This is a genomic window from Amycolatopsis sp. lyj-90 (assembly GCF_046549035.1).
Lineage (GTDB): Bacteria > Actinomycetota > Actinomycetes > Mycobacteriales > Pseudonocardiaceae > Amycolatopsis.
Map to the genome: position 1 here is coordinate 678,760 of NZ_JAJPWP010000002.1, position 57,671 is coordinate 736,430.

General features: G+C 67.7%; 51 protein-coding genes. 30 read left to right on the forward strand and 21 right to left on the reverse strand.

From position 1 onward, the window contains the following. The first annotated feature begins 110 nt into the window (after positions 1-110). From hchA to ACLJPX_RS08885, 4 genes are all read left to right on the forward strand, one after another. On the forward strand, positions 111-1,064 hold the full coding sequence (gene hchA / locus ACLJPX_RS08870; RefSeq protein ID WP_410599619.1) for a glyoxalase III HchA: 954 nt from the start codon (positions 111-113) through the stop codon (positions 1,062-1,064). A gap of 329 nt (positions 1,065-1,393) precedes the next feature. Next, positions 1,394-2,698: a PucR family transcriptional regulator gene (locus tag ACLJPX_RS08875; RefSeq protein WP_410599620.1), complete on the forward strand. Its 1,305-nt coding sequence runs from the start codon at positions 1,394-1,396 to the stop codon at positions 2,696-2,698. Positions 2,699-2,743: 45 nt separating this feature from the next. Then, positions 2,744-3,088, forward strand: a complete 345-nt coding sequence (locus ACLJPX_RS08880) for a hypothetical protein (RefSeq protein WP_410599621.1) — start codon at positions 2,744-2,746, stop codon at positions 3,086-3,088. Continuing rightward, complete coding sequence (locus tag ACLJPX_RS08885) at positions 3,085-4,050, forward strand: Dyp-type peroxidase (RefSeq protein ID WP_410599622.1); 966 nt, start codon at positions 3,085-3,087, stop codon at positions 4,048-4,050. Before ACLJPX_RS08880 ends, ACLJPX_RS08885 begins: the two co-directional genes overlap by 4 nt. A gap of 84 nt (positions 4,051-4,134) precedes the next feature. On the opposite strand, the gene ACLJPX_RS08890 is transcribed toward ACLJPX_RS08885, so the two are convergent. Further along, entirely contained in the window at positions 4,135-4,755 is a 621-nt protein-coding gene (locus ACLJPX_RS08890) for a superoxide dismutase (protein WP_410599623.1), read from the reverse strand. A 550-nt stretch (positions 4,756-5,305) separates the two neighbouring features. Between ACLJPX_RS08890 and ACLJPX_RS08895 the strand changes: the two genes are divergently transcribed. Both ACLJPX_RS08895 and ACLJPX_RS08900 read left to right on the forward strand, forming a co-directional pair. Next, positions 5,306-5,821, forward strand: a complete 516-nt coding sequence (locus ACLJPX_RS08895) for an OmpA family protein (protein WP_410599624.1) — start codon at positions 5,306-5,308, stop codon at positions 5,819-5,821. Beyond that, the gene (locus ACLJPX_RS08900; protein WP_410599625.1) at positions 5,818-7,059 is read left to right on the forward strand and encodes a polysaccharide pyruvyl transferase family protein; all 1,242 of its coding nucleotides are present in this window, start codon (positions 5,818-5,820) and stop codon (positions 7,057-7,059) included. The genes ACLJPX_RS08895 and ACLJPX_RS08900 overlap by 4 nt, the downstream gene beginning before the upstream one ends. Positions 7,060-7,068: 9 nt before the next feature. Here ACLJPX_RS08900 and dacB read toward each other — a convergent pair whose 3' ends face one another. Together dacB and ACLJPX_RS08910 are read right to left on the reverse strand one after the other, a co-directional pair. Continuing rightward, a complete protein-coding gene (gene dacB / locus ACLJPX_RS08905; protein WP_410599626.1) occupies positions 7,069-8,634 on the reverse strand; it encodes a D-alanyl-D-alanine carboxypeptidase/D-alanyl-D-alanine-endopeptidase in 1,566 nt (521 codons plus the stop codon). Between the two features lie 212 nt (positions 8,635-8,846). Further along, a complete protein-coding gene (locus ACLJPX_RS08910; RefSeq protein ID WP_410599627.1) occupies positions 8,847-9,413 on the reverse strand; it encodes a TetR/AcrR family transcriptional regulator in 567 nt (188 codons plus the stop codon). An 89-nt stretch (positions 9,414-9,502) separates the two neighbouring features. On the opposite strand from ACLJPX_RS08910, the gene ACLJPX_RS08915 reads away from it, so the two are divergent. Further along, positions 9,503-10,729 (forward strand): amidohydrolase family protein, encoded by a 1,227-nt coding sequence (locus ACLJPX_RS08915; RefSeq protein WP_410599628.1) that lies wholly within the window; start codon positions 9,503-9,505, stop codon positions 10,727-10,729. Then, on the forward strand, positions 10,726-11,580 hold the full coding sequence (locus ACLJPX_RS08920) for an alpha/beta hydrolase (protein WP_410599629.1): 855 nt from the start codon (positions 10,726-10,728) through the stop codon (positions 11,578-11,580). Before ACLJPX_RS08915 ends, ACLJPX_RS08920 begins: the two co-directional genes overlap by 4 nt. Positions 11,581-11,665: 85 nt before the next feature. Here ACLJPX_RS08920 and ACLJPX_RS08925 read toward each other — a convergent pair whose 3' ends face one another. From ACLJPX_RS08925 to ACLJPX_RS08945, 5 genes are read right to left on the reverse strand one after another with little or no spacing between them, the layout of a single operon-like run. Then, positions 11,666-12,565, reverse strand: coding sequence for a sucrase ferredoxin (locus ACLJPX_RS08925; protein WP_410599630.1), 900 nt, complete (start codon positions 12,563-12,565; stop codon positions 11,666-11,668). After that, complete coding sequence (locus ACLJPX_RS08930; protein ID WP_410600028.1) at positions 12,562-13,926, reverse strand: cupin domain-containing protein; 1,365 nt, start codon at positions 13,924-13,926, stop codon at positions 12,562-12,564. Before ACLJPX_RS08930 ends, ACLJPX_RS08925 begins: the two co-directional genes overlap by 4 nt. Beyond that, positions 13,832-16,210, reverse strand: coding sequence for a xanthine dehydrogenase family protein molybdopterin-binding subunit (locus tag ACLJPX_RS08935; protein ID WP_410599631.1), 2,379 nt, complete (start codon positions 16,208-16,210; stop codon positions 13,832-13,834). The genes ACLJPX_RS08930 and ACLJPX_RS08935 overlap by 95 nt, the downstream gene beginning before the upstream one ends. Next, a complete protein-coding gene (locus ACLJPX_RS08940; protein ID WP_410599632.1) occupies positions 16,207-17,211 on the reverse strand; it encodes an FAD binding domain-containing protein in 1,005 nt (334 codons plus the stop codon). The genes ACLJPX_RS08935 and ACLJPX_RS08940 overlap by 4 nt, the downstream gene beginning before the upstream one ends. Next, positions 17,208-17,747 (reverse strand): 2Fe-2S iron-sulfur cluster-binding protein, encoded by a 540-nt coding sequence (locus tag ACLJPX_RS08945; protein ID WP_410599633.1) that lies wholly within the window; start codon positions 17,745-17,747, stop codon positions 17,208-17,210. Before ACLJPX_RS08945 ends, ACLJPX_RS08940 begins: the two co-directional genes overlap by 4 nt. Before the next feature lie 136 nt (positions 17,748-17,883). Here ACLJPX_RS08945 and ACLJPX_RS08950 point away from each other — a divergent pair, with 136 nt between their 5' ends. Continuing rightward, positions 17,884-18,567, forward strand: coding sequence for a PAS and ANTAR domain-containing protein (locus tag ACLJPX_RS08950; RefSeq protein ID WP_410599634.1), 684 nt, complete (start codon positions 17,884-17,886; stop codon positions 18,565-18,567). Between the two features lie 16 nt (positions 18,568-18,583). On the opposite strand, the gene ACLJPX_RS08955 is transcribed toward ACLJPX_RS08950, so the two are convergent. Beyond that, entirely contained in the window at positions 18,584-19,180 is a 597-nt protein-coding gene (locus ACLJPX_RS08955; protein WP_410599635.1) for a response regulator transcription factor, read from the reverse strand. 101 nt (positions 19,181-19,281) lie between these two features. After that, on the reverse strand, positions 19,282-19,524 hold the full coding sequence (locus ACLJPX_RS08960) for a hypothetical protein (protein ID WP_410599636.1): 243 nt from the start codon (positions 19,522-19,524) through the stop codon (positions 19,282-19,284). An 814-nt stretch (positions 19,525-20,338) separates the two neighbouring features. Between ACLJPX_RS08960 and ACLJPX_RS08965 the strand changes: the two genes are divergently transcribed. The 3 genes from ACLJPX_RS08965 to ACLJPX_RS08975 all read left to right on the forward strand — a co-directional run bounded on the left by ACLJPX_RS08965 (position 20,339) and on the right by ACLJPX_RS08975 (position 27,989). Then, positions 20,339-20,737 (forward strand): ATP-binding protein, encoded by a 399-nt coding sequence (locus ACLJPX_RS08965; protein ID WP_410599637.1) that lies wholly within the window; start codon positions 20,339-20,341, stop codon positions 20,735-20,737. A 369-nt stretch (positions 20,738-21,106) separates the two neighbouring features. Then, a complete protein-coding gene (locus ACLJPX_RS08970; RefSeq protein ID WP_410599638.1) occupies positions 21,107-25,603 on the forward strand; it encodes a HAMP domain-containing protein in 4,497 nt (1,498 codons plus the stop codon). Positions 25,604-25,616: 13 nt separating this feature from the next. Continuing rightward, positions 25,617-27,989: a SpoIIE family protein phosphatase gene (locus tag ACLJPX_RS08975; RefSeq protein WP_410599639.1), complete on the forward strand. Its 2,373-nt coding sequence runs from the start codon at positions 25,617-25,619 to the stop codon at positions 27,987-27,989. Here the strand turns inward: ACLJPX_RS08975 and ACLJPX_RS08980 are convergent. The 3 genes from ACLJPX_RS08980 to ACLJPX_RS08990 form a co-directional block, all read right to left on the reverse strand. Then, positions 27,973-28,311, reverse strand: a complete 339-nt coding sequence (locus ACLJPX_RS08980; protein ID WP_410599640.1) for an ANTAR domain-containing protein — start codon at positions 28,309-28,311, stop codon at positions 27,973-27,975. The two genes, ACLJPX_RS08975 and ACLJPX_RS08980, sit on opposite strands and share 17 nt — an antisense overlap. Next, positions 28,308-28,964 carry a DUF3152 domain-containing protein gene (locus ACLJPX_RS08985; RefSeq protein WP_410599641.1) on the reverse strand — a complete coding sequence of 219 codons (657 nt, stop codon included), beginning with the start codon at positions 28,962-28,964 and terminating at the stop codon, positions 28,308-28,310. Before ACLJPX_RS08985 ends, ACLJPX_RS08980 begins: the two co-directional genes overlap by 4 nt. Positions 28,965-29,313: 349 nt before the next feature. Next, positions 29,314-30,312: a polysaccharide deacetylase family protein gene (locus tag ACLJPX_RS08990; protein ID WP_410599642.1), complete on the reverse strand. Its 999-nt coding sequence runs from the start codon at positions 30,310-30,312 to the stop codon at positions 29,314-29,316. Positions 30,313-30,546: 234 nt separating this feature from the next. Here ACLJPX_RS08990 and ACLJPX_RS08995 point away from each other — a divergent pair, with 234 nt between their 5' ends. Further along, on the forward strand, positions 30,547-31,467 hold the full coding sequence (locus ACLJPX_RS08995; RefSeq protein WP_410599643.1) for a hypothetical protein: 921 nt from the start codon (positions 30,547-30,549) through the stop codon (positions 31,465-31,467). Between the two features lie 543 nt (positions 31,468-32,010). Here ACLJPX_RS08995 and ACLJPX_RS09000 read toward each other — a convergent pair. Further along, positions 32,011-32,415, reverse strand: a complete 405-nt coding sequence (locus ACLJPX_RS09000; protein ID WP_410600029.1) for a WGxxGxxG family protein — start codon at positions 32,413-32,415, stop codon at positions 32,011-32,013. A 233-nt stretch (positions 32,416-32,648) separates the two neighbouring features. On the opposite strand from ACLJPX_RS09000, the gene ACLJPX_RS09005 reads away from it, so the two are divergent. The 4 genes from ACLJPX_RS09005 (at position 32,649) to ACLJPX_RS09020 (ending at position 35,303) form a co-directional block, all read left to right on the forward strand. Next, positions 32,649-32,990, forward strand: a complete 342-nt coding sequence (locus tag ACLJPX_RS09005; RefSeq protein ID WP_410599644.1) for a hypothetical protein — start codon at positions 32,649-32,651, stop codon at positions 32,988-32,990. 303 nt (positions 32,991-33,293) lie between these two features. Further along, the gene (locus tag ACLJPX_RS09010; RefSeq protein ID WP_410599645.1) at positions 33,294-33,647 is read left to right on the forward strand and encodes a hypothetical protein; all 354 of its coding nucleotides are present in this window, start codon (positions 33,294-33,296) and stop codon (positions 33,645-33,647) included. A gap of 287 nt (positions 33,648-33,934) precedes the next feature. After that, positions 33,935-34,285, forward strand: coding sequence for a hypothetical protein (locus ACLJPX_RS09015; protein ID WP_410599646.1), 351 nt, complete (start codon positions 33,935-33,937; stop codon positions 34,283-34,285). Then, positions 34,245-35,303 (forward strand): glycoside hydrolase family 43 protein, encoded by a 1,059-nt coding sequence (locus ACLJPX_RS09020; RefSeq protein WP_410599647.1) that lies wholly within the window; start codon positions 34,245-34,247, stop codon positions 35,301-35,303. The genes ACLJPX_RS09015 and ACLJPX_RS09020 overlap by 41 nt, the downstream gene beginning before the upstream one ends. An 88-nt stretch (positions 35,304-35,391) precedes the next feature. Here ACLJPX_RS09020 and ACLJPX_RS09025 read toward each other — a convergent pair whose 3' ends face one another. Next, a complete protein-coding gene (locus ACLJPX_RS09025; RefSeq protein WP_410599648.1) occupies positions 35,392-35,862 on the reverse strand; it encodes a hypothetical protein in 471 nt (156 codons plus the stop codon). Between the two features lie 895 nt (positions 35,863-36,757). Here ACLJPX_RS09025 and ACLJPX_RS09030 point away from each other — a divergent pair. Beyond that, on the forward strand, positions 36,758-37,519 hold the full coding sequence (locus ACLJPX_RS09030; RefSeq protein WP_410599649.1) for a hypothetical protein: 762 nt from the start codon (positions 36,758-36,760) through the stop codon (positions 37,517-37,519). 219 nt (positions 37,520-37,738) lie between these two features. Here ACLJPX_RS09030 and ACLJPX_RS09035 read toward each other — a convergent pair whose 3' ends face one another. Next, a complete protein-coding gene (locus ACLJPX_RS09035) occupies positions 37,739-38,098 on the reverse strand; it encodes a hypothetical protein (protein ID WP_410599650.1) in 360 nt (119 codons plus the stop codon). Between the two features lie 442 nt (positions 38,099-38,540). Here ACLJPX_RS09035 and ACLJPX_RS09040 point away from each other — a divergent pair, with 442 nt between their 5' ends. From ACLJPX_RS09040 to ACLJPX_RS09080, 9 genes are read left to right on the forward strand one after another with little or no spacing between them, the layout of a single operon-like run. Next, positions 38,541-39,380 carry a hypothetical protein gene (locus ACLJPX_RS09040; RefSeq protein ID WP_410599651.1) on the forward strand — a complete coding sequence of 280 codons (840 nt, stop codon included), beginning with the start codon at positions 38,541-38,543 and terminating at the stop codon, positions 39,378-39,380. After that, a complete protein-coding gene (locus ACLJPX_RS09045) occupies positions 39,377-40,345 on the forward strand; it encodes a polysaccharide deacetylase family protein (protein ID WP_410599652.1) in 969 nt (322 codons plus the stop codon). The genes ACLJPX_RS09040 and ACLJPX_RS09045 overlap by 4 nt, the downstream gene beginning before the upstream one ends. Beyond that, positions 40,342-41,511, forward strand: a complete 1,170-nt coding sequence (locus tag ACLJPX_RS09050) for an O-antigen ligase family protein (protein ID WP_410599653.1) — start codon at positions 40,342-40,344, stop codon at positions 41,509-41,511. Before ACLJPX_RS09045 ends, ACLJPX_RS09050 begins: the two co-directional genes overlap by 4 nt. A gap of 5 nt (positions 41,512-41,516) precedes the next feature. Further along, complete coding sequence (locus ACLJPX_RS09055) at positions 41,517-42,587, forward strand: glycosyltransferase (RefSeq protein WP_410599654.1); 1,071 nt, start codon at positions 41,517-41,519, stop codon at positions 42,585-42,587. After that, entirely contained in the window at positions 42,584-43,459 is an 876-nt protein-coding gene (locus ACLJPX_RS09060; protein ID WP_410599655.1) for a hypothetical protein, read from the forward strand. The genes ACLJPX_RS09055 and ACLJPX_RS09060 overlap by 4 nt, the downstream gene beginning before the upstream one ends. Next, entirely contained in the window at positions 43,456-44,724 is a 1,269-nt protein-coding gene (locus tag ACLJPX_RS09065; RefSeq protein ID WP_410599656.1) for a glycosyltransferase 87 family protein, read from the forward strand. The genes ACLJPX_RS09060 and ACLJPX_RS09065 overlap by 4 nt, the downstream gene beginning before the upstream one ends. Beyond that, a complete protein-coding gene (locus tag ACLJPX_RS09070; protein ID WP_410599657.1) occupies positions 44,721-46,157 on the forward strand; it encodes an oligosaccharide flippase family protein in 1,437 nt (478 codons plus the stop codon). Before ACLJPX_RS09065 ends, ACLJPX_RS09070 begins: the two co-directional genes overlap by 4 nt. After that, the gene (locus tag ACLJPX_RS09075) at positions 46,154-47,263 is read left to right on the forward strand and encodes a glycosyltransferase (protein ID WP_410599658.1); all 1,110 of its coding nucleotides are present in this window, start codon (positions 46,154-46,156) and stop codon (positions 47,261-47,263) included. Before ACLJPX_RS09070 ends, ACLJPX_RS09075 begins: the two co-directional genes overlap by 4 nt. Next, the gene (locus ACLJPX_RS09080; RefSeq protein ID WP_410599659.1) at positions 47,260-48,414 is read left to right on the forward strand and encodes a glycosyltransferase family 4 protein; all 1,155 of its coding nucleotides are present in this window, start codon (positions 47,260-47,262) and stop codon (positions 48,412-48,414) included. Before ACLJPX_RS09075 ends, ACLJPX_RS09080 begins: the two co-directional genes overlap by 4 nt. Here the strand turns inward: ACLJPX_RS09080 and ACLJPX_RS09085 are convergent. Both ACLJPX_RS09085 and ACLJPX_RS09090 read right to left on the reverse strand, forming a co-directional pair. Further along, entirely contained in the window at positions 48,343-49,665 is a 1,323-nt protein-coding gene (locus ACLJPX_RS09085) for a putative glycoside hydrolase family 15 protein (RefSeq protein WP_410599660.1), read from the reverse strand. The genes ACLJPX_RS09080 and ACLJPX_RS09085 overlap by 72 nt on opposite strands. Beyond that, positions 49,647-51,062 carry an exopolysaccharide biosynthesis polyprenyl glycosylphosphotransferase gene (locus ACLJPX_RS09090; protein ID WP_410599661.1) on the reverse strand — a complete coding sequence of 472 codons (1,416 nt, stop codon included), beginning with the start codon at positions 51,060-51,062 and terminating at the stop codon, positions 49,647-49,649. Before ACLJPX_RS09090 ends, ACLJPX_RS09085 begins: the two co-directional genes overlap by 19 nt. A gap of 348 nt (positions 51,063-51,410) precedes the next feature. Here ACLJPX_RS09090 and ACLJPX_RS09095 point away from each other — a divergent pair, with 348 nt between their 5' ends. Both ACLJPX_RS09095 and ACLJPX_RS09100 read left to right on the forward strand, forming a co-directional pair. Beyond that, positions 51,411-52,223, forward strand: a complete 813-nt coding sequence (locus ACLJPX_RS09095; RefSeq protein ID WP_410599662.1) for a glycosyltransferase — start codon at positions 51,411-51,413, stop codon at positions 52,221-52,223. Positions 52,224-52,228: 5 nt separating this feature from the next. After that, a complete protein-coding gene (locus tag ACLJPX_RS09100) occupies positions 52,229-53,551 on the forward strand; it encodes an NAD(P)/FAD-dependent oxidoreductase (RefSeq protein WP_410599663.1) in 1,323 nt (440 codons plus the stop codon). A gap of 470 nt (positions 53,552-54,021) precedes the next feature. Here ACLJPX_RS09100 and wecB read toward each other — a convergent pair whose 3' ends face one another. Continuing rightward, a complete protein-coding gene (gene wecB / locus ACLJPX_RS09105) occupies positions 54,022-55,176 on the reverse strand; it encodes a non-hydrolyzing UDP-N-acetylglucosamine 2-epimerase (RefSeq protein WP_410599664.1) in 1,155 nt (384 codons plus the stop codon). Between the two features lie 206 nt (positions 55,177-55,382). Between wecB and ACLJPX_RS09110 the strand changes: the two genes are divergently transcribed. Further along, the gene (locus ACLJPX_RS09110; protein ID WP_410599665.1) at positions 55,383-56,285 is read left to right on the forward strand and encodes a lysyl oxidase family protein; all 903 of its coding nucleotides are present in this window, start codon (positions 55,383-55,385) and stop codon (positions 56,283-56,285) included. Positions 56,286-56,534: 249 nt separating this feature from the next. Here the strand turns inward: ACLJPX_RS09110 and ACLJPX_RS09115 are convergent, their stop codons facing one another. Beyond that, positions 56,535-56,885, reverse strand: a complete 351-nt coding sequence (locus ACLJPX_RS09115; protein WP_410599666.1) for a hypothetical protein — start codon at positions 56,883-56,885, stop codon at positions 56,535-56,537. A 316-nt stretch (positions 56,886-57,201) separates the two neighbouring features. Beyond that, complete coding sequence (locus tag ACLJPX_RS09120; protein ID WP_410599667.1) at positions 57,202-57,555, reverse strand: hypothetical protein; 354 nt, start codon at positions 57,553-57,555, stop codon at positions 57,202-57,204. Positions 57,556-57,671 lie beyond the last annotated feature (116 nt).

The following is a 57,671-nucleotide window of genomic DNA, read 5'->3' on the forward strand; positions in this document are numbered from 1 at the left end:
TCCAATAATCGTGAACCTCGATCGATTCGGCCGATCCCCCCTCACCCGACGCCGATTCCCTCATTCGACAGTGAGTTGTAGAACGTATGAATCGTGGTTACGGTGAGCGCGTGGCAGGCACGGCGACGGTGCCGCCTCCGGCGATGAACTTCGAGAGACGACAACGAAAGCAGGTGCACGGGATGCCGTCCGATCCAGCCGACGTGTCCAGGAAACCCCAGCCGGACGAAGCCGAGGACAACGCCTTCTTCCCGTCACCGTATTCACTGAGCCAGTACACGGCGTCGAGAACCGACTTCGACGGGGTGCGGCACAAGGGGGAATACACCGGCGGCAAGTGGAAGATCCTCGTGATCGCCACCGAGGAACGCTACGTCCTGCTGGACAACGGCAAATTCTTCTCCAGCGGCAACCATCCGGTCGAGATGCTGCTTCCGTTGCATCATCTCGTCGAGGCCGGTTTCGAGGTCGATGTCGCGACCCTCGGCGGCAACCCGGTCAAACTCGAATTGTGGGCCATGCCGAACGAGGACGAGGCCGTGCTGGGCACCTACGAAGCGCTGAAACCCAAGCTGAAGCAACCCAAGCACCTCACCGAGGTCGTCGCCCGAGATCTCGGGGCCGATTCGGACTACCTCGCCGTGTTCATCCCCGGCGGGCACGGGGCCGTCGTCGGCCTGCCGACGAGCGAAGCAGTGGAAAAGACACTGGACTGGGCGCTGTCGGAAGACAGGTTCATCATCACGTTGTGCCACGGCCCGGCCGCGTTGCTGGCCGCCGCGCTGGGCAAGACCGAGTCGCCGTTCAAGGGCTACTCGGTCTGCGTGTTCCCCGACGCCCTCGACGAGGGCCCGAACATCGACATCGGCTACCTGCCGGGCCACCTGCGATGGCTCGTGGCCGATCTGCTGGGCAAGCAGGGTCTGACGATCCTCAACGACACCATGACCGGGATGACCCACCGGGACCGCAATCTGCTCACCGGCGACAGCCCGCTCGCCTCGAACGACCTCGGCCGACTGGCCGCCGACGCCCTCATCGAGGCCGTGCGGACCAGGGCGTAGCAGCCGTCATCCCGGTCTCGTCCTCCGTGTCAGCGGAGACGTCGTTCCTCTTCCTCTTCAAGACGCTGTTTCTCTTCTTCGCTCCGCTCTTCTTCTTTCTCGATTTTCTCTTCGCGTGGCGATTTGTCGGACATTACGTCAGTATATGACGACCCGGCTGAAAGAAGCTCGCCAACTCGTCGGTGTCGCGACCGGAAATCATCGGCATTGCCACTGAACACATCGAGAAAGCCGATCAATCCACTGGAGGTAGTTCCCCATGGCGAAAGCGGTTGGCATTGGCTCGGCACCATGAATTCGGTTCTCGCGGTTCGCCACCCGGCGTCCGGATGCCGTTCGGCGCCGTGACCCGGCCCGGTCTCGCCACCGGCGAGCTCACCATGACCGGCCGGAATCCGGACCTCGGGAAAAGCACCGATCGGATTTCGTCGATCACCCTTGCCGCCTTGGTGGAGTGGGCCGGATCGCGGCTGCCGCGTCTCGTCGACGACGTGTACGCGACCGTCTGCGAGCGCATCGACCTGTGTCGCGACGAGAAGATCTTCCCGCGCGCCGACCTGCACCGGTCGATCGCGGTGAATCTGCGTTCCATGGTCGACGCGCTGGCCAGGGGCGGGGACCCGGATCAGCACATCCTGGAGGAGACCGGCGCCCGTCAAGCGCGTCAAGGCGTGCCGCTGCCGGAAGTGCTGCGGGTCCACCGGATCGCCTGCGGGATGCTGTGGGACCTGCTCGTGCGGTACGCCCGCACGTTCGCGCCGGACGAGACCGCGGACGAACTGGTCCGCGTCGCGAGCCTGCTGTGGCAGATCGCCGACGGCCACGCGGTCCGGATCACCGAGGCCCATCGAGCGGCGAGTGCCGAGTTGGTCACCTCCCTGCATCAGCGGCGTTCCGCACTGGCCGAAGCCCTGCTCACCGACCAGCGTGCCTTCGGCGCGGGACCGTGGGAAGCGGGCCGCCTGCTGGGGTTCTCGCTGGACGGCGAACTCGCGGTGGTCGCCGCGGAAACACCGAGTCCGGACGGGGAGGGCCTGGCCGGCGTCGAACAGCGCCTGGCGCGGCTCGGCATCGTCTCGGCATGGCACCAGACGCCGACTCAGCAGGCAGGCGTCGTGTCACTGCGCGCGGAGCAGTACGACGAGATGCTGGCACTGCTGAGGAACGTGACCAAGGGCCGGACCGGCGTCAGCCCGCCGTACCGGTCGCTGACCGACACGCCTCGCGCGCTCCATCTCGCGCGTGCGGCCCTCGCCGGTATCCGGCCGGGCAGGCGTGAGGCCCGCGCGTTCGGAACCAGTCCGCTCGCCGCGCTCGTCGCCTTCGACCCGGACGAGGGACAACGGCTCGCGGACGAGGTCTTCGGTGCGGTGCTCGACCTCCCCGCGGAGGAGCGCGATGTGCTGCTCGAGACGCTGGAGACCTACTTCTCCGTCAGTGGCTCGTCCGAACGGGCGGCGCAGGTTCTGCACTGCCATGCCAACACCGTCCGGTACCGGCTGCGCCGGATCCACGAACTGACCGACCGGTCGTTGTCCGAACCACGGGAGGTGGCCGAACTGGTGACCGCCCTCCAGGCACTGAGCCTGAGCTCGCCGCGCCATCTCGGCGCGATGTTACTCAACGAACGCTGAAGTCCGGTTTGCCTCGAACCTTTTCCTCTAAACCCGGGAAGTGTCATGAACGAGAAGAACACGATCACCGCCAAGACCATCGGCACCCCGCAGGGCGGGTTGTTCGACAACCCTTGGCCTCCCGACTTTCCCGCTGTCGGCCAGCGCGTCGCGATCTTCGCGTACGAGGTGACGAAGGTCGACGGGGAAAGCATCGGTGACATCCGGACCTTCCACATCGGACTGGCCGAGACCGCGTCCAGTGGCCCGATCGGGACCGAACACGAACTGCCGCAAGGCGTCGCGGCCGCCTGGCGCGGCTGTGGAACCGGCACGGTGGTCCGGGTCTCCGACTCCACACAGCGTGAACGCACCTGCGAAGTGACACCAGAAGACGCGGGACTGTTGTGACCGAGCTGGAATGCCTCGCCCAGCCCGTTCTCGCGCCGTTGACCGAAAGCGCGATGTTCCTGACCCTGACCATGAGGACAGGGGGAGAGCCGGCCGTACACGACCTGCTGCCGGATCTGGCGGGGATGATCCGGTCGGTCGCGTTCCCGCTGCCGAACGAGCATCTGACCTGTGTGCTGGGCATCGGCGCCGCGGCGTGGGACCGGCTCTTCAGCGGTGAGCGGCCTGCCTCGTTGCACCCGTTCCGCGCCTTGTCCGGTCCCCGGCACCAGGCGCCGTCCACCCCCGGAGACCTCTTCCTGCACATCAGGGCGACGCGGCCGTATCCGTGCTTCGAACTCGCGCGCCGGGTGGTGACCCGGCTCGGCCCCGCGATCGTGGTGGAGGACGAAACGGTCGGGTTCCGCTACTTCGATCGCCGGGATCTGCTCGGCTACGTCGACGGCACCGAGAACCCGGGCGGCCGTGACGCCGAAGTGGCCGCCCTCGTCGCCGGGCAGGACCCCGGCTTCGCCGGCGGCTCCTACCTGATCGTGCAGAAGTACCTGCACGATCTGGCGAAGTGGACCGCGCACCCCGTGGAGGAGCGCGACCGGGCGGTGGGCAGGCATCTGGCCGACGACGTCGAGATCCCAAACGCGGAGAAGGCCGTCGATTCCCACGTCGCGCTCACCACGATAGAAGACCCCGACGGGACCGAGCACAAGATCATGCGGGACAACATGCCGTTCGGGTCCATCGCCCGCGCCGAGTACGGCACCTACTTCTGCGGGTACGCCGCCGATCCGGAGGTGATGGAGCGGATGCTGTCCCGGATGTTCCTGTCCGAGCGACCGGACCGGCTCCTCGAAGTGTCCACCGCGATCACGGGTGCCCTGTTCTTCGCACCACCGGCCGGTTTCCTGGCCGATCCTCCCCCGCTTCGCGCCGACAGGACCGGTGCGTCGAACGGGACCGGCTGATCGGCTCCGCTCAAGGGAGCCGTCCATTTCGCCCGGAGGAAGGCATCGCGGTGTTCGTCCCGCAGGTGTTCGGCGTCATCAGGTCTAGAGGATCAAACCGGCGGTGACGATGAGCGCGCGTTCCCAGCGAGCGGAGACGTCCGCCCAGTCGACGATGTTCCAGAACGCCTCGATGTAGTCCGCTTTGACGTTGAGGTAGTCGAGGTAGAACGCGTGCTCCCACATGTCGAGCAACAGCAGCGGCACGATCCCGACGGGCACGTTCGACTGCTGATCGAACAACTGGAAGACGGACATCCGCCGCCCGATCGAGTCCCAGCCGAGGACGGCCCAGCCGGAACCTTGAATACCGGCCGCCGTCGCCGAGAAGTGGTCCCGGAAAGACTCGAAGGAGCCGAACTGGTCCTTGATCGCCGCCAGGAGGTCGCCCTCGGCCCGGCCGCCCCCGTACGGCGACAGATTCGCCCAGAACACCGAGTGATTGGTGTGCCCGCCGAGGTTGAACGCGAGGTTCTTCTCGTGGAGGTTCACCGCCGTGAAGTCCGCCTGCGCCCGGGCCTCCTCAAGCTGCTCCAGCGCCGCGTTGGCACCGTCCACATAGGCCGCGTGATGCTTGTCGTGGTGCAGCTCCATGATCCGGGCCGAGATGGCGGGTTCAAGAGCCGAATAGTCGTAGGGCAGGTCCGGCAGGATGTACACAGGCACGCGTTCCGTTCCTTTCGTAGTCCGCGAACGTCTTGCCGAAACGCTCGTGAAGGTGGGAAGTCACCAGAACCCGGCCGGCACACGGAACCGTCGCCGGGGGTCTTGACCAGAATCGCCATCTGGCGCAGGAGGCCCGGTCCGTGTCGATCGAGAATCGCACGGGCTTCCTCGTGACGACAGGCGATGCTCGGGAGGAACAAAAGTTCTTGTTCCCGGCGACAGCGCCCGCCCGCATTTCGCTCGCCGAATTTGATATTCACGAATAACCTCGTCACCCGGCCGGGCAAGAATGCCCGGTAGCTCAATTGGGTGGACTTGCCGCCTTCGCGCAGCCACGTCAGGGGTCCTCTTCGCGCACGTCAAGACACCTTTCTCCTGGTCGGCACGGTTTCACCGGACCATGGAATCGCGTGCCGGACATTGGTCACACTCGATCACGGTTGGCGCTTTGTGCTCTTTCGTGTTCGGATCCCTGACGTCAGCAAAAGCAGGCAAAGCCAAAGGGAGTTCAAACTTCATGCGCAGGACAATTGCCCGGACAGTGACGGGTGTGGCGATCGTGGCGGGCCTGGTCACCGCGTGCGGCTCCGAGGGTGAGAACGGTGCCGCCGGGACATCCGGGACGCAGGGAACCGCTTCGAGTGCGGCGACCGCGCCGTCGCCCGGCGACGGAGCCCCGGCTTCCTCGGGAGCCGGCACCGGGGACGCCGCTCAGACCGGTGGAGAAGCGGCACAGAAGGTGACAGCGGCGATCCAGCAGGCGATCCAGCAGTCACCGATCACCTTCACCACGGAAAGCGCCGAGCTGTCCGAGCAGAGCAAGTCGGCACTCGGCGAGATCGCCAAGGCCTTGCAGGGCAACGACGTCAAGATCGCCGTCGCCACCCACGCGGGTTACCCCGACGCGGAAAAGTCCAAGGCTCTCTCCGAAAAGCGTGCGGAAGCGATCACCGCCGTCCTCGAAGGAGCGGGCGTGGCCAAGGATCGCGTCAAGAACGAAGCGACGGGCAACGAGAAGGCACAGGGCGATCAGGCGTTGGACACGCAGATCAGCGTCGTCCAGTGACCTTCGGCGGACGCGTGGGTGGGCGATTCGCTTCGTCCGCCCACGCCCCGCGTCGGCGCTGCCATTATCTGATCGGCCCGAACGGCTTTCCCAACTTCGGTGACGAGCTGATCGCGGCGACGTGGTTGCGTTATCTGGCCCGGACCGAGCCGGAAGCCGATGTCTGGCTCGACACCCATTCGCCGGGACCCACGCAACTGCTGCTGAACGAGCTGCACCCGCGTCTCCGCTGCACGGACACCCTGTGGCGGCTGTGCGGCGAGGCGCCGTCGGACGATCCGTGGGAAGTGGCGCGCTGGGTGCAGTCGGCGGTGAACGATCCCGGCCTCGCGCCGCGGTGGGACGCGGGAATCGACCTGCTCGGCCGGACCGACGTGGTGCACCTGATCGGCGGCGGTTACCTCAACGCGTTGTGGCCGCGGCACATCGGGCTGATCGCGGGCGCCGCGGCCGCCGCCCGGCGGTCGGGGGCCCGCGCGGCCATGACCGGGCAGGGGCTGACTCCGTTCCCGGCCGCTGCCACCGACCTTCTCCGGTCGCTCGCCGACCGTTTCGACGTCGTCGACGTCCGCGACGATCCGTCGGCCGACCTGCTCACCGGGGTCGTCCGTACCTGTGACGACGTCTTCCTGGAGCCGTTCGAGCAGCCGCCCGCCACGCAGGCGCGCGAATTCGTGCTGTGCGTCCAGTCCGACATCGGCGACTTCGAACCGCCCGTGCTGGCCGCCCAGGTGCTGGGGCTGCTGCGGTCGTGGGAGGTCCACCCGGAGCAACTCGCGGTGGTCGAAGGGATTCCGCGGATCGACCGCGCCGTCCCGGCGTTGCTGGAACACGAACTCGCCGGTGCGGAGTTCCACCCGTTCCGCGACGTCTGGCGCAACGGCCTGCCGGTGTCGTCCGGGCAGACCTGGATCTCCAGCCGCTACCACCTGCACCTGGTCGCCGCGGCGGCAGGCGCGACAGGTCTCGCCGTCAGCGTGTCGCGCGGGTATTACACGCCCAAACACCGCAGCCTGATCGACCTCGGTTCGGGCTGGACGCCGTTCGACGCCAAGGCCGGCGGGACACCGGACCGGCCGACCGGTACCGGGTTCCCGCCCCATGTCCTCAGACGGTGCCGCGAGCTGAAACTCTCGGTCGCGCAGGCGGTGTACGGCAACCGGGCAGCGGAGGAAGCCCCGGCACCTCCCCCGGCACGACGCCTCGCGCTGCGCTCGTGGCGAGCGAGATCGAGCTGACTTACGGGGTCAACAGGCCTTGAGCCAGCTGCACTCCAGATCCCGCGCCGGGTTGTCCCCCCGGGACAGGTCCTGGACGGACGGGAACCTCTCGGTGCCCGCGGCGGTGTACTGCGCGAGCCGGATCGCGACGGCGTCTTCCACCTGTTTCGCGTTCACGCCGAGAAGCTGGTTGCCGATCATCGAGAACACGAGCTCGGTGCCGTCCGCCGCGGTGACATAACCGGACAAGGAGCTGACTCCGGTGAGTGAGCCGGTTTTGGCCCGCACCTTGCCTTCGGCGACGGTCCCGCGCATGCGGTTGCGCAGGGTGCCGCCGACGAGCCGGTCCGCCGCCCCGGCCACCGGCAACGCGGCGGCGAAGTGGGCGGCCCAAGGCTCGTTTCCGGCGACGATCAGCAGCGAGCTGAGCTGCTCCGGTGAAACCTGGTCCATCCGGGACAAACCGGATCCGTCCACAACGGACAGTCTGACCGGATCCAATCCCAGACCACGTAAAGCATCGCTGATCGCGGCCTGCCCATCCTTCCAGGATCCGGTCCGGCCCGACTTCCGGCCCGCCGCCTTCACCAGCGCCTCGGCGTGCATGTTGTTCGACAGCTTGACGAACGGCTTCGCCAACTCGGAAAGCGGCATCGAGTCGCGACGCGCCAGCTCGCGGGTACCCGGCGGCGTGACACCGGTCTTGTGGCCACCGGCGACCCGGATCCCATGCCGCGCGAGCGCGTCGAGGAACACCGACGCGGCGAGACCGGTGGGCTCCCACACCGCGAGGTAGCTCGACACAGGCGCGGCGCCCGACGGAATGGAGCCGGTCACGGTGAACGTGTTCCCCCCGTGCTCCCGGTCGACGGTGACGGTGGGCGAACCTCCAGCCCGACCGGTCACCGCCGAGTTGACCACGCGCACGTATCTGTTCGGTGGCACCACATCGACACGGGCTGAAGCACCTTCGGCACCGGGGCTGACCTTCACCACGACGGAGCCGGAATCGAAGTCGGTGTCCGGTGCGATGGTCAGACCGGAGGTCTGCGCACTGTAGTAGAAGGGCTCGTCGTCCCAGGCCCAGCCGGTGCCGAGCCGGACGCCGTCGAAGAAACCGTCGTCGGCGATCAGCTTCCCGCGCACCAAGCGGATTCCGCTCGCCGCGACCTCGGCCGCCAGCCGGTCGTAGTCCGCCGCGAGCGTGGTCGGATCACCGCCGCCGGTCAGGTACAGATCACCGGAGAGTGTCGCGCCCACCCTGATGCCGCGATGGCTCACCGAGGTGGTGAACCGGTGATCCGGCCCGAGCACCTCCAGCGCCCCGGCCAGAGTGAGAAGCTTGACATTGGACGCGGGCTGGCGGCGACGGTCGCCCGCCCGGGTGTAGAGCGTCTCTCCGGTGTCCGCGCGCCGGACGACCAGTCCGATATCCGAGCCGGCGAGCTGCGGCGCCCCGAGGATCGTGTCGAGATCTTGGGCGAGCGGGTTGTCGATTCTCGCCGCCGAAACACCCGGAGTGTTCACCACGGCGGCGGCCAGCATGGCGACCAGCGCGAGCCGCCCGAACCTCGACCTCAGAACCGCCTTCATGTCGATTCCTCTCACGTCACCGCTGCCGGGCGGACCTATCAAGCTAACATCCGGCAAAGAGGTTCTCAACCAGAATCACGCATCGTCGATTCATCAAAAGTTTCGATACTTCGAGCAGATATAACTCGGCGATAAATTACTCACGCCGCAGAGTTCGGATTCTCCATTGATCGACTATGCAGTTACAAGCCAAGGGGGGTGCGTGGAACGGATCAGCTCTTGCTCATGCGCAGGATCAAGGCGACCGCGTCCTCCGAGGGGGCCGCTGGCGTCAGAACCTCCTGGAGTAGCAGGCCACGAATCGCGGCGATGGTGACGGTGGCCGTGGTCAGCGCTTCCTTGGCGCCGGCCCCTTCGCGTTCCGCGAGTGAGGCCAGCATCTTGGTCAGGTCGTCGAGCGAGTCGATGAACTCACGAAAGTCCTCGGGGCTGTACGCGGCGAGTCCTACGACGTGGAAGAAGCCGCGGACACGCGACAGCTGCTCCGGACGGGTGTAGGTCCGCCAGATCGCCACGACGAGGTCGTCGAAGGTGCCCTTCCGGGCGGCCTCGAAAAGCGCCTCGTTGTCCCGAGATCGCTGCGCCTTGAGCATGGCGGCCAAGACGCCCGAGAGCGACCCGAAGTGGTACCGCAGGAGGGCGTGGCTGGTCTCGGCCCGGGCGGCGACCTCACGGAGCGACACCTCCGGTGAAGGAAGAGCCTCATCGAAGGCGTCGAGAAGCCGAGCCAGGAGGCGCTCGCGTGCGTCGCCCTTGCGTTCCACGCTTGACAAGATCACTCCCGCAGTTTATCCATTGGAAAAGAAGACGGTGCCGTGGTGCGTCACACATGGTCGCAGCCGGCTCGCAACGGTGGAGGGAACGCCTCGTGGGACGTGTTCAGGTGATCGGCGCGACGGTCGTCGACGGATCAGGTCGCGACCCGGTCGACGTCGGCGTCAGCATCGAAGACGGATGTATCACCCAGGTCGGGGCCTCCGGCGCACGCGGCGAGCGCCTTGACGCCGCCGGGCTGACGATGACGCCCGGCCTGATCGACGCTCACGTCCACTTGGGCTTGTCGAGCCCGATCGGACCGCAGTTCTCGTTCGGGATCAGCGCCGCCGAGATCGCGGCGGACATCTTCGCCACGGCCGGCGCGACGCTCGATGCCGGCTTCACCACCGTTCGCGACACCGGCGGGGTCGACGGCGGCCTCGTCACGACGATCGCGAAGGGCAAGGTCAGGGGGCCGCGCGTCCTGTCGTGCGGACCTGTCCAGTGCCAGATCGGTGGGCACGGCTACTACGGAGCCGACTGGGAGCCCACCGAGCTGTGGAGCAGCCATCACGTCCCGGGTCTGTGCGCCCTGTCGATGATGTCGGGCAACGCGGACGAGCTGCGGCACAACGTGCGCGAGGCCTTCCGCCGCGGAGCCACCTTCCTGAAGCTCTGCGTGACCGGCGGAGTGGTCGGCGCGCACGACCGGCTGACCGACACCCAGTTCACCGTCGAGGAGATCGCCGTCGCCGTTCAGGAAGCCACGGCGCGGGGCACCTACGTGACGGTTCACGCCCACAACAACGACGGCATCCGGAACGCGGTCGAGGCCGGGGCGCGCTGTGTCGAGCACGGCACCGACCTCGACGAGTCCACGGCCACCCTGATGGCCACTCGCGAGGTCGCCCTCGTGCCCACGTTCGCCGTCGTCGAGCAACTGCTGCACGACACCGCCGGAGCGGGCCTCGGCGAGTCGACCCGCGATCGGGTGCTGGGTGTTCGTGAGCGGATGGTCGAAGCGCTCGCCGTCGCCAAGGAGGCGGGGGTGCGGATCGGGCTGGGTTCGGATCTCATCGGCCCGGCCCAGGACCGCCGGGGCGAAGAGCTCAGGTTGCGCGCCGAGCTCGAGACGCCGATGGAAGCTCTCGTCGCGGCCACCAAGACCAACGCCGAGATCCTCGGCCTGTCCGGCCAGGTCGGGGTCATCGCTCCCGGCGCGCAGGCCGACCTCGTGTTGTGGAACGGCAACCCGGTGGAAGACCCGGGGCTGTTCGCTGATCCCGCCAATGCCGTCCTCGTTCTCAAGGCCGGCCGAGTTGTGAAGGACCTCCGATGAGCACCATATGGCAGGGCTGCCTCGCCGACACCGACTATTTCGAGCTGCGTTCCAGCGGAGGGCGCGACTACGGCGTCTGGGTCACCACGCCACCGGACTACGACCGCGCCACGACGCGAGCGCCTGTCGTGTACGTGCTCGACGGCAACTGGGCCGTGGGTCAGACGGCTCCGCTCATCATCACGCAGAAGGACCCCCTGCAACAGATCCAGCCCTACATCCAAGTCAGCGTCGGCTACGCGGGCGAGGACGCACAGCACTGGGATCGCCTGCGCAACAAGGATCTCGTGCCACCCGGCGAGCCCATCGCCAAGGAACTCGTCGAGGCCGTGGAGGCGGGATTTCAAGCGGGCGCGCGGACGCGCGAGGAATCCGACGCCTACCTCGCCGAACTGCGCGACACCCGCGCCGATGTGTTCCTGGACTTCCTGACCGCGGAACTGCACCCGCGGATCGAACGCGATTACGGCACGGCCGCGAGTGGTCACGGCCTCTTCGGCTACTCCTACGGCGGACTTTTCGGTCTCTACGCCTGGCTTACCGGCAGCCCGCTCTTCGAGAGCATCGGAGCGGGCAGCCCCGGTGTCGTCAGTGAAGACAGCCGGGTCTTCGCGCTGCTCGAAGAAATGGGCGACAACCTGCCCGCCGCCCAGCTTCACCTGACCATCAACGACCGAGAACTCCTCGGGGACCTCGTCGTCTACCAGAACCTCACGAAGAACGCGGCCACCGTCCTGCACCGCCTGACCGCTCGCGGCGCGGCCGTCACGAGCGCGGTCCTGCGCGAAACGCACGTGACCGGTCTGCAGGCCTCGTTCCTCAGCTACCTCAGGACCTGCCGTGCCCGGTAAGCGCGATCACCGGGTGAGCACCGACGTGGTCGTGATCGGGGAGATCGACCTGGGTGCGAGTCGAGCGCTGCGCCGTCCCTATCCCTCAACAACCCGAATCGCCACTCACGACCTCCAGCAACTCGAAGACACGGATCCTTTTCGCGGGCTCGGAAGCGCAGGTGAGCGGGCGATCCACCGGGAAATATCGTTCGCGCAAGTACACTGTGCAACGAGGATCGGCGAACTCGACCCGCCAATCGGAACCGCTCTCACGAACCTCTTCCACGAGGCGGAGCGCATCGATTCCGGTGGCACCGGTAGCCGCGCGGGCGTGATGCTGGGCAGCTTGAACGATGGGCTCGAACGAGGACCGGCCGCGGAGGAACTCGGTGTCGAGCGTGCCGCGCAGATACCGGTGGACGATGCTGTTCGCTCCGTCCGGCCGCAGGCCGCCGAAGGTGAACCCATGCGGTAGCAAGACCATCGCTGGAGCGAAGCGGCAGCCTCCGACATGGCTGCATTCCCAAGTGGCTTCAGGGAATTCCTCGGCCACCGCGGCGGCGAGTGATCGGCCGCGGATCGCGCAACACGTGTCGTGCCTGCCGTGAACGCAGATGAGCGCGAGCGGCCCTGACACCACGTGCCCCTGTGCGGAAGCGACGCGGGAAAGTTCCGTGGCGTCCGCGAATTCCCCGGCGCGGATCTCTTCGTGTCCAGGGCGTGCGTCGATCCGGAACCATCGTGAAGGCCGCTTCAGCACGGGGGCACGGCGGCCGACCTTGCGCACCAAAGCGATCCGGCCGTTGACACGCGCCGCCCAAGTGGTCAACGAAGCCACCGCCGCCGGGTCGAGACCGGACTCCTTGAGCGCGAGCCGCCCCCATGGGCCAGGATGCTCGATGAGCAGCCAGTGCTCCGCGGGTGGAGCCGTACCTTCTCCGGGATCCCCCGCGGCATCGGCCAAGTCCGCGCAAAGACCTCGCTCCACCGGTATCGCGGTCATGCGCCCGCGGCCATCAGCACGCCTTCCCGGAGCAGGCGCCGGACGAGCACGAGCTGATCGGTTCGATCCATCCCCGGAACCTCCCCGACTCGCCACGTATTTCCGTCCAGCAACGCCGACAGGGCGGTCGCGGTGGAATCAGGAAGCGAGATGTGCCGATCCGGGAGTTCGATGACGACACGGCCGTTCCTCGCGTCCCGAACCCGGAAACGCAGACCGTCCCGGCGTCGCACGGAGTCGCCGTCGACGAGGTTCAGCGCGAAGGTGGCGGCCGCGACCGGAGCCAGTGGCTCCGGCCGATTCCCTTTCCACGCCCTGTCACGGACGTATCGGGCGATGTCTTCGGCCGGCACGGCTTTCAGCGCGGTGATCAGGTCGTCCCGGACTGACTCGAGATGATCGTCCAGCACCCCTGGATCAGCGATGTCGATCCCCAAAGGCAGGGAGGTACGCAACCGGTCGTCGGCGCCGACGAGGGCGGTGAGCGCTTCCACCAGAGCGAATTTGGTGACGACGTGGACGCCGATGGTCAGATGCGCGGAAACATCGCCGAGAGCGGTCGCGGAATGCAGCCAGCCGCGGGGGAGGTACATCACGTCACCGGGCTCGAGGACTTCGTCGATGACCGGAGCATCGTCACGAGCCCGCGCCGCGACAGCATCGGCGTGCTCGTGCCACTGCTGGTCGCGCAGTGGCGCCGGGTGAACGGGCGCGTGCACCTTCCAGTGCTTGCGACCGGCGAACTGAAGGACGAAGACGTCGTGCACGTCGTAATGCGCGGAAAATCCCTGCGAAGACGGCGGAGTGATGTACGCGTTGACCTGCGCCGGGTGCCCGAGCTCGTCGGTCAGGCCCGTGGTGAAGTCGATGATGCCCGGCCACATGCGGTGCAGGGCTTGCAGCACGATGGTGCCGCCTTCGGCGAAAAGGGCGGCGACCCGGTCGTCGACAACCTGATCGCCGATCTCGGCGCCGGCACCACCGCCACCGGTGAACGAACGAGAATCGATCACCGATCCGTTCCGGGCCATGCGCAGGAACGGCGTACGCAATCCACGGCGGGACAGCATTTCATCGACGCCGTCCAAGTCGAGCAGATCCTCGAAGCGGTCGCCGGTCCGCCGCAACAACGGCTTCCGGCCCCAATGCCGAGTGGAGAACTCTTCGACGTCGGATCCGACCAGCCGTGTCAGGGGGCTCTTCGGAGAAATACGGCCGTCCACCGGTACCGGGACTTCCGCGGTACCGGTGGACGGCTCGCTCAGGTCAGCTCGCGCCACTGTCCGCGCCGCCGTCGGCTCCGCCGTCGTGCTGGCCGGGAGTGCCCTGCCCGGCGCCGGAGTCGGCCGGGCCTTCGGCACCGCCGTCGGCTCCGCCGTCGTGCTCACCAGGAGTCCCCTGGCCGGCGCCGGAGTCGGCCGGACCTTCCTTGTCCTTGTCCGATGTGGTGGAAATGTCGTCGTCGTTCAGGCTCACGTCGGTTCCCTTTCGTATGACCCGGCCGGGCGCCGGATGGATCACAGGCTGACTACCCCCGATCTGCACCGCGCACACTTCCGACAGGCCGGGCAGCAGTTTGTCGAGGGTGATCGGCAGTTCGCGAACCCGGACCCCGGTGGCGTGGTGCACGGCGTTGGCGATGGCCGCCGCCGTGCCGACGATGCCGATTTCACCGATTCCCTTGCTGCCCATGGGGTTTACGTGTGGATCGATCTCGTCCAGCCACTCGGCGCGCAGATCTTCGACGTCCGCGTTGGTCGCGATGTGGTATTCGGCGAGATCGTGGTTGACGACGTGCCCGAAGCGGGGGTCCAGCACGCTGTTCTCGTGCAGGGCCATCGACAGGCCCATGATCATGCCGCCGAGCAGCTGCGATCGCGCGGTGATCGGGTTGATGACGCGTCCGACGTCGAAGGTGCCGTGCAGTCGCGACACCCGTACCTCGCCGGTGTCGACGTCGACTCGGACCTCGGCGAACTGTGCGCCGAACGCATACATCGCGTAGTCGTTCTCGGCCGGGTTGTCCGGGGTGTCGGCGCTGATCTCGTCGCCCTCTGCCGGCTCGGCGCCGTACTTGTCGCGGAATGCCCGCGCCGCCGCGACCAGGGTCGAGCCCCAGGACGCGGTTCCGGTGGAGCCGCCCGCCACGGTGGCGGGCGGGTAAAGCGTGTCGCCGATGCGGATATCTACCGCGCTCGTGGGTACATCCAGCGCGTCGGCGGTGATCTGCGGCAGGATGGTCCACGCCCCCGTTCCCAGGTCGGCGGCACCGATTTCCGCGGTGTACCGGCCGTGTTCGAAGCGGATGACCGCCGTGGAGCCGGGCATCCGCTTCGCCGGGTACACCGACGCGGCGACTCCGGTGCCGGTCAGCCATGGTCCGTCGCGCCGGCTGCCTGGACGGGGATCGCGACCCGCCCACCCGAAGCGTTCCGCGCCCGTTCGCAGGCACTCGACGAGGTGACGGCTGGAGAACGGGTTGCCGGTCTCGGGGTCGCGCTCCGGTTCGTTGAGGACGCGCAACTCGATGGGGTCGAGTCCGAGCGCGACGGCGAGCTCGTCCATGGCCACCTCGGAACCGAACATCCCGGGGCATTCACCCGGCGCGCGCATCCACGACGGCACCGGTACGTCGAGCGCGGCCAGGCGGTGGGTGGTCACCCGGTTCGGAACGGCGTACATCATCCGGGTGGGCGCGGCGGTCTGCTCCGCGTACTCCTTGATCCGTGAGGTCTGTTCGACGACGTCCACCCGCAGGGCACGCAGCCTGCCGTCGGGGTCGGCTCCGAGCCGGATGCGCTGGATCGTGGGCGTGCGATAGCCGGTGAGGCTGAACATCTGCTGCCGGGTCAACGCCAGTTTGACCGGCCTGCCGGGCAGGGCGCGGGCGGCGAGTGCCGCGAGGACCACGTTGGCGTGCGGGTTCCCTTTCGAGCCGAAGCCGCCGCCCACGAAAGGGCAGATCACCCGGACTTGCTCGGTGACCAGGCCGAACACCTCCGCGATCGTGGACCGCACCGGATGAACGCCTTGGGTCGAGTCCCACAGGGTCAGCGTTTCGTCATCCCACAACGCTGTCGTGGCGTGCGGCTCGAGGGGGTTGTTGTGGTACATCGCCGTCGTGTAGGTCTCGGCCACGGTCACCGCGGCTTCGTCGAACGCCTTCTCGACCTCACCTTCCGAGGTGTCGGTCGGGAAATCGCCGTTGACGGTGTCCGGCTTGCGCAGATCGGGCCGGTCCGCCGCGAGCCGGGCGTCGTGCGGCTCGGTGTCGTACTCCACCTCCACCAGTTCCGAGGCGTGCCGCGCGATCTCGGGCGTCTCGGCCAGTACCAGGCCGATCACCTGGCCACGGAACGCGACCTCGCGGTTCTGCAGCACCGCCAGTTCGGCGTCCTCGGTGGACGCGAGCCGCTCAGCGGTCGAGGGCGTGATCACCTTCACCACGCCTTCGAGTTCCTCCGCCGCGCCGGTGATGAACCGAGTACACCTGCCGCGAGCGATGCCGGCTTGGATCAGCTGGCAGTACACCGGCCGCTCGACGGAGGCTTCGTAGGCATACGGCGCTGTCCCGGTGACCTTCTTCGGTCCGTCGTCGCGGGTGCGTCCCTGGCCGATCGCGTGTGGTTCCAGCAACCCGGTCATCGTTCCCCTTCCGCGGCTGTCAGCTCGCGCAGTACCGCGGCCAGGGTGCGCGTGGCGAGCGGGATCTTGAACGCGTTGCCCCCGTCGAGGCCCTCCAGCGGTCGAGCTTCGGCGAGTTCGGCTTCGGCGGCGGCCCGGAAGAGATCGTCATCGGGCCGCGCGCCGCGGAGAACCTCTTCGGCGCGCAGCGCACGCCAGGGTTTGTGCGCCACTCCCCCGAAAGCGACGCGGACGTCCCCGATCTTCCCCTCCGACATGGACACGGCGACGGCGACGGACACGAGCGCGAACGCGTAGGAGGCCCGGTCCCGGACCTTGCGGTAGGCGGACCGGCGGGTCGACGGCGCGGGCAGGCTGATTTCGGTGATGAGCTCCCCGTGCTCCAGCACGGTGTCGCGCTCCGGGTGGTCGCCCGGCAGCCGGTGCAGCTCGCCGAACGGGACGATTCGCTCACCCGACGGGCCGAGCACTCGAACCTGTGCATCGAGTACCGACAGCGCGACTGCCATGTCCGAAGGATGCGTCGCGGCGCATCCCTCGGACGCGCCGAGGATCGCGTGGTGACGCGTAGAGCCACCGAGCGCGGAGCAGCCGGATCCAGGCGACCTCTTGTTGCACGGTGTCGTGACGTCCTGGAAATACACACATCGGGTCCGCTGCAGCGGATTGCCGCCGACGGTCGCCATGTTCCGCAGCTGCGGCGACGCGCCCGACAGCAGCGCTTCGGCCAGGACGGGGTACCTCTCCAGGACGCGGCGGTCGGCAGCCAGGTCGCTGTTGCGTACACCGGCTCCGATCACCAGGGTCCCGTCGGCGACCTCACGGATCTCGGCAGGGGTCGCTCCGGTGATGTCGATGACACGGGCCGGGCGCACGATCCCGAGTTTCAGGTGGTCGACCAGGTTGGTCCCGCCACCGAGGAAGACGGCCGATGGTTCGTCAGCCACGGCTCGCACAGCGTCCGCGGGGGTGGCCGGGCTGGCGAAGGTGAACGGCCTCATCCGCCCTCCCCCGCCCGGTGGATGGCCGCGACGATGCCGGCGTAGGCGCCGCAGCGGCAAAGGTTGCCGCTCATCCGTTCGGCGACCTCCGCTTCCGTCCACTGTGGAGTCGCGGCCACGGGTGAGGTGACGTGGCTGGGCGAGCCATCGCGGAACTCCGTCAACAACCCCGCCGCCGAGCAGATCTGACCAGGCGTGCAGTAGCCACACTGGTAGGCGTCACAGTCGAGGAACGCCTCCTGCAAAGGATGCAGCTCCCCCTTGTCCTGGTCGGCCAGGCCGGCGGCCGTGGTGACGTCCGCCCCGTCGCAGGTCACGGCGAGCACCAGGCAGGCCAGCACCCGACGGCCACCGACCAGGACCGTGCAGGCTCCGCATTGGCCGTGGTCGCACCCCTTTTTCACGCTGTACAGATCGAGTTGGTCACGCAGCAGGTCCAGCAAGGTACGACGGGGATCGACGGTCAGCCGACGCGGGATCCCGTCGACTCGAATGGCGATCGTGCTGGCTTCAGCGGCCGATCCAGTCATGGCCATGGCTTCACCGCCTGTCCTGTTGGCACTGTCGCCGAGCCATACCCCGCTTCCGCCGCTTCGAAACCGGCACGGCTGGTCACAGCCACTAGCCGGTGAACTTGATCGCGTCGGCCGGCGGTCTTGGCAGAATAGGCCGGTGACCGACATCGCTGAGCCCACCATGGGCACTTCGCCTTCCGGCCTGGACGAGATCATGGGCGGACGCCCGCACACCATCGGCAGCTTCCGTTTCCACTTCGCCGACCAATCCTGGGAATGGTCCGACGAAGTCGCACAACTCCACGGCTACGCGCCAGGAACCGTCCAGCCCACCACCGAGCTACTCCTGTCGCACAAACACCCCGAGGACCGCGACACCGTCGCCGGAACCCTGGCCGCGACGGTCCGCGACGGCACCGCGTTCTGCAGCCGCCACCGCATCATCGACACCGCCGGGAACGTGCACCACGTCCTCGTCGTCGGCGACCGCCTCTACGACAGCACCGGCACCACCGTCGGCACCACCGGCTACTACATCGACCTCGACTCCAGCCGCGACGAACACCGCCAGCAAATCCTCGCCGAAGCCCTCCCCGACCTCCTCGACGCCCGCGCCTGCATCGACCAGGCCAAAGGCGCGCTCATGCTCGTCTACGGAATCACCGCCGAACAAGCCTTCCACGTCCTCAGATGGAGATCCCAGGAAACCAACACCAAACTGCGAGTCCTCGCCGAAAAACTCGCCTCCGCCCTCACCACCCTCGGCGGCGGCCCCCTCCAGCAACGCACCCAGTTCGACCACCTCCTGCTCACCATCCACCAGCACCCCGACTCGGTATAGGCCGTGCCGGGTCGTGCTAGAGCAGAACACCTCGGCGGAAACCGTGGGCGACGGCTTGGGCGCGGTCCTGTGCCCCGAGCTTGCGGAAAAGCCGTTGTGCGTGGGTCTTCACCGTATCTTCGGCCAGGTGCAGTTCACGGCCGATTTCTCCATTGCGTTTGCCTTGGCTCATTCCGGTCAGTACCTGCAGCTCACGACTCGTCAGCTGGACGCCGACAGAGGACGGCTGCCGCGGCACAGGCACGGAAATGCTGTTGAGAGTGTCGGTGAGAGCGGAGACGACCTCCGGCCAGGAGGTGTTCCAGCGAAGGTAACCTCGGGCGCCGCCGATGATCGCGTTGGCTACGACCACAGGATCGTTGGCGGCCCCGAAGACCAGGACGTTGGCCCGGACGTCCGCCTTGACGAGCCGTCGAACGGCCTCCACTCCGCTCGGGGCGGCGCGTTCCAAGCCGACGAGAACCAGATCGGCCGGCCGACGGGCATACTTGGCCAGCAGCCCCTCGGCCTCCGCTACGCAGTCGACATGGTCTACGCCGGGAACCGTGGACATGGCACGACTGACCGCGTCCCGCACTCTTCCCCGGCTGTCACAGATCAAGATCTCTGTCACGGCTTTACCCTTACTTCTGCTCTGGCTGCGAGTGAGCGCGTGATCGGCGGGCAGGGGCTCGAGTACGACTTCCCCGGTCCCCTGGCCGCGTGACGTCGCCGCTACTTTCGCAGCAAGGTTTCCGTGTTGGCGGCGGTCATCCGGGTGCCCGAACCGGCGTCGAGCGGATCCGTGGCGATGGCAGGCCGCAAGGAGTCCTGGTCCGCAGTGGCCAGCTGATCCACCGGGGTGGCAGGCAGGTCGAGATCGCCGTTTTCGGCCGCCGACGCGGCGCCGGTCCCCAGCATCAACAGGCCACCGCTGGCGAGCGTGGTCCGCAGGACGTACTTCACCCGGTTTTGCATGACGAAAAACTCCTCGTTGAATGAGAAAAGGAAAATGGTGACCGGACGCCGCGAGGCAGCGACGCCTGGTCAGGACGATCGACCGAGTCCGAACGCCGATCGCTTGTCCGGTCAGCCGGGCCTGACGCCTGGCTGGATCACCGATGCCTGCGCGGCTTGGTCCCCGAAATCGCTGCCACCCAGCGGGATCCGATTGTTCCGCGCCGCACGGCATGCCATGACGCCGACGCGGCCACACCGCCCACCAGGACGAGCGAACGGGCCGGAAGTCGACCGGCACGCATCGCGCCGATTGTCCGACTCCCCACGGCTGGCTCCCATTTCTCGTCGACTTGTTCGCGCCGAGCGAATCATAAGAGTGTCGTACGGCGGTCACCCCGCACCCCTCACCTGAAAATCCGCCGACGGCATCATTTACCCCTTTCCGCGACCATCGAATCGAAGCTGACCAGCAATAATTCAATGAGTGCCATCGCGACGACAGAGTCAATACACGCAAAACCAATACACTCGAACCAGTGACCACCTGCCGGGCGGAGCAACGTCCCTGCGTAACACGATCGCGGGAACCGCATCTCGGTTGCGCGGTCAGGCTGACGTCGCTCAGGCGGACAGCTGCTCGCGCAGCCTCCGAAACACCTTCGCCAGCAACCGGGAAACCGGAAGCTCAGGTCCGGCATGTGCCGCGGGGCGTGCACCGTCCAGCCGAAGCGGCCTGCCCGCACACCACTCGCGCTCGATCCACAGGAGTAGCCTGGGCCGGTCCAGGGAACAGCCGGAGGCAGTTCGGCAGGTGACAGGAGTACTCCACAAGATGCCAGCCGATGCCTCCGCCGAGGACCTGGTGCACGAGGTCGCGGCCGTACCGGCGCAGGCCGCTCGCCTGAGGAACGTGCTCGCCGACTGGGCCCGCCATCAAGGAATGCCTGCCGAGCTGGCAGAAGACCTCAAGCTGACCGTGTACGAAGCGATGACGAACGTCGTCAGGCATGCCTATCCGGCCGGGACCGACAACATCATGAGGATCACCGCCGTACACCGGGCAGGCTGGATCACGGTCACCATCGCCGATTCCGGCCGCTGGCGGGAAGGTCACCGGCCGGACGGCGGTCGCGGGGTCCCGATCATCACCACCTTCGCGCCGAAGTCCACGGTGACCAGCACTTCGGCAGGCACGACCGTCAGCGCCTCCTGGCCTCTCACGCCTCACTGATCGACCGACAGAAACTTCTTGTTTTCCTCGGAATCGAATTCGATTCCCGAAATGGGCACGCCGAATTCGCCCCTACCGGCGACAGCGCGCGGGCACAGGCTGGACATCTCGACCGAAACGATTCACGTCAGCGTCAGGAAAACAATTGACGGGAGCACTGTGGCTGACGGGAGCAATATGGCGTCTCGCTCGGCGGGATGCGGCTGGCTGCTCAACCGTTGCGGCCCAGCCTAGTACACCTTCGCTATGCTCGGGAACCGCCCGGGCCGCTCCTTCCCGCCCGTGCACTCCTCGGCTGGTTGTTGGTTCTTTCCTCGACGCTACAAAGAAGAGACGTGGTGACGGATGAGCGGGTCGGCGACTGCGACGATGAGTCGTGCCGGAGAAGAAGAACTGCGCCAGCTTCTGGCCGGGCTGACGGCGGTACGGGACGGGGACTTCGGCATCAGGCTGCCGGACGGCGCCGACGGACTGCTGGGCGACATCGCCACAGTGTTCAACGGGATGGCGGACCAGCTGTCCTTGTTCACCTCGGAGGTCACCCGCGTCGCCCGCGAGGTCGGCAGCGAGGGGCAGCTGGGCGGCCAGGCGAAGGTGCCCGGTGTCTCCGGTACCTGGAAAGACCTCACCGACTCCGTGAACGCGATGGCGGGCAACCTCACCACCCAGGTGCGTGACATCGCCCAGGTGGCGACCGCGGTGGCGCGAGGCGACCTGTCCCAGAAGATCGACGTCGACGCCCGCGGCGAGATCCTCGAACTCAAGGACACCGTGAACACCATGGTGGATCAGCTGTCCTCGTTCGCCGACGAAGTCACCCGCGTCGCACGAGAGGTCGGTAGCGAGGGACGGCTGGGCGGCCAGGCGGAGGTGCCGGGCGTCGGCGGTGTCTGGCGCGATCTCACCGACTCCGTGAACTTCATGGCGGGCAATCTCACCGACCAGGTCCGCAATGTCGCCCAGGTGACCACGGCGGTCGCGAAGGGCGATCTGTCGCAGAAGATCACGGTGGACGCGCGCGGCGAGATCCTCGAGCTCAAGAACACCATCAACACGATGGTCGACCAGCTGTCCTCGTTCGCCGACGAAGTCACCCGTGTCGCCCGTGAAGTCGGCACCGAAGGACGACTCGGCGGCCAAGCCGACGTCAAGGGTGTCTCCGGCACCTGGCGCGACCTCACCGACTCCGTGAACTTCATGGCGGGCAACCTCACCGACCAGGTCCGCAACATCGCCCAGGTCGCCACCGCGGTCGCGAAGGGCGACCTGTCCCAGAAGATCAACGTGACGGCGCGCGGCGAGGTCTTGGAGCTGAAGAACACGCTGAACACCATGGTGGGTCAGCTGTCCGCCTTCGCCGACGAAGTCACCCGCGTCGCCCGTGAAGTCGGCACCGAAGGACGACTCGGCGGCCAAGCCGACGTCAAGGGTGTCTCCGGCACCTGGCGCGACCTCACCGACTCCGTGAACTTCATGGCGGACAACCTGACGGCGCAGGTCCGTTCGATCGCCGAGGTCACCACCGCGGTGGCCCGCGGTGACCTGTCGCAGAAGATCCGGGTCGACGCGCGCGGCGAGATCCTGGAACTGAAGGACACCATCAACACGATGGTCGACCAGCTGTCCGCCTTCGCCGACGAAGTCACCCGCGTCGCGCGTGAGGTCGGCACCGAGGGCAACCTCGGCGGACAGGCGACGGTCCGGGGTGTCTCGGGAACCTGGAAGGACCTGACCGACAACGTCAACGTGATGGCGTCCAACCTCACCGGTCAGGTGCGCTCGATCGCGCAGGTCGCCACGGCGGTCGCCCGGGGCGACCTGTCCCGCAAGATCACCGTCGAGGCCAAGGGCGAGGTCGCGGCGCTGGCCGACGTCATCAACACGATGGTCGACACGCTGTCGGCGTTCGCGGACGAGGTCACCCGGGTCGCCCGTGAGGTCGGAACCGAAGGGATCCTCGGTGGGCAGGCCCGCGTGCCGAACGTCGCCGGTACCTGGAAGGACCTCACCGACAACGTCAACTCGATGGCGAACAACCTCACCGGGCAGGTCCGCAACATCGCCCAGGTCACCACCGCGGTCGCACAGGGCGACCTGACGCGCAAGATCGACGTCGACGCGCGGGGCGAGATCCTGGAACTCAAAACCACCATCAACACGATGGTCGACCAGCTGTCCGCCTTCGCCGCGGAGGTCACCCGCGTGGCACGCGAAGTCGGCAGTGAAGGACGGCTCGGCGGCCAGGCCGAGGTCGAAGGCGTATCGGGTACCTGGAAACGGCTGACGGAGAACGTCAACGAACTGGCCGGGAACCTCACCCGGCAGGTCCGGGCCATCGCCAAGGTCACCAGCGCGGTCGCGGAAGGCGACCTCACCCGCTCGATCACCGTGGACGCCTCCGGCGAGGTCGCCGAGCTCAAGGACAACATCAACTCGATGGTCGAGTCGCTGCGCGAAACCACGCGGGCGAACCAGGAGCAAGACTGGCTGAAGTCGAACCTGGCCACCATCACCGGCCTGATGCAGGGACGTCGCGACCTCGCCCTGGTCGCGGCGGCGGTGATGGACGAGCTGGTCCCGTTGGTCGCCGCGCAGTACGGCGCGTTCTACCTCGCCGACGAGACGGCGGAAAGGCCGGAACTGCGGCTTGTCGGCGCTTACGGGCATCCCGACGCCGGTGACGGTCCGGTGGCGCGCTTCCGGATCGGCCAATCGCTGGTCGGGCAGGCGGCACGCAGTCGCCGCCCGATCATGGTCGACGAAGTGCCGGAGGACTATGTGGCCATCTCCTCCGGCCTGGGGAAGACGAGACCGGCGAACCTGATCGTGCTCCCGATCGTGGTGGAAGATCAGGTTCTCGGCGTGATCGAGCTGGCCTCGATCCACGGTTTCACCGAAGTGCACCGGGCGTTCCTCGAACTGCTGATGGAACAGATCGGCGTCAACGTCAACAGCATCGTCGCCAACGCGCGTACGGACGAGCTGCTCGACGAGTCGCAGCGACTGACCGCCGAGCTCCAGACGCGTTCGGAGGAACTGCAGTCACAGCAGGAAGAACTGCAGCGTTCCAACGCCGAGCTGGAAGAGAAGGCCGCGCTGCTGGCGACCCAGAACCGTGACATCGAGACGAAGAACCTCGAAATCGAGCAAGCGCGCCAGGAACTCGAAACCCGTGCCCATCAGCTGACCCTGGCGTCGAAGTACAAGTCGGAGTTCCTGGCCAACATGAGCCACGAACTGCGGACCCCGCTCAACAGCCTGTTGATCCTCGCGCAACTGCTGGCCCAGAACCCCACTCGCAACCTCACCTCCAAGCAAGTGGAGTACGCGGGCATCATCCACTCGGCGGGTTCGGATCTCCTGCAGTTGATCAACGACATCCTCGACCTGTCCAAGGTCGAGGCGGGGAAGATGGACGTCACGCCGGAGCAGGTCCCCTTGCGGCAGCTGCTGGACTACGTCGAAGCGACCTTCCGGCCGATGACCTCGCAGCGGCAGCTCGACTTCCGGATCCGCGTCGGCCAGGACGCCCCCGCGCAGGTGCTGACCGACGATTCGCGGCTGCGGCAGGTGCTGCGCAATCTCCTCTCCAACGCGGTGAAGTTCACCAGCACGGGCGGAATCGAGCTGCACATCGAGCCGGTCGGGATCGAGGAGCTGCCTCCGTCCATGCGCACGAACGGGCCCGCCGTCGCCTTCCGGGTCATCGACACGGGTATCGGGATCGCGGAGCACCAGCTCGAATCGATCTTCGGCGCGTTCCAGCAAGCGGACGGCACGACCAGCCGCAAATACGGCGGAACCGGTCTCGGATTGTCGATCAGCCGGGAGATCGCGCAGTTGCTGGGAGGCCACCTCACCGCGGAGAGCATTCTTGGTGAGGGCAGTACGTTCACCTTCTACCTGCCGGTCGCACGACCCGACTTCACGGTGCGGCCTGCCATCGGTACGGAATCGGCCGCCACTCCGGGCGCCGAACCGGTGCGGGAATCCCCGCGCCGCACGCATCGCCGCCTGCTCGTGGTCGAAGGGCGGCAACGCGGTCTGCTGACGCTCGTCGCCGAGAGCGCCGCCGGCGATCTGGCCGACAGCAGGGACTTCGGTGTCATCACCGCCGACGTCGAGGTCGTGACCGCGGCGGGCACGGAAGAGGCGGCGGCCGCCCTCGCCACCGACGCTTATCACTGTGTCGTGCTCGACCTCGACCTGCGGGAAGGGACCTCGTTCGCCTTCCTCGACGCCATGCAGGGTGACAACGCCCTGCGGACGGTGCCCATCCTGGTCCACAACAGCAGGCGCCTCGACCACGAACAGGAACAGCTCCTGCAGGCGAGAGCCGAGACGCTTTCGCTCGAAGTGCTGTCCGGCCTGGACGAGCTGCGGGAACGGATCGCCCTGCACCTTTCGGCGGATGAGCCGGGGTCGGTGCTGCCCTTGGTCCACCCGGGAGAGAAGCCCGCGCCGGTGCACCCTCAGGACGTCGACAACACCCTGCACGGTCGCACCGTGCTGATCGTCGACGACGACCCGCGCAACGTCTACGCGCTCACCGGAATCCTGGAACTGCACGGTCTGCAGGTGCTACACGCCGAAGACGGTCGCAAGGGCGTCGAGCGGGTGACCACTCATCCCGGCATCGACCTGGTCCTGATGGACATCATGATGCCCGAAATGGACGGCTACACCGCGACCGCGACGATCCGGGCCATGCCCGAGCACGCCCGGCTGCCGATCGTGGCCGTCACGGCGAAGGCGATGCCCGGTGACCGCGAAAAGAGCATCGCCTCGGGCGCGAACGACTACGTCACCAAACCTGTCGACACGGACGAGCTGATCGCCTGTCTCAAACGGCACCTGACGGTCTGAGCGGGGAACTGGAATGTCGGTCGACGAAACCGGCTCGGTGCCTTCCCCCGGCCTTTCCCCGAACCTGGCGCGTCTGGCCGCCACGGTCGCCCGCCTCCGCGACGAGGTCGACCACGCCCATGCCGTCGCCGACGGACGCGCCTTGATCGAACTCGCCAAAGGTGTGTTGATGGAGCGCTTGGGCTGCGGTCCAGGCGACGCCGCACGACAACTCGCGACCCTCGCCGAACGCTCCGGGGTGACTCGGCTGGAATTCGCCGCCGACGTCGTCGGTGACGCGGCCAAGGACCGGCTGAGCGAAGTAGCGGCGGAGTTCGTGGCTCGTACGGACGAATCCGGCGAGGACACCTCGGTCACCGTCCGTCTGCGGACGGCGGAAAGCGGCGTACTGGCGGCGGACGACACCCAGCGGGCCGCCGAGGCGATCCTCGAGCACGCCCTGCGCCCCCTCGGCGCGACCGCGGTCGCGGTCTGGCTCGCGGGTCCGGACGGATCGCTCACGCTGGTGGGGGCCGCCGGATTCTCCACCGAGGAGGCCGTCCGCTGGCGGTACGTCCCTCCCGGAGTGTCGACGCCCGCGCAGGCCGCACTGGCCGAACGCGACTCGGTGTGGTTTCCGGCGCTGTCCTCTTCCGGCCTGCCCTCGATCGGACAGCACGCCCTGGCCGTCGGCACCCGGATCGCCATCCCGACCGGAACCGGCGGAAGGATCATCGGCGTCGCGGAGATCTGCTGGCCGAACCAGGTGAACCTCGAAGCAGGCCGGATGCAACGGCAACTAGAGGCACTGGCCGAGCTGTGCGCACACACCCTGGAGAACGTCGAGGGAGGCGCCGCGGCCTCGACTGCCCACCTCGCCACGGGCGTGCTCGGCGAGTTGGTCGATTTCGTCGACGGCCTGCCCGACCCGGCCCTCCTGCTTTCGCCGTGCCACGACGATGACGACCGGTTCGGCGACTTTCGGATCCATCACGCCAACCCGCGCTTCGTCGATCCAGGCGGACGGCCGCCGGCCCGGCTCATCGGAGCGCGGTTGCTCGAGATGTATCCGCTCGCGGCGGAGGAAGGCGGTCTGCTGGACAAGATCCACCGGGTCCACGCGACGGGAGAGCCGTTCCGCGACCAGAACACGACGATCACCACGTCCGTGGATCAGGTTCCGCTGCCGGTACTGGCCGATGTCAGTATCAGCAGGCTCGCCGGCACGGTCTTGCTCGGCTTGCGCCTGCAGGATGACGCCGCCAAGCTGACCACGCTGCTGCAGCACGCCCAGCGGCTCGGCCGGATCGGTGGTTTCGAAGAGAACCCGGTGACCGGAGCCGTGCTGTGGAACTCGGAGCTGTTCGCCCTCTACGGACTGCCTTCCACGGCATCCCCTCTCCCCCTGGCCCGGCTGGCCGACTACGCGCACCCTGACGATTCGCCCTCGATCGGCCGGTTCCTCCGAACCCTGCTGCACCACAGGCGATCCGCCTCGACCGCGTTCCGGCTTCAGCGCTCCGACGGCGTCTCCCGGTACATCCGGGTCGTCGCCGAGCCCGTCGTCGACAGCCGGGGAGATCTTCTCGGAATTCGCGGTGCCTATCAGGACGTCTCCGCCCAGCACTGGGCCGAAGTCGCCCTCTCGGCCACTCGCGACCGGCTGGCCGCCACCGAACAACAAGCGATCGAACGCAACCGCCTGACCCTCCAACTGCAGCACGCGATCATGCCGCCCGCCCGAGATCCGCTGGACGTCGCCGGGATCCGGACCGCCGTCCGGTACCGGCCCGCGGAAAAGGAGAACCTCGTCGGCGGCGACTGGTACGACGCCGTCGCCCTGCCCAGCGGCGAGATCCTGCTCTGCGTCGGCGACATCGCGGGGCACGGCATCGACGCGGCCACCGGGATGGTCAACCTTCGCAACGCCCTGCGTGGCCTCGCCGCCACCGGCGCCGGGCCCGCCCAGTTGCTCACCTGGCTCAACCTGGTCGCCTACAACCTCACCAACCACGTCACCGCCACCGCCGTCGCGGCCCTCTACAACCCCACGACCAGGATCCTGCGCTGGGCGCGGGCGGGCCATCTCCCTCCGATCCTCCGGCACCGGGGACAGACCACGACGCTCCCGCTCATTCAGGGCACCTTGCTCGGAGCCGTGCCAGAGGTGACCTACCAGGAAGAGCAGCTGCATCTCGACAACGGCGACGTCCTGCTCCTCTACACCGACGGCCTGATCGAACGCCGCGACCGGCCGGTGCAGGACTCGATCACCCACCTGGTCGGCCTCGTGGACGAGCACGACGGCGATCTGGACAAGCAGCTCGATGCCTTGCTCACCTACAGCACCGCCGACACCGACGACGACACGTGTGTCGTGGCCATCGAAGTCACCGCGAAGTCGTAGGCCGCGTCCGGTCCAGCACGAGCCGGCGGACTTCGGCCAGCACCACGCCGCTGGTCGCCTCGTCGACCGACTCGGACCTGCCCCGGCTGCCCGCGGCGACGACCACGGTGGCCACGTCGTGCAGTTTGACGTTGGTGTGCTGGGAAATCACCCTCAGCGCGGCAAAGGCCTCCTCAGGTGTCCACTGCCACAACAGCATCAACATCCCCTTCGCCTGTTCGATGATCGGCTGCGTGGCCAACGCCCGTCGCAGCTGCTCCACTTCGGTGGCGGGAGCCGCCGTCAGGTCTGGTCTCGGCTCCCGCCCCCGCCGGAGGCTCATCGCGTCGTCGTGACCCACGGATTGGGACGGCAGACAGCTCCATCCGGACGTACGTTCACCGCTGCGCCCGGCTCGGCACGGTTGAGGTCCGCGACGTAGCTGTTGGACAGTCCGAAGGTCTGCTGCATCATCACCGGCGCCACGGCCCCCGCCGAGGGACAGCCGACATGTCCGTGACCGAGCGCGTGGCCGACCTCGTGATTGACCGCGTACCGGTGGTAGGCCAGAAGATCGCGCTCGAACGAATGGGCACCACGGACCCAGCGTGCGAGGTTGACGACGACCCGGCGATCACGGGTGAGATAGCACGACGAGTCGTACGGAATCTCGAATCCGCAAAGGTCCGGGCGGCGGCTCGTGGCGGAGCTGGTGAGACTGATCCGGAACGACGGCGCGGCGTCCAGGCCGTCGATCCGCCGGAGCGACACGTCGTCGGACCCGATCCATCCGCGCGGGTCCGCGAGAATGGCCTCCACTTCCGGGGCGAACGAGGGAAAAGCCACCCCGTCCTCGATCTCGACGGTGTAGGTCAGCCGCCGCGTTCCGGTGCCCGCCACCGAACCACTGACGCCGGGCACGACGTGCCAGGCTCCCGCGCCGGTCGGTGTGAAGGGAGCACCGTCCGGCAACGCGGCGGGCTCCGGCGGGGGCACGATCGACTGGCCACTTGCCGGTCGCGGCGACGGTTTCGGCTCCGGCGGGCCCGGGGCGACTGGAGTCTCAAGGGCGAAAGGTGCCACGAAAAGCGCCATCGAAAGCACCAGAGCGAGAAAGATGACGGTCAACGGCCACCACGTCCGGTCCGCCTCCGAAGCCTTCCGCCGCCGGCGAGGCGCCGGCTTCTCCGGCGGACTCGCGATCGTCCCATGCCCACGCGTGGGCAACCGGTGTTTGGGAGGCGGAGCCGGTTTGGTGCTCGCGTGCACCGGCGGCTTGGTCAAGGGAGCGCGAGGCTGTGGCAGCCAGTCGACGAGGCTTCCGTCGCGTCGTACATGGGGACTCTCAGTAGGCAAGACTCACACTCGCGCAAGCCGCGGCGGGAACGACGTCGGATCGCGGATACGACACCGTCTTCGGATCGCCGTCCGAGGTATACCGATGCCCGGTGGGCGAACCGAGCTGGTCGAGCCAGTGAGCCGAGCCGTATTCCGCCTCCGGCCCGGTCGACTGTGACCGGATCCGCGGGATCGCCGCAGGTTCGAACGCACGGGAACAGGGAGACGGCGCGGGCCCGGCCCCGACGAGCAACGCTCCGCGATAGGTATAGCCCGGTCCTTGCAGCGCCAGTCCTTCTCGCCGAGGCTGCGCGCCGTACGGCAGTGCGAGCGTGCTGGGTTCGTAACCGGGCAGCGCCCGTCTGATCAGGCCGTCGCCCTCGGCGATCGCCGCCGAGGCGGCGGCCTCGTCCGCGCGGCGCAGGTTCGTGTGCCGCGCGGTGTGGTTGCCGATCTCGAAGTGATGGTCGGACAACCAGCGCAAAGCACGTTCGTCACCGCCGAACGGGTGCTCGTTGACATACACGCTGGCGACCGGCCGGAATCGGGGGTGCGCGGCCGCGACGTCCAGCAAGATCCGTACGGCGGTGCCCGGCGCCGGCTGTCCCTCCGGGGTGAGCGCGAAGACGCTCGGGTCGCCGTCGTCGAAGGTCAGTACGACCGGATGCGCGCCCGCGGGCAGATCGAGCCGTCGGCTCACCAGGTCGGCCGTCGTGACCGGGACGTAGTCCTCGGCGGCCAGTCGTTTCAGCTCCGCCGCGAAGTCGGCGGGAGTACGGTCGTAGACCGATCGCGGCTTCTCGACGAGCCGGTGGTACATCAGGATCGGTACCCGGCCGAGTTCGTCGGCGGCCACCTGCCGCGCGAACGCCGGTGTGACGCGTGTCGGTGCGACCGCGGAAACGGTTCCCAGCTCCGGCGACGGGGAAACCGCCGGCCCCGGGGCCCCACATGCCGCCACGAGGGCGACGGCAGCACCTGCGCCGAACCGGAAAAGAAAAGACATTCTGAAAGTCTGCTGCCGGAACCGCGCGAGAGCACTCGGATGCACCGAGTCGGGTGAGCGCGAATTTTGGTTCCCTCACGCGAAAAACGAAGTATCCGCAGCTCGGGGCATCCGGCCCGGAATCGGGCCCGGCACGATCTGGTGATCGTCGGCCGCCGGGTTTGCGCGAAGATCAACACGGGTATTTTCCTGGACTGGCAACGAAAACATGAGCGCAGCTTTGAAGGAGACCGGATGACCGACCACAGCCGCCGTTTCGTCCTCACCGTCGGACTGGCGGGACTCGCGGCGAGCGCCTGCGGCGCGCCCCGACGAGGCAGCGCGGCCGCGGCGCCGATGGCGCCCGCCCCGGCCGCGGCACCGGCGCTCGCCCAGCCGCCCGCCGATCCACTCGCGACGAACCTGCTGGTCGGCTTCTGTGGAGCGCCGGGCGCGAAGGCGCTCGGCCGGATGACCGGGGACCTCGCTGCCGCAGGTCGCGAGCTGCGGAAACAGATCGGCACCTTTCCGCCGGGGCGGCCGATCACACCGGTCGTGGAGTTGATCGCGACCACCGTGCACCGCTCGCCTGGTGCCGACGGCATGTACCGCAGCCGATGCGGCGACGAAACCGTGCGGGCATACCTCGACGCCGCACGCGCGATGAACGGCCTGCTGCTACTCGATATTCAGCCCGGTCGCGCGGACTTCCTGCCCGAGGTGCGGGCCTACGAGCACTGGCTGAAGGAGCCCGACGTCGGGGTCGCGCTCGATCCGGAGTGGGCCGTCGAACCAGGTGTCGTCCCCGGGAAGAAATTCGGACGCACCACCGGCGCCGAACTCGACGGGGTCGCCCACTACCTCGGCGAACTGGCGCAGCTTCACCGGCTACCCGCCAAGGTCATGGTCTACCACCAGGTGGCTTCGTCGGTGGTACGCGACGAGGGACTGCTGAAACCCCATCCTGGCGTCTCCGTGGTGAAGGTCGTGGACGGGATCGGTTCCGCCGCCGCCAAGAAGGCGACATGGAAAACGCTCATGCCGAGCAAGCCCGGCCACGTGCGAGCGGGTTTCAAACTCTTCTTCGACGAGGACACCCGCCGAGGGGCGGCCCTGATGACCCCTGCGGAGGTCCTCGCGCTGACGCCCACCCCGGCATACGTCCTCTACGAATAGCCCGAGGGTGAACCTGCGCCGATCCGGTAACGCCGACGATTTCCGTAATCCCACCTTGCGTGGTTTACCTTTTTCGTGAAACACCGATTCGCAATCATGCGATACAGCTTCGCCATCCCGCCGACATCTGATTCTCTTCCGTGCACACCTTTCCTCCGATGATCACCCTCCGCTACCTTATCCTGATTTGCTCACTCTTCCGCGCGTATCGGCTGCCGTTCCCGGCAGGCAACCGTGCACCCTGACTTCGCAAGCCTCCTCAACTACACTCGTTCGTGTTGTTTACATTCACGATTCAGTGGGTAATCATTAAAGTTTTCGCTTGCCCAGAAGTACACTCTTAGGAAGTGCTCCACCCTGGATCCCTTCTCATCCTGGCAACGTGACGCTATTATCGGCAACGGTCGAAAAAACGGCCCAATGGAATTAGCGCGCAGCAATAAGGTGCGAATCCCGTCGGGTACACGGAAGTCCGACGCGGAGCGCCGGACTTCCGTCGGAGGAGACAAGAACTGGGCGGTTCCGCTCCCGCGGAGAGCGTGGTCAGGTGCCCGGAGGATGGCGTCGCGGCTCAGCGGGCGGATAAGTGTTCACGGGCGGAGCATCGGCGCCCGAAGCGGGGTATCCGGCCATCGCGCCGGGTTTCGGACCCCGCCGGGCGAGTCCGGCGAGTCCGAGCAAGCCCACCAAACCGAGTAGACCCCAAAGTCCGTTGCCACCCCTGTCGGCATCGGACCGATCGTCGCGCGGACTCCCGTTTCCGTCGTCGGCCGCGTACCGCGAAGCCGGCGCCGTCGGAACGGGTTCAACGGCGGCGGCCGCGGGGCCCGCTCCGGTCAGCAGGATGACGGCGGCCATCACACACGCACAAGTCGATTTCAGTAGTGCCTGTTTCATTTCGATCCTTCTTTCGAAATTCGGCGATGAACGATCGATCAGCGATGGCATACCCAGGCTGAACGAGTTCACACTCGCCTTCACGGGAACGTGTCGACTCTTCACTCGCAGGACCCGGATTCCGGTCGGATTCACCTTTCACTAGGATGGCGATCGGTTCAAACAGGAGCCGTGGAAGTACGGACCCGTGTCACCGAGTCCTCCACTGGCCGTCCTTCCTTGTTCGCGCGGTTAGCGCATCTGTCATCGATGAACATGGTCCACATCCGTGGATCGGGGGAGAATTGAACGATCGTCATGTGATCGCGCCTTTGGGCGCCGCCTTTACGCCACGTCTGATCTGCACGGCGGGTGACCGTCTCATACATCCGGCGGACAGCCACAACGACCTCGCTCGCATTGTGGTGCGCTGGGCACGGACTTGGGTTCCCGAGACCTGGCCCGCCCGCCAGTACTTCACCTCGCTGGGTATCGGCGACGACGAAAACCCTTTCTACACAGACAATGACGTCGCGGGTTGGTTGCTCATGCAGCCCCAGCCGGGGTCGCTGGCCTGGCGCGTGCGCTCGCGGGAGATCGACGTCGCAACGGCGCTCACCGCGGAGGCGGAGGCCTGGCCCGGCTAAAACAAATACGAACACAAGCAACCTTGCTTCGCGCACTCCACGGCGAAGCAAGGCTACTTGTGATGCCAGGGTTCTTCTGCCGGAAAAGCGGACTCAGAATTACTTCGCCGGACGACCGGCGAACAGCAGAATGCCCGTAACCCGATTGGACCACAGTTCACGCGGTCAGCGGACCGTCGTGCCCACACGATGGTGGACCGGGTTGGAAAAGACAGCAGATGGTCAGTACGTTTCCCCACACTGGACGGGAACACACCTTTACTGCCGTCCCGCACGACGCAATCGTCGAATCTAGGAGAATCCATGCTGAAGAAAATCGGTTTCGTCGCGGCTACCATGGCCGCCGGAGCGATCCTGAGCGGCGGCATCGCGTCCGCCGACACCCCGGACCGGGACCACGACGGTGGATACGACCACAGCGGCCAGGTGGGCTTGGTCAACGTCAACAACCTCGACGCGCTGCACAACGTCAACGCAGTGGTCGGCGCGTGCGGCAACGATGTGAACGTGCTCGGGGTCCAGGTCCCGATCCGCAACTCGCTCAACGGGATCGGCGTGCCGATCCTGTCGCCGGGCGCGCACGAAGCCAGCGGCGAGTCCCCGTACAACTGCGCCGCGGGTGCCGTGACCGACGGCGGCACCGTCCAGGACAACTGATTCTCCCTGCCGAAGCCGTCCGCGGTGGTGTGCGGAAACCGGCTTAGGCATGGGGCGGCGATTCGTGACGCAGTCGTAAGGCCCGGAGCACGAAGAAGAGATGCACACTCCGCTGCGTGTTCCGGCGCCGCCGCGATGCGGGCGCGACGCCGGCACGGGTGGGGCCGGTTCATCCTGCCCAGGAGTTGACCGGCCCCACCCGGCGTGAAAAGCACCATGACCATCGTTCCCGGGGCGGCGCGCCGACGGCACGCCGCCCTGTGTCTTTCCTCGCTAGGAGTTTTTCTGTGATCAAGCAGCTTGGGTTCGTCGCTACCGCTCTGGCCGCCGGAATGGCGATCGCCGGCGGGTCCGCCTCGGCGGCGAGTGCCACCATCGCGGACCACCCGGTGGACCACAACGGCCAGGTGGGCTTGGCGAACGTGCAGAACCTCGACGCGGTGCACAACCTCAACGTCGTCGGTGGCGTTTGCGACAACAACGTGAACGTGCTCGGGGTTCAGGTCCCGGTGCGTGACGTCGCCGAGGGTATCGCCGTGCCGGTTCTTTCCCCGGGTGAGACCGAGGCCGAGGGTGCTACTCCGGACAACTGCGCCGGTGGCGGCATCGTCGCCGGCGGGACCGTCCAGGAAAACTGACCGATCCCGCGAAACAGCCGCCGCACGGATGCCCCTCCGCGCGGCGGCTTTCTCGCGTCGTCCGAAAGAGTCCGTCATGAGAAACAAGATTCGCCTGCTGACCGTCGTCGCCGTCGGCCTTCTGACACTCGCGACCTGCCCTGCCGCATCGGCCGCCGGCGCACCTCGGCTCCTTCTCGGACAGGACTTCCCGGATCCCGATGTCGTCAAGGCCGACGCCGGCTACTTCGCGTTTTCGACGAGTACCGGCGCGGTGAAAGTGCCCACCGCCGGCGCTCCGGCACCGGAGGGTCCTTGGCGTGTGATCGGTGATGCGCTCGCGTCCGTACCGAAGTGGGCCAAACCCGACGGTGGATTCTGGGCGCCCGACGTGACCCGGCTGTCGGACGGCACGTTTCTGCTCTATTTCTCCGCAGCCGTCGCCCCCGGCGGGGAAATGTGCATCGGTACCGCCTCCTCGGCCAAGGTCGAAGGTCCGTACATCCCTGTCGGCGACGCGCCCCTCGTCTGCGTGCCGGGGGACGGCGGCGACATCGACCCGCAGACCTTTGTGGACACCGACGGCACGCGATACCTGCTCTACAAGAGCGATGGCGCGGCCACTGGCCCACCTGCGGCGATCTGGTCCCAGAAGATGCTTCCCGACGGCCGGACACCGGTCGGCCCGCGAATCGAGCTCCTGCGTGCCGACCTTACTTCCGAAAAAGCGGTCGTCGAGGCTCCGTCGGTGGTGAAGACACTCAACCGGTACTTGCTCTTCTACTCGGCCGATACCTTTCAGAGTTCCGGGTATCACACGGGTTTCGCCTCCGCGCCCGCACTGAACGGGCCGTTCGTGAAGGCCGATGCCCCGTTCCTCTCGACCGATCTTCTCGGCGGAAAGGTCGACGGGCCCGGCGGTGCCGACGTGGTGGACGGGCACATCTTCTTCCACGGCTGGCTCGGTGGTGGTCGCACGGCCCGGGGTCTGTACGAACTTCCCCTCAGGTTCCCGAACGACGTCCCCCAGCTCGAGTGACCGATCCCCCGGCACAACGAAGGCCCGGTGCGGAGGAAGTCCCGCACCGGGCCTTTCGCCGGGGCACCCCGTCCGGGGTCCGGTCGCGTTAAGCGACCGGGACGGTCAGCCCGCCAAGGAGGTCGTTCACCAGTGACGACAAACTGATCAGGAGTCGTTGCAACAGCGCGTTGAGCAACGCCGACACCGGCGGCAGCCCCACCCGGGATTCCACGCCCGTCGCCAGTTCGTCGACGCCCTGTTTCGCCGTGGCGTTCTCCTGCCGGGCCGTGGCCGCGCTGTCCTTCGCCTCTGTCTGGATCAGGTACCGCTCACCCTGCGCCAGCTCGGTGAGCACAGGAGCGAGCCGGCCGAGGGTGGCCTGCGTTCCCGACACGTCGCCGCTGTCCGCACGCGAGACCAGTGCGTCGCGCATGGTCTGCACTTCCGCGGCCACGCTGGTGGTACTGGACGACCCGTTGCCACCGGGCCCGCCCGCGGTGGCGACGCCCGCACCTGCCAGCGTCACGGACGCGGCGGTGACGAGAATGGCCAATGTTCGCGTCAGTTGACTTCTCATGTCGCACTCCTCTGGGTTCCTGCTCTCGACTGGGCTCATCGTGAGCCCTCCACTCGAGTAGCGCGAACGGACATCGCTCTCCTGGAGCTGGACGTAATTTCGCAGCGTGCGCGCCCGGAACGGATACGGCGAAAAAAACGTGAGGTTCGCGTGAAACTCTCCGCCCCCTTCGGATGCGGGCGAGCACTCTGCGTACCCAGAACACCCGGCCGGGGCGGTAAGATCCTCAACCTGGCTGACTTTTTACTTACACCACAACACAAGTTGAAGTATCGAACCCACTTCAGCTTCACCCCATCAGGGCGGTTTGGTCAATTGAGAGCAGTGGTAATCATTCGATTTCCCTCTCGCGGTAAAGACACTCGTAAGAATGCCGTGATCGCGCACCACTTCAAATGCGGCAATCAGTCGACTAAGGTCGAGCTCAGCTGAAAAGCCCGACCTCCCGGTGCTGGGATCTGACACGAAAGCGTCGGCCGGGCGGAATTCAGCGAGAGGAGCGTCCCGGCGTGAGCAGCGCCGGGACGCTCTTTCGTTGACAGCGTCGCCTCCCCGAGCCCGGTTCGACAGAGCCTTGAGCCGTCGAACCCCAGTGCTCACACTCTCGCCTGCCAGTGAGAAGCAAGGCCGACGTTCGCTTCGCGGCAGTGCGAACCGGTGGACATTGTTGTCGCACAAGGACAACCGCCTCGATCACGACGTACCGCCGTCGGGTCGGTTCGCCCTGGAAGAACCACATGACGAAGGTACCGAACGGGTGCGATGGTTCCTCCGCACTTTTGCCCATGTTAGATCCGGGTAATGTCGTTGAGCGGGCGGACTTCCTGCCCGGAGTCGATTCTCGTGACTCAATTTCGTGTTAGGTATCACCAACCCGGAAAGGATCACAATAATCATGACTGAATTGCGCCGCTTGGCGCTCGCGGCGGCGGCCGCCATCCCGCTGTCCCTCGCCTCCGCCGGCATCGCGTCAGCCGACCTGGGCGATGGCCCCTGGACGGCAGGCACCTCCGAGACGTCGGTGACCTACGCCGGTATCGGTGGCGCCGGGACGATCCACAGTGATTCCGGCTACGACCACCACGGAAATCGGTGGACGGAGGAAAGCGCGGTTCTGGCAGGCCCCATGGGTGCCGTCGTGTGGCACAACGAGGAGTCCGACTTCGACACGAACGACCACTGGAACGTCGACGACAAGCCCGGTCGCCCGAGCCACTCCCACGGGAAGCGTCCGGTCGCCCATACCGACGGCGACGAAGTCTCGTCCACCCGTCCCGCGAAGACCCTCCCGGTCCGGGAAGCCCGCCCCGTCCGTGAAGTCCACCCCGTCCGGGACACGCACCCGGTCCGCGAGGCGCACCACGGTCACGTGGCCTACGCCGAGTCCACCAAGACGGCGGACGAGAACGGTGCGACCTCGTCGCATGTCGCCAGCCACGCCGGCGACAAGCACGCGATGTACGAAGCCAGTGATCTCTCGGCGGGTCCTGACGGGGCCGAATCCGAAGGTGTCAAGGCCGTCGCCAAGCCCGAGTACACCAGCTACCACAAGTGGAACATCTCGGCGGACGAGGACGGTGCCTCCACCCATGAGGTGAGCTCGGTCGCCGACGTGGACGACTGGAACGACGACCACGACACGTTCGACCGTCGATGAGCGGCGTAATTCAGTAGAAACACGCGAAGGCCCCCTTCCTTGCTAGGCCCAAGGAAGGGGGCCTTCGGTATGAGAGCTCACGGGCGTGGAAGTGGCCGGCTTCCCCGTGCGCGCACAGCAGGGAAAGGCGAAGTGCCCGGTACAGAGGGATCGCTCACCCCGTACCGGGCACTTCACACATGAATCGTCGGTTCCCGTGCACCCAACGGGTACCTGGACTCAGTTGTGCTGGGCCGACCCGCCGTCCAGCACGCTGCCCGCGGCGCAGTTGTACGGGGACTCGCCGCTGGCCTCGTGCGAGCCCGGCGAAAGGACCGGCACGCCGATGCCGTTGAGCGCGTCACGGACCGGCACCTGGACGCCGAGCACGTTCACGTTGTTGTCGCACGCACCGACCACGGCGTTGACGTTGTGCAGCACGTCGATGTTGTTCAGGTTGGCCAGTCCGACCTGCTCGCTCACATCGTGCGTGGGGTGGCCGTGGCCCTCCTCGTCCGGGGTTCCGGCGGACGCGATCCCGCCGGTCAGGAACGCTCCGGCCGCCATCGCGGCGGTGACGAAGCCGATCTTCTTCAGCATGAGTACCTCTCGAATCGGAATGGTGTCGGCGAGGCGCCGGGGAAAGGACGCCTCCGTGCCGCGGGGGCAAACGTACAGAGGCGAAAGCAGCTGTTCGCCGTCGTTCGCATCATCGGGTGGTGCTGAACGGCTGCTGACCGAGGTTCTTGTAGTCCGAAAGGGTATTGCCCGCGTTTGCCGTCGCGCGCTTTCCTGCCCTAAAATCGACCGCGGCCACAATCTTCGACGCATGTCGGTCACGCGTAGTACCTGACCGAAGATCAAGTACTGTCTTGACACACTTCCGTGCCGTCGGCGCCTTCACTAATTCTTTCCCTGCGTGACGAAAACGTCGATCCGTCCTTCGAAAGTGAGATTTCCGCTCCGCCTCTACGCTTTCCGAAAACCAGCGTGACGAGGCCGTCTTTCAGGCCGGTCCGCGTCGTGGGTATAGGAGCCGTTCGTGGTCGATTACGGGATACTCATCGCTTCCGCCACGTTGTACGCGATGGGGATCGTCGCCCAGAGCGTCGCCGCCCGGCGGGCCGGGCACCATCCGGGCACGGGGCTGGGGCTCCTCGCCCGTCTTGCCTCCGATCCCCTGTACCTGCTGGGGTTCGGCGGCCAGGTGGGTGGTTTCGCACTCGCCTTCTTCGCTCGCGAGTCGTTGCCGCTGTATCTGGTCCAGACCGCGTCGTCCTCGGCGATCGGCCTGGCCACCGTGTTCGGAATCCTGGTGCTGCGGTGGCGATTGCGGACCACCGAGACGGTGATGCTGATACTGATGGCGGTCGGCCTCGTCGTCCTCGCCGGTTCTTCGGAACCGTCGGTCGCCGCGGATCTCACGCCTGCCACGGCTCTGATCCTGACGGGCGTCCTGCTCGGGATCGGCGTCGCCATGACTCAGGTCGGCCGCACCACCACGTTCCCTCTCCCCGCGATCCTCTCCGGTACGGCGTTCGCCGTCGTGGCGATCACGAGCCGCACCTTGGCGCATCTGGATTTGGCGGCACTGCCGGGAAACCCGCTGACCTGGTTGATGCTGGCCGCCGCCGTACTCGGGCAGGCCTCGATGGCGGTCGCCCTGCAACGCGGCCTGGCGACCGCGGTCGTGGCCACGGCCGACGCCACGACGATCGTGTTGTCCTCCGTCACCGGCATCACGGTGCTCGGCGACCGGGTCGCCGAGGGAACCGAGAGCTGGGTCGCCCTCGGGCTCACCGCGGTGGTGATCGGTGTACTGGTGCTCGGTTCGCGATCACGGGCCACCACCCCGATCGACGCGATGGAGACCGTGGCATGACCGCGCGACCGCTGGCGAGTGTGTCGATCGATCTCGACAACCTGTGGGCCTATCTCAAGACACATGGCGACCCCGGCTGGCACCGGTATCCCAGTTTCCTTCCCACGGCCGTGCCTCGGCTGCTGGAGGTTCTCGGTGATCAGCGGCTGACGACGACGGTGTTCGCGGTCGGCGCCGACGTCGTGCGTGAAGACGGCGCCAAGGCTGTCAACGAGATCGCCGCCGCGGGCCACGAAGTCGGCAACCACTCGTTCGGCCACGAGCCCTGGCTGCACCGGTATTCACGTGACCGTCTCGAAGAAGAGTTGCGGCGGACCGAAGACGCGATCGTCACGGCGGGCGCGCCGCCCCCCGTCGGCTTTCGCGGACCCGGTTTCAGTGTCACGCGCGAGCTCATCGAGGTCCTGGAGGATCGGGGCTACGCCTACGATGCCAGCACTTTGCCGACCTGGATCGGCCCGGTGGCCAGGGCCTACCACAACCGCACCGCGCCCCCATCGGCCGACGACGGACGTGGCGAGCTGTTCGGCGGCTTTTCCCGGGTGCTGGCACCGGTTCACGCCTACCGCTGGCGGACGACCGCGGGCAGCACTCTGGTGGAACTGCCGGTGACCACGATGCCTTTGCTGCGCACCCCTATTCATGGTTCCTATCTCCTCCAGCTTCACGGAATCTCCCCTCGTCTGGCGCGCGCGTACTTCAAGACGGCGCTCCGGCTGTGCCTCGTCCGTGGCGTCGCGCCGTCCCTGCTCCTGCACCCGACCGACGTCCTCGGTGGCGCCGAAGCCCCCGGTATGGAGTTCTTCCCGGGCATGGCCATCCAGGGAAACCGGAAGGCCGCTTGGCTGGGCTGGGTTCTGAAGACCCTGCGCGAACACTTCGACGTCGTCGGCACCGGCGAGTACGTCCGCCGGACGGAGTTGCGGCGGGAGCGCGCGGTGACGCGGCTGGAGCCCCGAAGATGACACTACGGGTTCTCGCGTACGCCACGGTGGGGCTGGCGCCGGTCGAAGGTTACCTGACAGCGGTGAACGCTCACCTGGGCAAAGTCGCACCCGCACTGCTGATCGTCGCTTGGCTCGTCGTCCGCCTCCGAGAACGACGACTCCCCCGGCCGACCCCCTTGCACGCGGTGCTGGCACTTCTCGCCGTGACCGTGGCGACGACGGCCGCGATCCATTCACCTGGCGCGTTCACCGCGGAATACACGCTGCGCTGGCTGCCGTTCCTCATCGTCACCGCGGTTCTCGCCGATGTGGCCAGCCGCGAGGTCCCGATCCGGGGGTTGCTGCTGGCCATGGCCACGGGGGCCACGGTGGCCGGGCTCGGCGCGCTGTACAGCTTGATCGTCGACGGGGAGGCCCGGGCGAGCGGCCCGCAGTCGGATCCGAACGACCTCGCCTACTTTCTCGTCGCCGCGATTCCCGTCCTTTCCTTGTCGGGTAGGGCGTTGTATCAGCGGGTCATCGCCGCGCTCGGCGGTACCGTGCTGGTGGCGGGCGCGATGGCGACGTTTTCCCGTGGCGGTGCCCTGGGCCTGACCGCCGCGGTCGGCTGGCTGGCCTTGCGCCGGGTACTGCCGTGGCGCGCCCTCGCCGTCACCGCCTCGGCGGTCGCGCTGCTGGGGCTCGGGGCCGTCCATTTCGCCGGGCCGCAGATCGAGCGCGCGGTACAGGAAAAGAGTTTCATCGCGGCATCCAATGTGGACACCCGGGAACTGCGCTGGCAGGCCGCGGCCCGGATGGTCGCGGAACACCCGGCCTTGGGCGTGGGGCCCGGCGGCTTCCGCGAGGCCTACGCCGCCGAGTCGCACAACGCGGAGATCGACGAGCAGACACCCGTGGCGCACAACATGTATCTCGAGGTGGCCGCGGAACTGGGGCTGCCGGGGTTCGCGCTGTTCGCGTCGGTGATCGGCTTCGCCGGGGTGGCGAGCGAACGGACGATCCGGCTGATGGCCTTTTCGGGCCCCGGCCGGATCGAAGCCGTCGCGATCCAGGCGTCGTTGCTGGCCGTGCTGGTCGCCTCGACGTTCCTGTCCGAGCAGTACTACCTGCCGTTGTGGTCGTTGGCCGCGCTTGCCGTGGCGGCCGAAATCCGAGCTCGCCGACAAGATCGTGGAGAGGAATAGTGCCGATGCGTGTCCTGCACGTGATCAGTGAGATGGGTGCCGGCGGGGCCGAAACCCTCGTGGCGGGCATGGTGGCTCGCGCGGAGGAATACGGCTGGACGTCCGCTGTCGCCAGCAATGGTGGATTCCGCGCCGACGCGCTGGCCGACGACGGCGTGCGGACCTTCCCCGTACCGCTCGCCCTCCGCAGCAGGACGGGCGCGCTGCGGTCCGCGTGGGCGGTGCGCAGGGCGATCGCCGACTTCCGTCCGAACGCCGTGCTGTCCCACAACGTCGGTGCGAGCCTGGTCTCCCGGCTCGCGCTGATACCCGGACGACAGCCGCCGTTGGTGACCGTCTTCCACGGCGTCGCCGACCACGACCTCCGCGCGGCCGCTCGGATCGTGCGGCGCACCTCGGACCGCGTCGTCGCGGTCTCCTCCGCCACCGGCGACCAGCTGGCCGAAGCGGGTTTGAGCAACCTGACCGTGATCCGCAACGCCGTGTTCGCCCAGCGGCCGGTGTTCGGCCGCGCGAGAGTCCGCGCCGCGCTCGGGGTCGCGGACGGCACACCGGTCGCGCTCTGCCTCGCCCGGCTGGAGCCGCAGAAGCGCCACGACGTACTCCTGGACGCCTGGGCTCAGCTCGAAGGCGAGCCGGTGTTGTGGCTGGCCGGCGACGGGAGCCTTCGCGAGGAACTCGAGGTGCGCAGCGAGACCCTCGGCGGACGCGTCCGGTTCCTCGGCACCCGTAAAGACGTGCCCGACCTGCTCGCGGCGGCCGACGTGATGGTGCTGACCAGTGATTGGGAGGGGCTTCCACTGGCCGTGCTCGAAGCGATGGCGGCCGGGCGGCCGGTCGTCGCGACCGATGTCGGCGGCGTCCGTGACGTGCTCTCCGGCGGGGCCGGACTGGTGGTGCCGCCCGGTGACCCGGCGGCCGTCGCGAAAGCGCTGGGTCTGCTGCTGGAGGATCGGGCGGCCCGGGAGCACATCGCCGCCGAAGGGCTGCGCACCGTCCAACGGGAGTACGACGCGCACACCGTGATGAAGGCCTACGACGAACTGCTCCGGACCACGATCGAAGGTGGCCGGTGAAGAACCCGGCGGTGCGGACCGCCGTCATCAGCTGTGCGGCGGCGCTCGCGATCGGCGTCCTCGTGCTGACCGTGGGCCTGACCCGGGGAGAGCAGTATCAGGGCCGGGTCAGCTTGCTGGCCGAACCCTCCGGCCAAGGAGACGGCGCGACCGCACAGTACGGCGAGGTCGTCTCCCTTGCTTTGCCCGCGCTGGTCGAACTCGCCCGCAGTCCCTCGGTCCTGCGGGCGGCGGCGCCTGTTTCCGGCTTCTCACCGGAAGAACTCGGACGGCAGGTGTCGGTGGAGCTGGTCCCGGCGTCCGGACTGGCCCGCCTGTCCGTGCGGGCGCCGTCGGCGGGGCAAGCCGAAGCGACCTCGTCGGCACTGGGCAAGGCGATGATCGACGCGAACCTGCTGGCTCCGGTGGGGCGACTACGGCCGCTGGACTCCCGGCCCGACGTGGCCGTGATCGCGCCGGACGTGCCCTTGGTGGCCGGGCTGTCCTCGGTCGCCGCGGTGGCCGCGGGGCTCGCGGTGGCGGCGATCCGACGGCTGTCGCCGGGGAGGCTACGCGGTGTGGCGGGTTCAGTGCGCCGATCGCTGGCCGCGGCGGGAATCCACCGCCCGGTGGCGGTGCTGCGGGGCGATGACCCGGAAACCGCCGATCGGCTGGCCGTGCTCGGGCTCGCGGCCGGTTCGTCGCTGCGCGTGGTACCTGTCGCTCCGGAATTCAGCGAGGCGGCCGAGAAGCTGGCTGCCTCGCTCTCGGCCGACGGCAACGGAACCGGCGACGCCGTAGTGGCGGTGACCGGGCGGCGATACGACGAGCTGACCACGGTCGCCGGCCTGCTACCGTCCGGCGCCGTCCTCGTGGCGGTGGTGCTGGCGTGAGCACGAGACACCGCGTTGTCGTGCTCGTCGCGGCCGCCGTCGCCTTGGTCAGTGCCTGGCACGCACTCACGCCGTCCTGGCAGGTGCCGTTGCCGGATACGGCGAACCTGGCCGAGGAACGGCTGCAGGACTTCCGTGACGCGCTGTACTTTCCGATCCAGGAGTTCCTCGCGGGCGGCAACCCCTACGACCCGGCCGCGATGTTCGCTCACTGGCCGGTGCGGCAGGACTTCAATCTCTACCAGCCGTACCACCTGCTGATGCATCTGCCGTTCGCGCTGCCCGGCTACCGCGTGGGCGCGGTGGCTTTCACGGTGTTCGGCGCGCTCCTGCTGCTCGCGCTCGCGGTGACGGCCGCGCACGCGGTCCGGCGGCTGCTTCCCGTCCCGGTCGTGGTCACCACCGCGGTGGTCGCGGCGCTGCTGCTGACGAGCCAGGCCGGCAAGGCTCAGCTCTACGTCGGCCAGGTCAACCCCCTGATCGCGGTCGGCGCGGCGGGGGCGCTGCTCCTCCGGCGGGACCGGCCGGGCTGGGCGGCGTTGGCCCTCGCTCTCGCGTGGCTGAAACCTCAGTACGGCTTTCCGCTGGCAATCCTGTTGTACGCCAGGGGTTCACGGCGGGTGGCACTGGCCGGGACCGCCGTGGCGGCGGCCGCGAGCCTGCCGGTCGTGGTGCTGCTGGTGATCCGTGGCGGCGGGATCGGGGCGTTCCTCGACGTCGTCGTAGCGAATCTCAGTCACGCCACTGGCACCGACTACGGCGCTGTCGATTCCCCGACAGCGCAACGGATCGACGTCGCGGCCGTGGTGTTCCGGGTCACCGGCTGGGTTCCGCCCGGCATCGAGGTGACCGTCCTGGCCGGTGTGCTCGCCGCGAGTGTCCTGCTCGTGCGGCGGCTGGACCGTGCGGGATCGACGCCCGTCGCGGACCTGCTCACCTGTCTCGCCGTGGTGGTCTGCGTGGTGCATCAGCCCGGTGACGTGCTGATCACCGTGCCCGCGCTGGCGGCGGTGGCCGCGCTGTGGTGGCGAAACCGGGCCGGGCCGGGGTGGGGCGCGGCCGGGTTCGCGGTACTCGCGTCGGCGGTGCCTTTCGCGCATCTGTACATAGTGGACTCGGTAGTGGTTTCGGTGCTCGGCACGCGGGCGGCCGTCACGGTCGACGGGGTCGCCGTCGTCGCCGCGTGGTGCCTGCTCGCCGCCGCCGCCGTCCGGCTGACCAGGGCGCCCACCGCCCTGCCGGTCGCGGCCGGGAGCGGCGGATGACCGGCGACCTCGGTACCCGGGCGGTACGGGGTTCGCTGTGGCTCGGCGCCGTCAACCTGGTCAGCAAGAGCAGCCAGATGCTGGTCACCCTGGTACTGGCGGCGCTGCTGACCGAGGGCCAGCTCGGCGTCGTCGCACTCGCGGTGTCGCTGGTCAACCTCGGTCAGGTGGTGCAGTCGGTCGGTGTCTACGACGTGATCGGCCGCACCGAACGGGATCCGCGCCGGATGGCGGGCACGGTACTGACGATGAGCGTGGGCGCCGGGCTGGTCCTGGCCGTCGTCCTCGCCGCTGCGGCGGAGCCGATCACCGCGTTGCTCGGTGCCCCGGACGCCGCCGGGCTGGTCCGGCTGGCCGCGCTCGGCCTGCCGTTCTCGGCCGCGGGCGGGGTGCAGATGGGACTGATGCACCGGAAGCTGGACTTCCGCCGCCGCCTGCTGCCCGACGGCGGCAGCGCGATCCTCGGTGCCGTGGTGACGGTCGTGCTCGCCACCGGTGGCACCGGACCTCCCTCGCTGGTGATCGGTCTCGTGTGCACGGCCGTCGCTCAACCGCTGTTCGGTGCGCTGGCGGGCGGCGGAGTGCGGCCTCAGTGGGACACCGCCGCGGCGAGCGAAGCGCTGCGCTGGGCCGCGGTCGTGGGACCGGCCGCCCTGGTGGGAGCGCTGCTGGTCAACCTCGACTATTTCACGGTCGGGCACGTGCTCGGACCGGACGCGGTCGGCGTCTACTCGCTGGCCTACCGGCTCGCCTGGATCCCGTACATCATGGTGGCGGTCGTGCTGGGCGCCGTGGCCTTCCCGGTGTTCACGCGGTTGTGTCGCGAACGCGGTTCGCTGACGGAGGCCGTCACCCGATTCACCCGCGCCGTGCTCGTGGTCACCGGCGGCCTGTACCTCGTACTGGCCGTCCTCGCCGATCGCGTCGTCCTGCTGGGCGCGCGCTGGGCGGACGCGGCGGGCCCGCTGACGCTGCTGGCGGGATACGGCCTGGGGATCGGCCTGCTGCAGATCTGGTACCAGGCGGTGAAAGCGACCGGACACGCACGGCGGTACCTGGCGCTGGAATGCGCTCATCTCCTGCTGCTCGCGGCGGGGCTGGTGCTGATGACCCAGCTCGGGATCACGGCCGTCGCCGCCGTCCAGTTCGGTGTCGCCTGGCTGATGGTGCCGATCGCTTGGCGTGTACTGGCGGGACTCCGCGTCGCGCCACCGGCGCGCGAATTGGCCGGGATCTCGGCCCGGGTTCTCGGCGCGTGCGCGGTGGGCATGGTGCCCGCCGTTCTCCTGGCCAACTCAGGATTGTTCGGGCCCGCGGATTCGGTTCCGGGCGCTCTCGGTGAAGGCGTTGTCCTCCTCGCCGGATACGCCGGGGCGACGCTCGTGCTCCAGCGCGGCGAGCTGTCCGCGCTACGGCGAGGCGGGCCGCGGTGAAGATCGTGCACGTTTCCCAGCCGACGACGGCGGGAGTGGCCGTCGTCGTCCTGGACCTCGCGGTGGCACAGCGGGATCGGGGCTGGTCGGTGACCGTGGTGTGCCCGCCTTCCGGCTGGCTGGCCACAAGCGCCCGTGGCCTCGGCATCGACGTGCGCGGCTGGCGAGCGGCCCGCTCTCCCGGCCCCGGTGCGATCGCGGAAACGGTGCGCCTCCACCGGCTCTTGGCGGACCTGCGGCCGGAAGTCGTGCACCTGCACAGCTCGAAGGCGGGCCTGGCCGGGCGCGTGGCCTTGCGCGGTAGCCGTCCGACAGTGTTCCAGCCGCACCTGTGGTCCTTCGAAACCGCGCGCGGACCACTGCGCTGGGCGTCGGCCGCTTGGGAACGGGTCGCCTCCCGGTGGACCGATCTCGTCGTCTGCGTGAGTGACGACGAACTCGCCGCCGGTCAGGGCGCGGGCATCACCGCCGACGCGGAGGTCGTCTGCAACGGCGTCGACACGGCGAAGTTCTCGCCGGGGGACCGTGCGGCCGCGCGGCGGCGGCTCGGCCTGCCCGAAGAGGCACCGATCGCCGTCTGCCTCGGCAGGCTGGCCGAGCTCAAAGGACAGGACCAGCTCTTGTCCGCTTGGCCGGATGTCCTGCGGCGCGTTCCGAACGCGAAGCTCGTCCTCGCCGGTGACGGGCCGATGGGCGCCGTGTGGCGGGAACGGCATCCCGTCGCGACGCATTCTTCGGTGCGGTGGTCAGGCCATGCCGACGACTCCGCGGCGTTCTACACGGCCGCGGACGTCGTGGTGCTCCCGTCGCGGGCCGAAGGCATGGCGCTCGTGCCACTGGAGGCCATGGCGTGCGCCCGGTCGGTGGTCGCGTTCGACGTCGGCGGGATACGTCAGAGCGTCGCCGACGCGGGAGCCGTACTGCCGCCAGGTGATCTCGGCCTGCTCGCCGACGCGGTGGCGGCCCGGCTCGCCGACCCCGAACTGGCCCGGCGCGAAGGCGAACAGGGACGCCGCCGCGCGGAACTGTCCTTCGACCGGACCCGGATGACCGACCAGCTCGCCGTCCTCGTCGACAAACTCACCTCCACGGAGCGAATCCGGTGAAACGCATCGCCTATCTGCTGACTCAGGACCGGGGCGGTCCGGTGGACGTCACCGTGCGCCTCTCCTCGACCCTGCTCCACGAGGGTGTCGACGTCCGTGTCTTCGGTCCTGTCCCCGCCCGGGGAGCCGAATTGCTCGAGAGTCATCACGAGCACCTTCTCGTGGCGGGCAAACAGAACCTGTCCGCGGCCGGTCGTGCCCGGGCGGCGATCCGGGCGTGGCGGCCGGACGTCGTCCATGCCCAGGACCGGCGGGCGGGACTCGTGATCGCCGGCCTGCGCGCCGGGCCCGGCACCCGGCCGGCGCTCGTGCAGACCTACCACGGCGTCCCGGACGACGTGACCGAACCGTGGTTCCGTGACGCACCGAGCGCCGACGGGCCGTCCGCCTACACGCGAGCGGTCTTGACCGGGGACGCCGCGGTCGCGCGGGTGCTGGATCACACCATCGTGCCCGCCGAAGCGATGGGCCGGTTCCTGCGCCGACGGCTTCGGGTACCCGCGGGACGCCTCACGCGGATCGACAACTGCGTCGGACTGCCGGAGCCGAGCCCACCGGCGGGACCGGTCCGTCACCTGATCTTCGTCGGACTTCTGGTGGAGCGAAAAGGAATCCTCGACCTGCTTGCCGCACTCGCGTCGCTCGGTGTCTTTCCCCGCGATGCCAGGCTGACCGTCGTGGGTGACGGCCCGCAACGGGCCGAAGCCGAACAGGCCGCGCGGAAACCTCCCTTGTGCGGGCGCGTGACGTTCTTGGGCTTCCGGCCGGACGTTCCCGCGCTGCTGGCGAACGCGGATGCCTTGGTGCTGCCGTCCACCATGGAACAGCAGCCCCTCGTCGTGGCGGAAGCGATGGCGGCCGGAAAGCCCGTCATCGCCACCGATACCGGCGGTGTCGCCGACATGCTGGGGCCGGGCCATGTGGTGCCACCGGGCGATGTCCGCGCACTGGCCGCACGTTTGCGCGCGCTGTTCGCCGATCCGGCTCCGGCCCGGACCGGCGTCCTGCTCGCCGCGCGAGCCCGGCAACGGTTCGCACCGGAGGTCTGTGCGCGGCGTCATCTCGAACTCTACGAGTCGCTACTTCGGTTTGACCATCACCACCGCGTCGGCCGCCGCCAACTCGATGGTGACGGGCGGTGGCGGAGATGACGGCGGCGCCGACGACGCGGATGACGTGATCGGTGCGGGAGTCGTGGGCCGGGTGGGCGGACTACCCGCGGGCACAAGACCTTCGGGAGGTGTCACGATCTGTGTCGTCGAGGTCGGGTTCACGGCGACCCAGCCACTGGTGAACGTCCGGGTCCAGACCCCGTTCGGCTGGCGGCCGGCGGCGTCCACCGCTTCTCCGAGACCGCTGCCCTGCAGTTTCGACCATTCGGGATCGCGGTAGTCGTCCGTGGTCGCCGGGGTCCAGCACGTCCGGGGACCCGCCAGCAGCGCCGCGCTGGCGTATCCCGCCCTGTCCTGCTGAGCCGACCTCGTCCGGGTGACCAGCAGCAGCAGGGACTCACCGAGCGCGGCTTGGGCTCGTAGCTCCTGGAACTCGTTGCCACGGAAGGTGAGCAGGCCGCCGCTCCCCCCGTTCTCGCGGAAGCCGAAGTTCTCCTCCATGGCGCCGCCGAACCGCGAGTGCGCCGTCCACCTCCCCGGCAGCAGGTGGGTTTCGGACACGTTCGGTACGAACAGTTTGCCCGCTTTCTGGAGCGCATCACCCACCAGTGACAGGAAGGCGTCGAGGCCGTCACGCAGCTTCCGGTCGGTTTCGGCCGCGGTCGCGGTGCCGGTGAGGATCGCCGACGAGTAGTGGCTCAACGAGTTGAAGTCGTTGTCGGCGAGGATGCCGTCCCAGCCTTCACGGGTCACCTCCGTCACCACGGCGGACTTCCAGGCCTGCTGGTAGGCCGCGTCCCACACCGTCATCTGCCAGTGTTTCGGGTATCCCCGCCACTCGATGCGGCTGCCCCGGGTGTCGGTCGCGAACCACTCCGGGTGCGCGCGCTGTGCCGCGACGTAGCCGATCCCGCTGGGCAGGAACTCCGCGTCCTCGCCGCCGTTCACCGCGCCCGCGTAGTTGCGGGTGCTGGACAGGTCCTTGTACACCAGCACTTTGATCCGAGGGTTGAGCTCGCGAAGTTTTCGCATGGCCGGGGCCTGGTCGGCGTTGAGCACCACCACGTCGTAGCGCCGCGCGGCCAGTTCGAGGTCAGCTGCCGTCGGAGGCTGTCCGATCCCGTACCACCAGGCGCACGGCGCCAAGGGTTTCGGCGGCGGCGCCGACACCTCGTCGGCCGAACTCGAGGTGCATCCGGCCACGCACCCCGCGGCCAGTACGAGCGCGGCACATCCGGCGAAAAGCCTGGTCGCCGTCGGGTGATCGCGCCTCAGCGCTGCTTTCGGCACCACAGTTCTCCCACCGTGAGGATGATGATCTTCAGGTCCAGCCAGAGCGACCAGTTCGCGATGTAGTAGTTGTCGTAGCGTGCCCGGTCCGCGATCGAGGTGTCCCCGCGGAGGCCGTGCACCTGCGCGAGGCCGGTCAAGCCGGTGGGAACCCTGTGCCTGGCCCAGTACAGATCATGGACGGCGGAGAACTCTTCGACGAACACCGGTCGCTCCGGGCGCGGGCCGACGAGCGCCATGTCCCCGCGCACGACGTTCCACAGCTGCGGTATTTCGTCCAAAGAGGACTTTCGAAGAAACCGCCCGACCGGGCCTACCCGGCGGTCCCCCGCCACCGACCAGCGCGTCTGCGAATCGTCCACAGTGTCCTGTCGCACGCTGCGGATCTTGTAGAGCAGGAAGGTCCGGCCGTTCACCCCGACCCGCACCTGGCGGAAGATCACCGGGAACCCGCTCTCCACCACGACAGCCAGTGCGCATACCGCGATGACCGGCGCCAGGACACCGAGCGCGGTGGCCGCCAAGGCGGCCTCGAGCACCCGCTTGATCCGCCAACTGGGCCGACGGGTCGGCGCGCCGGCCAGCCACACCAGCGGATGACTGCGTAGCCGGTCGGTCCCTGACCTGTCCGGGTAGAGCGCCGGCAAACGAGGCAGCACCAGCGCGACGCAACCGAATCTCTGCGCCGTGACCGCCGCGTCGACGACCGCGCTGTCGCTCTCACTCGAGTGAGCGAACACGACCGTCCCCGCGTGATGGCGGGTGATGGCTTCGGCCAGGCCCTCGTGGATCACCTCCACCGGGAGGTGCTCGTTCCGCGGGTCCGAGTCGGAGGGAACGAAGCCGACCGGCAGCAGCCCGAATTCGGGATGCCGCAACATGGTCCGGATCAGTTCGCCGCCGCTCTCCCCCGCTCCCACGACGATGGCGCGGTCACACCTCCGGAGCCGTCGGCGTCCCCACCGGCCGAGCGCGAAAACCCACGGCCGGGCGCATTCACTGAACAGGGCGAACATCACCACGAGTTCCTGCGCCGCGGACATCCCGTGCGCCCGCGGGTCGGCCACCAGCGTCAAGCAGGCCACCAAGGTGAACGCGATCCCGGTCGTGGCCACCGATCGCGGCAGGTCCTGCAACCAGGAAAGCCACAGGCGGCGCCGATGAACTCTCCCGGCGACCCGCGCGATCCCCAGTGCCGCACCGGCGACGATCGCTTCGAGCAGGTCTGCTCCGGTCAGCACGGTCGCCGCCAGCCAAGCACCGAAATCGACTGCCAGCAGCAGAAACGCCACGGCGTTGACCCTCGTCAGCAACGGCCGTTTCCGTTTCGGGACAGACTTGCGCCGTCGCTGACCCGGCAGCACACCGGCCGGGGCCGGCGTTCTCAATTCGGTCACCGCCGCCACCCTTTACGGAATACGCGGAAAATCCGCGTGTCGCACGTCCCACATCTCCTGGTTTCTTCCGCTATGGTCATTCCCCGCCTCCGGCAAAGCTCATCCATTCGGGGTCGGTACGGTTCCGTCGACGAGCGCTTACCTTCTGTTGCAAGGCAAAGGCACGATCGGGGAACTCGGTGAACCCCGTTGAGCTACGCAGGTGAACGCCACGTAGTCGCACGTTTGACCCTCCTTTCGGGGGACCTTGGGAGGCCCTAAAGAAAGGGCTCAACATAGCCGAATATGAGCTGTCGGCCGAATTGAGGTTTACGGCCGCAGACCATATCGAGTCGCCGAAGGGGAACCGTGGCAGTGGAGAAGACCGCTCTGGCCACCAGAGCGGAACCAGAACCGAACGCGAGAACAGGCGGACGCGCGCACGTGGTCCTGCCCGCGTTCAACGAAGAAGCGGCCTTGCCCGCCCTGCTCCGGCGACTCGCCGACGTGGCGCTCACCGAACAGCTCACCGTCTGGGTCGTCGACGACGGTTCGTCCGACCGTTCCGCGGCGGTGGCGGAGTCCGGTTTCGGCGGGCTCGAGGTACGCGTCGTGCGGCACCCGGTCAATCTCGGATTGGGCCGCGCCGTGCTATCCGGGCTCCGCGCGGCGCTGGGAGAGTCGGGTCCCGACGACATCGTCGTGGTCATGGACGCCGACGACACTCACGATCCCGGGCTGATCAGCTTGCTGCAGGCGGAGATCGCGACCGGTTCGGACGTCGCCATCTGCTCGCGTTTCGTCCAGGGCGGCGACGATCGGACCGCTCCGATCGGCAGGCGGCTGCTCTCCCGCGGGGCGGGCCAGCTCTTCCAGCGCGCGCTCGCCGTCGAGGGAGTCCGCGACTTCACCAGTGGCTACCGCGCTTACCGTGCCACACTCCTGAAGAGGGCTTCCGACCACTGGGGTGAGCGGCTCATCGAAGAACAGGGTTTCGCCTGCATGGTGGAACTGCTGCTCAAACTCCGCCATTGCAGCCCGGTGATCACGGAGATCCCGCTGGCGTTGCGCTACGACCGCAAACAGGGACCGAGCAAGCTGAAGCTCCGTCGGACGATCCTGCAGTACGTGAAATTGCTCGCCCGCGATCGGCTCAGCCCGGCGCCCTTCCGGAAGCTGTGAACCTGGTGACGACCTCCTCCTCACACGTCGCGGTGATCGGCGGCGGCATCTGCGGCCTGGCCGCCGCCCACCGGCTCGCCCGCCACGGTGTCCGTGTGACGCTGCTGGAAGCCAGTGACCAGCTCGGCGGCCTCGGAAGTTTCTTCGCTCATCAGGACCAGTGGGTGGAGCGCTTCTACCACTGCGTCATGCCGACCGACGACGACCTCCTTCGGCTGCTGGAGGAACTGGGCCTGAAAGACTCGGTCCGATGGCGCAAAACGACCATGGGCATGGTCGTCGACGGCAAACGGCACCGGTTCAACTCGGCACTCGACCTGCTGCGGTTCACACCGCTCCGCTTCCACGAGAGGGTGCGGTTCGGTGTCGTGTCGCTGTTGTTGCGACGATCGGGGCGTGGACGGGACCTCGACACACTCCGCACCGAGGACTGGTTGCGCGGGCTCTACGGCCGTCGCGTGTGGGAGGAGCTCTTCGCTCCGATGTTCGGTTCGAAGTTCGGCTCCTCATTCGGAGATGTTCCCGCCCTGTACCTGTGGCAACGGCTGGGGCGCGAACGGAACGTCGCGACGCGGGGGTACCCCGACGGCGGCTACAAGGCGATCATCGACGCGTTGCGCGCGGCCATCGAGGGCGCCGGCGGAACCGTCCGCACTTCTGTGCCGGTCCATCGGTTGCACAGCACCGCCGACGGCAGTTCCCTGACCCTGAACGACGGTGAAGTACTCACCGTCGACCGGGTGATTTCGACGGTGCCCCTGCCAGTACTGCACGGACTCGCCGACGAGGAACTCGCCGCCCGCCTTCCCCGGACCGAACTCGCCTATCAGGGGGTGGTCACCGCCGCGTTCTTCCTCCGCCGCCCGCTGACGGGGCACTACTGGACCCCCGTGCTGCGCTCGGGCACCGGGTTCGACGGCGTGGTCGAGATGTCCGCACTCGCCGGCCCGGAAGCCTACGGGGGCTCCCATCTCGTCTATGTCATGCGCTACACCGACCGCGCTTCGCGGCTCTTCGCCCGTGATACGGCCGGGATCGCCGCACAGTGGACGGCCCAGCTCATCGACCTCTTCCCCGAACTCACGACGGACGATGTCGAGGAGGTGCGGGTGTTCAAGGCGCCGTTCGTCGAACCGGTCTACCCACTGGGCTATCTCGCGCGGCGACCACCCACCACTGTGGACGGAACGGGCCTGCGGCTGGCCACCACCGCGCACGTCTACCCGGACGTGACGAGCTGGAACTCGAGCGTCAAGCTCGTGAATGACGTGACCGACCGGCTCCTCGACGACCTCGGACGGCGTGAGGTCGGAGCACGGGTACCGTGACCCCGTGGTCGTGAGTGGCGATTCGTGTTCTTGAGGGGTAAGGAAAAGGTGGTGTTGTGGCTGAACCCAAGGTGAGCGAAGGCGTGACTCGCGTGATCGGGGACGGATCTCTCGTGATCAGAAGGCGAACTCCGTGAACGCCTCCCGATCACGCGAGATCCGGCTCCAATCACTCGTGATCCGTCTCTGATCACGGGTGATCGCCGCCCGATCACGCGTGAACGCCCCTCGCGCCCGAACACGAGACGTTTGACCTTGTCTCAAGAGAACCCGAAACGCCACTCACGGCCAACCCGCCGCCGATCCCGGCCAGCGTGAAGGCCACACCAGCCTTTCCGGGGGGGTCGCGAAAGCCACTTTCGAGACGTCTGATGTCCCGAAAGTGGCTTTCGCGACACAGCCGCTCGGCATCTCCCACGAACACGCCACTTTGACTTACCCCTCAAGAACCCGAATCGCCACTCACAACCTCATACCAGCGGGAACCTAGCTTCGATCGCGTTCGCGATCCGGCGGCAAGCCGAGCCGTCCCCGTACGGCGAGGGGAGGCGGCTGAGTCGCGCGCGGTGCCCCGCGACGTCGTTCAGCCAAACCGCGGTCTCCACCCCGATAAGCGGTCCGGGCGGAACCAGAACGCCGAACAGGCCGGAGATTTCGGGGCGCTCGGTGCTCCGCCGCACCACGACCACCGGGCGTTTCAGCACGCTCACCTCTTCCTGGATGCCACCGGAATCCGAGACGATCACGGCGGCTTCGGCGGCCAGGGCGAGGAACGCGGGATAGGCCTGGGGTTCGAGAACCAGAAGCGGCTTCAGAAGCCTGGTCAGCCCGAACCGTTCCACGCTCTTGCCGGTCCGGGGATGCAACGGGAACACGACCGGGAGCGGCAGCTCACCGAACTCGCGCAGGATCTCCGCCAGTCGCTCGGGATCGTCGACGTTCTCCGGCCGGTGGATGGTGGCGAGGACGTACTCGTCCCGATGGAGTCCGCGAGCGGCCAAGACGTCGGCACGATCCCCGGCGGATGGGAGCGCCGCCCGCAGTGCCTCGACGACGGTGTTGCCCGTGACGACAATCCGCTCGGAGGGGATGTTCTCGGCCAAGAGGTTCAGCCGGTTGAGATCGGTCGGAGCGCAGCAGAGATCGGCGACATGGTCGATCAGGACCCGGTTGTGCTCCTCGGGCATCGCACGGTCGTGACTGCGCAGCCCGGCCTCGATGTGCACCAGCGGGAGTGCGCGCGCGTTGGCGGCCAGCGCGCCGGCGAGCGCGGACGTCGTGTCGCCCTGCACCAGCACGACCGGGTGAGAGTAGGCATTCAGGACCTCGTCGATTGCGCTGATCGCCTCACCGAGCTGCGCGCCACGTCCGGCGGAGGTCACCCCCAGTTCGTGGAACTGCTTCGAGGGAGGCAAGTCCGCCCGGATACGCGAGTACAGTGAGTCGTCGTAGTGCTGTCCTGTGTAGACGATCGCACCGTTCTCCCCGAAGTGACGCATCAGCGGCGATAGCTTGATGAGTTCCGGCCGGGTCCCGCAGACCAGCACGACACCGCCTGCCGTTTGTGAGCGCGACGCACCTCGGTGATCCGTCTTCGGTGCACGGAGGTCGGCGGCGATCGACATTCGGACGTCCTTTCGGAGCGGGTTTTCACGCACGCTACTCACCGAACCCACGTTCATGGTGACAAAATCAATCCATGGTGTGATCCGGTTACATGTTTCACCAGAAAAGTAATTACTCGAATAGGGTCAACCTGTCGAAGATGTCAGCACAGAACGGGTCCATCCCTTTGCTCAAGAAATACGTCTCACTCGCCGCGGTGATACTCATGACGGCCGTGACGACCGCCGTTCCCAGCTCCGACGCGTCACCGCAAGTCCTGCTACCCGACCTCCGCCAGGCTCCCCCGGGCTGCGCCGGAGGGTTCTCCGGGGACGTCCTGAAATGCGTCGACTGGGACGTGTGCATGGTGATCGATCCGGCTGCACCGAACGGCCGCTGCGTCCTCCCCGCCGCCGCGCAAGCCGTCAGGCTGAGATTCACCAGCTCGGAAGAGAACATCGGTGACGGACCCCTGCTGCTCTACGGCCGACGCGGTGACACGGCGCAGAACCGCATGACCGTCCGGCAAGCTCTGCGCAACGCCGCGGACGGGTCGATACCGTCGAATCACGACGAAGCGCAACGCTCCACCCGCACCTTCACCTACTACGAACCGGCCATGGACCACCAGCATTGGCACCTGATGAACTTCGAGCATTTCGCACTCGTCTCGCCACAGGGGAAAACCGTCGTCACCGACCGCAAGAACGGCTTCTGCCTCGGCGATCGCTTTCGTGTCGCGGACATCGACAAGCTCGGGCGGGTCCCTGGCGAATCCGGCCCTGACGCGGAACTCGCCCAGCGCCTGCGAGCGAACAAATGCCGCCATCACGAACCGGACGCACTCGACGTGGTCGAAGGAATCTCCGTCGGATCCGGTGACGACTACAAGTACGACGTCGACTTCCAGTGGCTGGACATCACCGATGTGCCGTCGGGAACCTACGACCTGGTGAACACCGTGAACGACGACCGGACCCTGGCGGAGTCGAACTACGGCAACAACTCCTCGTCCATCGCCCTGTCCATCGAATGGCCGGGCGGGGCACCGGGCCTGCACGAGGTCCTCCCGCGAGGCCCTGTCGTCAAGTTCCTTCGCAGTTGCCCCGGACGGAAACGGTGTGGCTGACCCGTTTTGCAACTCAGGGAACAACGCCGTCCCGGATCGGATGACTCGAGTCGCGACGACGAAGACCTATGGGCAGAATTTTGCTCAGTCGCTGTTCGGGGCGGCGAAAAGCGGTGAGGTCAGGCGGCCCGGGCCGTGCCGGGAGCCTGACCTCACCTGCGGTACACCGCAGAGGGCAGTCAGCTTCCGCCGCACGAGAAAGCCGCCGCACGGAGGGGCATCCGTGCGGCGGCTGTTTCGCGGGATCGGTCAGTTTTCCTGGACGGTCCCGCCGTCGACGATGCCGCCACCGGCGCAGTTGTCCGGAGTAGCACCCTCGGCCTCGGTCTCACCCGGGGACAGGACCGGCACGGCGATACCCTCGGCGACGTCACGCACCGGGACCTGAACCCCGAGCACGTTCACGTTGTTGTCACAGACACCACCGACGACGTTCAGGTTGTGCACCGCGTCGAGGTTCTGCACGTTCGCCAAACCCAGCTGACCGTTGTGGTCCACCGGCTGACCCGCCACAGTGACACCGGCCGCCGAGGCGGACCCGCCGGCGATCGCCATTCCGGCGGCCAGAGCGGTAGCGACGAACCCAAGCTGCTTGATCACAGAAAAACTCCTAGAGGAACCCGCCGGATGAAACCCGGCGAGGGGGAACCCGGGCGGCGAACTTCGATTCGCCGCACCCAGGGATATCGACTATCGTGCATTTCACGCTGGATGGGGCCGGTCAACTCCTGGGCAGGATGAACCGGCCCCACCCGTGCCGGCGTCGCTTCGCGTCGCAGCGGGCCCGGAATACGCAGCGGAGTGTGCATCTCTTCTCCGTGTTCCGGGCACGCCTCACGACTCCGATGCGCCTCGCCGGATCCCCTGCCTCGGCCGGCTTCCGCACACACAACGGGCAGCCTCGGCAGAGAAGTTACTAGTTGCCTTGGAAAGTTCCGCCGTCGGTGATGCCACCGGCGGCGCAGTTGTACGGGGACTCGCCACTGGCCTCGTGCGCACCCGGCGACAGGATCGGCACACCGATGCCGTTGAGCGAGTCACGGATCGGGACCTGGACCCCGAGCACGTTCACGTCGTTGCCGCACACGCCCAGCGTGCCGTTCACGTTGTGCAGCGCGTCGATGTTGTTCAGGTTGACCAGGCCGACCTGCTCGCTCACGTCGTGGCCGTAGTCGTAGTAGTCGTCGGGGGTGTCCGCGGACGCGACCCCACCGCCGACGAAGGCGCCGGCGGCCATGGCGGCCGCGACGAAGCCGATCTTCTTCAGCATGGATTCTCCTTGAAAGGCGATTGCATCGAACAGGACGGCAATAGAAGTGTGTTTCGTCCTGTGTCACGGAAACGTACTGAGGTCGCCCGCTCTTTTCCACGCCGATCCACCATCGT

Bases quoted from the DNA above. Each gene is read 5' to 3' on its own strand.
- ACLJPX_RS08925 (WP_410599630.1), bottom strand. From the start codon at position 12,565: ATGACCGCGATACCGGTGGAGCGAGGTCTTTGCGCGGACTTGGCCGAT.
- ACLJPX_RS09045 (WP_410599652.1), top strand. From the start codon at position 39,377: ATGACCGCGCGACCGCTGGCGAGTGTGTCGATCGATCTCGACAACCTG.
- ACLJPX_RS08965 (WP_410599637.1), top strand. From the start codon at position 20,339: ATGCCAGCCGATGCCTCCGCCGAGGACCTGGTGCACGAGGTCGCGGCC.
- ACLJPX_RS09055 (WP_410599654.1), top strand. From the start codon at position 41,517: ATGCGTGTCCTGCACGTGATCAGTGAGATGGGTGCCGGCGGGGCCGAA.
- ACLJPX_RS09025 (WP_410599648.1), bottom strand. From the start codon at position 35,862: ATGAGAAGTCAACTGACGCGAACATTGGCCATTCTCGTCACCGCCGCG.
- ACLJPX_RS08995 (WP_410599643.1), top strand. From the start codon at position 30,547: ATGACCGACCACAGCCGCCGTTTCGTCCTCACCGTCGGACTGGCGGGA.
- ACLJPX_RS08935 (WP_410599631.1), bottom strand. From the start codon at position 16,210: ATGACCGGGTTGCTGGAACCACACGCGATCGGCCAGGGACGCACCCGC.
- ACLJPX_RS08875 (WP_410599620.1), top strand. From the start codon at position 1,394: ATGCCGTTCGGCGCCGTGACCCGGCCCGGTCTCGCCACCGGCGAGCTC.
- ACLJPX_RS08975 (WP_410599639.1), top strand. From the start codon at position 25,617: ATGTCGGTCGACGAAACCGGCTCGGTGCCTTCCCCCGGCCTTTCCCCG.
- ACLJPX_RS09000 (WP_410600029.1), bottom strand. From the start codon at position 32,415: ATGCCATCGCTGATCGATCGTTCATCGCCGAATTTCGAAAGAAGGATC.
- dacB (WP_410599626.1), bottom strand. From the start codon at position 8,634: ATGAAGGCGGTTCTGAGGTCGAGGTTCGGGCGGCTCGCGCTGGTCGCC.
- ACLJPX_RS09070 (WP_410599657.1), top strand. From the start codon at position 44,721: ATGACCGGCGACCTCGGTACCCGGGCGGTACGGGGTTCGCTGTGGCTC.
- ACLJPX_RS08940 (WP_410599632.1), bottom strand. From the start codon at position 17,211: ATGAGGCCGTTCACCTTCGCCAGCCCGGCCACCCCCGCGGACGCTGTG.
- ACLJPX_RS08990 (WP_410599642.1), bottom strand. From the start codon at position 30,312: ATGTCTTTTCTTTTCCGGTTCGGCGCAGGTGCTGCCGTCGCCCTCGTG.
- ACLJPX_RS09030 (WP_410599649.1), top strand. From the start codon at position 36,758: ATGACTGAATTGCGCCGCTTGGCGCTCGCGGCGGCGGCCGCCATCCCG.
- ACLJPX_RS08980 (WP_410599640.1), bottom strand. From the start codon at position 28,311: ATGAGCCTCCGGCGGGGGCGGGAGCCGAGACCAGACCTGACGGCGGCT.
- ACLJPX_RS09010 (WP_410599645.1), top strand. From the start codon at position 33,294: ATGCTGAAGAAAATCGGTTTCGTCGCGGCTACCATGGCCGCCGGAGCG.
- ACLJPX_RS09035 (WP_410599650.1), bottom strand. From the start codon at position 38,098: ATGCTGAAGAAGATCGGCTTCGTCACCGCCGCGATGGCGGCCGGAGCG.
- ACLJPX_RS08880 (WP_410599621.1), top strand. From the start codon at position 2,744: ATGAACGAGAAGAACACGATCACCGCCAAGACCATCGGCACCCCGCAG.
- ACLJPX_RS08945 (WP_410599633.1), bottom strand. From the start codon at position 17,747: ATGGCCATGACTGGATCGGCCGCTGAAGCCAGCACGATCGCCATTCGA.
- wecB (WP_410599664.1), bottom strand. From the start codon at position 55,176: ATGTCGATCGCCGCCGACCTCCGTGCACCGAAGACGGATCACCGAGGT.
- ACLJPX_RS09110 (WP_410599665.1), top strand. From the start codon at position 55,383: ATGACGGCCGTGACGACCGCCGTTCCCAGCTCCGACGCGTCACCGCAA.
- ACLJPX_RS09120 (WP_410599667.1), bottom strand. From the start codon at position 57,555: ATGCTGAAGAAGATCGGCTTCGTCGCGGCCGCCATGGCCGCCGGCGCC.
- ACLJPX_RS08920 (WP_410599629.1), top strand. From the start codon at position 10,726: ATGAGCACCATATGGCAGGGCTGCCTCGCCGACACCGACTATTTCGAG.
- ACLJPX_RS08970 (WP_410599638.1), top strand. From the start codon at position 21,107: ATGAGTCGTGCCGGAGAAGAAGAACTGCGCCAGCTTCTGGCCGGGCTG.
- ACLJPX_RS09050 (WP_410599653.1), top strand. From the start codon at position 40,342: ATGACACTACGGGTTCTCGCGTACGCCACGGTGGGGCTGGCGCCGGTC.
- ACLJPX_RS08960 (WP_410599636.1), bottom strand. From the start codon at position 19,524: ATGCAAAACCGGGTGAAGTACGTCCTGCGGACCACGCTCGCCAGCGGT.